This window comes from Streptomyces sp. Ncost-T10-10d, assembly GCF_900091955.1.
Taxonomy (GTDB): Bacteria; Actinomycetota; Actinomycetes; order Streptomycetales; family Streptomycetaceae; genus Streptomyces.
The window spans coordinates 1-57671 of record NZ_FMDF01000120.1 but is presented as its reverse complement, the minus strand read 5'-3'; the positions used below and the strand labels follow the sequence as shown (position 1 = coordinate 57671).

The 57671-nt window shown below is 68.6% G+C and carries 42 protein-coding genes and 2 pseudogenes; 15 read left to right on the top strand and 29 right to left on the bottom strand.

The genetic code is table 11. The annotated features are described in order from the left end of the window. Window positions 1–169: 169 nt before the first annotated feature. From GA0115254_RS19575 to GA0115254_RS47670, 6 genes and pseudogenes are all read right to left on the bottom strand, one after another. Window positions 170–505: a hypothetical protein gene (locus GA0115254_RS19575; protein WP_176740197.1), complete on the bottom strand. Its 336-nt coding sequence runs from the start codon at window positions 503–505 to the stop codon at window positions 170–172. A gap of 207 nt (window positions 506–712) precedes the next feature. Beyond that, window positions 713–2527, bottom strand: a complete 1815-nt coding sequence (locus GA0115254_RS19570) for a UvrD-helicase domain-containing protein (protein ID WP_176740196.1) — start codon at window positions 2525–2527, stop codon at window positions 713–715. Beyond that, a complete protein-coding gene (locus GA0115254_RS19565) occupies window positions 2524–4686 on the bottom strand; it encodes an ATP-dependent nuclease (RefSeq protein WP_093896583.1) in 2163 nt (720 codons plus the stop codon). The genes GA0115254_RS19570 and GA0115254_RS19565 overlap by 4 nt, the downstream gene beginning before the upstream one ends. A 330-nt stretch (window positions 4687–5016) precedes the next feature. Then, window positions 5017–6468 carry a hypothetical protein gene (locus GA0115254_RS19560; RefSeq protein ID WP_141720868.1) on the bottom strand — a complete coding sequence of 484 codons (1452 nt, stop codon included), beginning with the start codon at window positions 6466–6468 and terminating at the stop codon, window positions 5017–5019. Then, window positions 6465–6782: a hypothetical protein gene (locus GA0115254_RS19555; RefSeq protein ID WP_030944093.1), complete on the bottom strand. Its 318-nt coding sequence runs from the start codon at window positions 6780–6782 to the stop codon at window positions 6465–6467. The genes GA0115254_RS19560 and GA0115254_RS19555 overlap by 4 nt, the downstream gene beginning before the upstream one ends. Before the next feature lie 87 nt (window positions 6783–6869). After that, window positions 6870–6990, bottom strand: a pseudogene (locus GA0115254_RS47670) (IS5/IS1182 family transposase); the annotation flags it as partial. Between the two features lie 278 nt (window positions 6991–7268). Between GA0115254_RS47670 and GA0115254_RS19550 the strand changes: the two are divergent. Beyond that, window positions 7269–7889, top strand: a complete 621-nt coding sequence (locus GA0115254_RS19550) for a hypothetical protein (RefSeq protein ID WP_093896581.1) — start codon at window positions 7269–7271, stop codon at window positions 7887–7889. Then, window positions 7880–8422 carry a hypothetical protein gene (locus tag GA0115254_RS19545; protein ID WP_093896580.1) on the top strand — a complete coding sequence of 181 codons (543 nt, stop codon included), beginning with the start codon at window positions 7880–7882 and terminating at the stop codon, window positions 8420–8422. Before GA0115254_RS19550 ends, GA0115254_RS19545 begins: the two co-directional genes overlap by 10 nt. Before the next feature lie 518 nt (window positions 8423–8940). Here the strand turns inward: GA0115254_RS19545 and GA0115254_RS19540 are convergent. Together GA0115254_RS19540 and GA0115254_RS44580 are read right to left on the bottom strand one after the other, a co-directional pair. Then, window positions 8941–9282, bottom strand: coding sequence for a hypothetical protein (locus GA0115254_RS19540; protein WP_052845190.1), 342 nt, complete (start codon window positions 9280–9282; stop codon window positions 8941–8943). Continuing rightward, window positions 9279–9446 carry a hypothetical protein gene (locus GA0115254_RS44580; protein ID WP_176740195.1) on the bottom strand — a complete coding sequence of 56 codons (168 nt, stop codon included), beginning with the start codon at window positions 9444–9446 and terminating at the stop codon, window positions 9279–9281. Before GA0115254_RS44580 ends, GA0115254_RS19540 begins: the two co-directional genes overlap by 4 nt. 2122 nt (window positions 9447–11568) lie before the next feature. Here GA0115254_RS44580 and GA0115254_RS44575 point away from each other — a divergent pair. Both GA0115254_RS44575 and GA0115254_RS19525 read left to right on the top strand, forming a co-directional pair. Continuing rightward, a complete protein-coding gene (locus GA0115254_RS44575; RefSeq protein ID WP_176740194.1) occupies window positions 11569–12909 on the top strand; it encodes a hypothetical protein in 1341 nt (446 codons plus the stop codon). 235 nt (window positions 12910–13144) lie between these two features. After that, on the top strand, window positions 13145–13855 hold the full coding sequence (locus tag GA0115254_RS19525) for a hypothetical protein (RefSeq protein ID WP_256102686.1): 711 nt from the start codon (window positions 13145–13147) through the stop codon (window positions 13853–13855). Window positions 13856–14279: 424 nt separating this feature from the next. Here the strand turns inward: GA0115254_RS19525 and GA0115254_RS19520 are convergent, their stop codons facing one another. The 4 genes from GA0115254_RS19520 to GA0115254_RS19505 form a co-directional block, all read right to left on the bottom strand. After that, entirely contained in the window at window positions 14280–14993 is a 714-nt protein-coding gene (locus tag GA0115254_RS19520; RefSeq protein ID WP_093896578.1) for a hypothetical protein, read from the bottom strand. Then, a complete protein-coding gene (locus GA0115254_RS19515) occupies window positions 14965–21249 on the bottom strand; it encodes a hypothetical protein (RefSeq protein WP_093896577.1) in 6285 nt (2094 codons plus the stop codon). The genes GA0115254_RS19520 and GA0115254_RS19515 overlap by 29 nt, the downstream gene beginning before the upstream one ends. A gap of 647 nt (window positions 21250–21896) precedes the next feature. Further along, window positions 21897–22922 (bottom strand): hypothetical protein, encoded by a 1026-nt coding sequence (locus tag GA0115254_RS46240; RefSeq protein WP_256102685.1) that lies wholly within the window; start codon window positions 22920–22922, stop codon window positions 21897–21899. Between the two features lie 20 nt (window positions 22923–22942). Next, entirely contained in the window at window positions 22943–23326 is a 384-nt protein-coding gene (locus GA0115254_RS19505) for a hypothetical protein (RefSeq protein ID WP_093896576.1), read from the bottom strand. 207 nt (window positions 23327–23533) lie between these two features. Here GA0115254_RS19505 and GA0115254_RS19500 point away from each other — a divergent pair, with 207 nt between their 5' ends. The 5 genes from GA0115254_RS19500 to GA0115254_RS19485 all read left to right on the top strand — a co-directional run bounded on the left by GA0115254_RS19500 (window position 23534) and on the right by GA0115254_RS19485 (window position 29672). Then, on the top strand, window positions 23534–24178 hold the full coding sequence (locus GA0115254_RS19500; RefSeq protein ID WP_093896575.1) for a DUF3558 family protein: 645 nt from the start codon (window positions 23534–23536) through the stop codon (window positions 24176–24178). A 529-nt stretch (window positions 24179–24707) separates the two neighbouring features. Next, on the top strand, window positions 24708–26234 hold the full coding sequence (locus GA0115254_RS19495; protein ID WP_141720867.1) for a hypothetical protein: 1527 nt from the start codon (window positions 24708–24710) through the stop codon (window positions 26232–26234). A 32-nt stretch (window positions 26235–26266) separates the two neighbouring features. After that, entirely contained in the window at window positions 26267–26806 is a 540-nt protein-coding gene (locus GA0115254_RS19490) for a DUF3558 family protein (RefSeq protein WP_093896573.1), read from the top strand. 737 nt (window positions 26807–27543) lie between these two features. After that, window positions 27544–29124, top strand: coding sequence for a tetratricopeptide repeat protein (locus tag GA0115254_RS43900; protein ID WP_141720866.1), 1581 nt, complete (start codon window positions 27544–27546; stop codon window positions 29122–29124). Then, entirely contained in the window at window positions 29019–29672 is a 654-nt protein-coding gene (locus GA0115254_RS19485; RefSeq protein WP_141720865.1) for an AfsR/SARP family transcriptional regulator, read from the top strand. The genes GA0115254_RS43900 and GA0115254_RS19485 overlap by 106 nt, the downstream gene beginning before the upstream one ends. A 140-nt stretch (window positions 29673–29812) precedes the next feature. Here the strand turns inward: GA0115254_RS19485 and GA0115254_RS43895 are convergent, their stop codons facing one another. From GA0115254_RS43895 to GA0115254_RS19425, 12 genes are all read right to left on the bottom strand, one after another. Next, a complete protein-coding gene (locus tag GA0115254_RS43895; protein ID WP_093896571.1) occupies window positions 29813–30292 on the bottom strand; it encodes a hypothetical protein in 480 nt (159 codons plus the stop codon). A 10-nt stretch (window positions 30293–30302) separates the two neighbouring features. Beyond that, on the bottom strand, window positions 30303–31241 hold the full coding sequence (locus GA0115254_RS19475) for a helix-turn-helix domain-containing protein (protein WP_093896570.1): 939 nt from the start codon (window positions 31239–31241) through the stop codon (window positions 30303–30305). 150 nt (window positions 31242–31391) lie between these two features. After that, a complete protein-coding gene (locus GA0115254_RS19470) occupies window positions 31392–34025 on the bottom strand; it encodes a S8 family serine peptidase (RefSeq protein WP_141720864.1) in 2634 nt (877 codons plus the stop codon). Between the two features lie 220 nt (window positions 34026–34245). Continuing rightward, entirely contained in the window at window positions 34246–34704 is a 459-nt protein-coding gene (locus GA0115254_RS19465; protein WP_093896568.1) for an SRPBCC family protein, read from the bottom strand. Window positions 34705–34881: 177 nt separating this feature from the next. Next, on the bottom strand, window positions 34882–35073 hold the full coding sequence (locus GA0115254_RS19460; protein ID WP_093896567.1) for a hypothetical protein: 192 nt from the start codon (window positions 35071–35073) through the stop codon (window positions 34882–34884). Window positions 35074–35138: 65 nt separating this feature from the next. Next, window positions 35139–35564: a DUF2254 family protein gene (locus tag GA0115254_RS19455; protein ID WP_093896566.1), complete on the bottom strand. Its 426-nt coding sequence runs from the start codon at window positions 35562–35564 to the stop codon at window positions 35139–35141. A 277-nt stretch (window positions 35565–35841) separates the two neighbouring features. Further along, window positions 35842–36042, bottom strand: a complete 201-nt coding sequence (locus GA0115254_RS19450) for a DUF5132 domain-containing protein (RefSeq protein WP_256102684.1) — start codon at window positions 36040–36042, stop codon at window positions 35842–35844. A 261-nt stretch (window positions 36043–36303) separates the two neighbouring features. Next, window positions 36304–37446, bottom strand: a complete 1143-nt coding sequence (locus GA0115254_RS19445; RefSeq protein ID WP_176740193.1) for an alpha/beta fold hydrolase — start codon at window positions 37444–37446, stop codon at window positions 36304–36306. Window positions 37447–37695: 249 nt separating this feature from the next. Beyond that, window positions 37696–38394, bottom strand: a complete 699-nt coding sequence (locus GA0115254_RS19440) for a thioesterase II family protein (RefSeq protein WP_256102683.1) — start codon at window positions 38392–38394, stop codon at window positions 37696–37698. A gap of 68 nt (window positions 38395–38462) precedes the next feature. Beyond that, window positions 38463–38723, bottom strand: coding sequence for a hypothetical protein (locus GA0115254_RS19435; protein ID WP_256102682.1), 261 nt, complete (start codon window positions 38721–38723; stop codon window positions 38463–38465). Window positions 38724–38787: 64 nt separating this feature from the next. Then, window positions 38788–39351 (bottom strand): DUF5132 domain-containing protein, encoded by a 564-nt coding sequence (locus GA0115254_RS19430; protein WP_256102681.1) that lies wholly within the window; start codon window positions 39349–39351, stop codon window positions 38788–38790. Between the two features lie 74 nt (window positions 39352–39425). Next, the gene (locus tag GA0115254_RS19425; RefSeq protein WP_176740192.1) at window positions 39426–41183 is read right to left on the bottom strand and encodes a DUF885 domain-containing protein; all 1758 of its coding nucleotides are present in this window, start codon (window positions 41181–41183) and stop codon (window positions 39426–39428) included. 282 nt (window positions 41184–41465) lie between these two features. Here GA0115254_RS19425 and GA0115254_RS19420 point away from each other — a divergent pair, with 282 nt between their 5' ends. The 6 genes and pseudogenes from GA0115254_RS19420 (at window position 41466) to GA0115254_RS19400 (ending at window position 48338) form a co-directional block, all read left to right on the top strand. Beyond that, window positions 41466–42938, top strand: coding sequence for an ABC transporter substrate-binding protein (locus GA0115254_RS19420; RefSeq protein ID WP_256102680.1), 1473 nt, complete (start codon window positions 41466–41468; stop codon window positions 42936–42938). 51 nt (window positions 42939–42989) lie between these two features. Next, window positions 42990–43202: pseudogene (locus GA0115254_RS46235) on the top strand (ABC transporter permease); the annotation flags it as partial. Window positions 43203–43281: 79 nt separating this feature from the next. Continuing rightward, window positions 43282–43977, top strand: coding sequence for an ABC transporter permease (locus GA0115254_RS19415; RefSeq protein WP_256102679.1), 696 nt, complete (start codon window positions 43282–43284; stop codon window positions 43975–43977). An 88-nt stretch (window positions 43978–44065) separates the two neighbouring features. Then, the gene (locus GA0115254_RS19410) at window positions 44066–45925 is read left to right on the top strand and encodes a dipeptide/oligopeptide/nickel ABC transporter permease/ATP-binding protein (protein WP_093896560.1); all 1860 of its coding nucleotides are present in this window, start codon (window positions 44066–44068) and stop codon (window positions 45923–45925) included. Continuing rightward, entirely contained in the window at window positions 45925–46983 is a 1059-nt protein-coding gene (locus GA0115254_RS19405; protein ID WP_093896559.1) for an oligopeptide/dipeptide ABC transporter ATP-binding protein, read from the top strand. Before GA0115254_RS19410 ends, GA0115254_RS19405 begins: the two co-directional genes overlap by 1 nt. Continuing rightward, window positions 46980–48338: an NAD(P)/FAD-dependent oxidoreductase gene (locus GA0115254_RS19400; protein WP_093896558.1), complete on the top strand. Its 1359-nt coding sequence runs from the start codon at window positions 46980–46982 to the stop codon at window positions 48336–48338. Before GA0115254_RS19405 ends, GA0115254_RS19400 begins: the two co-directional genes overlap by 4 nt. 507 nt (window positions 48339–48845) lie before the next feature. Here the strand turns inward: GA0115254_RS19400 and GA0115254_RS19395 are convergent. The 5 genes from GA0115254_RS19395 to GA0115254_RS19375 all read right to left on the bottom strand — a co-directional run. Next, entirely contained in the window at window positions 48846–49034 is a 189-nt protein-coding gene (locus GA0115254_RS19395; protein ID WP_256102678.1) for a hypothetical protein, read from the bottom strand. A 31-nt stretch (window positions 49035–49065) separates the two neighbouring features. Then, on the bottom strand, window positions 49066–49803 hold the full coding sequence (locus GA0115254_RS19390; RefSeq protein WP_093896556.1) for an SRPBCC family protein: 738 nt from the start codon (window positions 49801–49803) through the stop codon (window positions 49066–49068). Window positions 49804–49833: 30 nt separating this feature from the next. Further along, the gene (locus GA0115254_RS19385) at window positions 49834–51081 is read right to left on the bottom strand and encodes a cytochrome P450 (RefSeq protein ID WP_093896555.1); all 1248 of its coding nucleotides are present in this window, start codon (window positions 51079–51081) and stop codon (window positions 49834–49836) included. Between the two features lie 10 nt (window positions 51082–51091). Further along, a complete protein-coding gene (locus tag GA0115254_RS19380) occupies window positions 51092–51307 on the bottom strand; it encodes an MbtH family protein (RefSeq protein WP_093896554.1) in 216 nt (71 codons plus the stop codon). A 5-nt stretch (window positions 51308–51312) separates the two neighbouring features. Continuing rightward, window positions 51313–57671: non-ribosomal peptide synthetase (locus GA0115254_RS19375; RefSeq protein ID WP_141720863.1), on the bottom strand; the 6359-nt coding region annotated here is incomplete at its 5' end.

The following is a 57671-nucleotide window of genomic DNA, read 5'->3' as shown; positions in this document are numbered from 1 at the left end:
TACGGCTGCTTGGCCTGTGCTTCCGCAGGCCCATCGGTGACTTGCTCAATGAGCCGTCGCCGATCCTTCGGCCCGGAGGCGTAGGCATCCATGCCTACGGCGGCCAAGGGAAAAGGGGATCGGTCTCGAGATCGCCGTGCAGGCGCAGCAGTACATGGTCGTCACCGACCTAACAGTCGGTGTACGGAAGGGTGTGCAGCAGGCGGGCGAAATCGTCGCAAGCCGCCCGGACGTCCACCCTGTCGAGGCCGAGCCAGAGGTGCAGCGTGCCGTCCTGAACCGTCAGCTCGACGTCGATGCGGGCATCGGCCGCCTCGACGGCTTCGCCGCCCCACTTCAGGGTCTCGTCCAGCGCGCCGAGGTGGATGGGGAGCGGGCGGAAGACCTCCTGACGCATATCGTCGCGGACCGTGACGCCGGTGGCCGGGACCCGAGTGCTGTCCGTCGCGGTGGTGACGATCAGCCCGGAAGGCGAACGGTCCGGAGAGTTCTCGACCCTGCTCAACCCTGGATGCGGCCCGGGGCCGGTCGAGATACACGGGCTCACGGCGGGCGACTGCGGGGCGCTCCGACCTTCGCCCACCTCCTCCGTGATCTTTGGCGGCCGGGAGCTGCCCGAGGTCGTCATGAGGCGATCGCATCCGGGCGACCAGCAACCCAGGGCATCCCTTGTTGGGGTTGGCCCGGGGATCCGTCCGGCCTGCCTCGTTCCTCATTCGCCACCCACCACCGTATCCCCGTCGAACCGCAGCGACGTGATCCGCGACTCGCCGACCCACTCCCGGAGGGTGTCCAGTGCAGCGGGCTCAAGTTTCGTGGTGAAGAGGATGGCCAGATGCTCTCTGGCCCGTGAGCATGCCACGTAGAAGAGGTTGCGTGCCCTGATAAACGCCTCCAGTTCCTTGTCCATCAGTTCGTCGCGCCGGGAGAAGTTAGCCAGCATCTCGGGGATCTGGAAGCGGGAGTGTCCCTTGCTGACCACGGCGAGGACCCGGTTGAACTCCAGTCCCTTGACTCCGTGTTGTGTGGCGAAGGGCGTGCCGCCGCCGAGGTGCTCGCTCAACGCCAGCAACTCCGCGTACGGCACCTGGCGCAGTTGTTGGTACTCCTTCGACCGCGCCGCCGCCCGGGCTTCGGCCTTGTCGTCACTCACAGCCTGCGGGTCGGTGCCGGATGGTGGCACGGCCTTCCGGTGACGCTCGCGCACCTTCCCCAGGCCGTCGAAGAGCTGCTGTTCAAGACAGAGGTCGAGGACGTCGCCGACCGTGCCCGTCTTGCGGGCCTCCCCCAGTTTCGTCAGGAACGCCATCCATTCCTGCTTGTCGGCCGACGAGTTGATGGGTGGGCGGCCACGGGGGTCGAGTGCGTCGAACATCGCGCCGTAGCGCTTGTTCCGGTGGTGGAGCAGGGCCGGTTCCAGCGTGTCCATGAAGAAGGCCATGGCGTGGTCCTCCTTCCTCACGTAGGAATCGTTGCGCCGAAAGGCCCCGTGGAGCTTCTGATATCCCAGTTCGCCGGCGATCGTCTCGTGCGTGAGCATGAGGATCTTCGTGCTGGGCTCCTCCGCCCGCGCCTGGGCATCGTGACCGGATGCCCCGGTGCTCCATAACCGGTCGCGGGCGTCGTCCAGTACCCATTTCCGAGCCGCGTGGGCCGCGTCCCAGCCGAGCTGACCCTTCCGGTGGTGGGTGAGCCTCGTCCCGGCCCATTCGTTGGTGTGATAGACGGCGACGGTGCCCTCGCCAACTCCTGACGCCATGGTCTGCGTCAATTCGGGACGCATCGTGTTCAGGAGGTTCACGACGGCGCGCTGCGAGCGCCGATTGCGCCGTCTGAAGACCGGTGTCGGGCGGGCGTCCTCGAGTGCCCCGCACGCGTTGTCGTAAATCTGCTGCCAATGGTCCCCGAAGAAGCCGCAGAGGGGGCCGCGCGCGGTGGCCTCATCGCCCGGCGTGCCCAGCATGGCCTCCGCCAGACCGGCGGGGGTGTCCTGGTACTCGTCCACGAAGACGATCGGGAACCGATCGGCAGCCAGGGCCCGGAACTTGGGAAGGGCGAAAAACGCCCTCGCGAGGACGGGCAGATCGTTGTGACCCAGCTGCACGCGACGGCTGTCGTGGTCCACTTTCTGGAAGCCGGTGCTGTACTCGACGGTGTAGCCGTCCAGTGAGGTGTGGCCCTCCATCTTCGACAGCATGATGTCCAGCTCGACGATGTGGCGCAACAGGTGCTTGCCGAAAGGGGAGAGCAACTGCCACAGGAAACCATGGATGGTTTCGGCGAACACGTACGGGCTGCGGTCGGTACGGCTGATGATCTCGTCGCGGGCCACATTGGTGTAGGTGACGCAGGCGATGCGCTGGTGGGGCCGCGGGAGGTAGCGGGGGCGATCAGCCAGGATGCTCTGGAGCGCCTCGATCAGTGAGCTGGTCTTGCCCGCACCGGCACCGGCCTCCACCTTGAAGTGACGGCCCGCCTGGAGAGCCGTCAGGATCGCGTGCGTGACATCTTCCGCCTCCGTCGTCACTGGACGTCCGCCTTCGTCGCCGCCCCGTCCTGTGCCATGAGCCACTCGAGGCCGCGCCTGATGTACTTCGGGACCTGCCAGTCGTGGTCTCCGAGGACATGGTCGAGGGCGAAGTCGACCTTGCTGCGCCTGGTCTCCACGCTGCTACGGGCCTGTTGTTCCAGTTCCTCGGCAGGGGCGGCACCCGTGGAAATACCGAACCGGGCCCGGTTGGCCAGCGCGAAGGCGTCCTCGAAAGTGCGGCCGCACGGACCGCCGGGCTCCTCCGGCACCTGGTAGGCGAGGCACATGCTGCCGCCGGCGATCGGCGGGTCCGTCTCGGCCCGCTGCAGCAGCTCGGCCACCGTGATGTCGGCCATCTCGGGGGACCACGCCCTGATGGACTGGTTGGACGTGCGTCCGGATTCGGACACCAGACATTTGCGGATCTTGGGCTCCCTGTCGTCGACGGGATCAAGATCCGTGATGATCAGGGCTGGAATCCCGAGGACCTTCAGCAGCGGATAGAACCTGTGGGCATGCGCCCCTCCGACCTCCATCAAGGTCACGTACTGGTGCTGGGGCGTCTCTCCGGGCCTCCTCGCCGCCAGCTCCTCCTCCGCAGCCGGGACGAAGATACGCTCGCTGGCGCCCTCGACGAGGATGGCCTTGTCCGCGAAGTAGAGGTCGGCCCGGGTGAGGGTCAGGTACTTGCGGAGAAACCTCTCGTCGCCGGTCACCTGGGACAGGTCCTTGATGACGGTGCGGGCCGGCCCCGGCTCGCTTCCGCTCTCCACGGTGTCCTCCTCCTTCCGGAAGTACCGGATGTCGGAGAAGTGTCCCCGGTTGGCCACGTGTGCCGAGTGGGTGGTCACCACGAACTGAGCGTTCCACCGGGGGCTGCTGTCGATTGCGGTGCTGCTCTCCTCGACCGCTCCCTTTTGCCCGGGCATCGTCGCTCTCATCTGCGCGTCGATCCGGGGGAACAGATTGACGGAGTACGTGAGTCGCTGGATGAACGCCTCCTGCATCTGCGGATGCAGATGGGCCTCCGGTTCCTCCAGGAAGACGAGATGGATCCCCGACTCCGGAGAGGTCGCCGTGTGGTCGCGGTAGCAGGTGAAGAGCCTGAGCAGAATCATCACCAAGTTCCGCGTACCAAGGCCGTTGTACGACTCCGGGAACCGCACACCGGCCACTCCCGGATAGTGAATGCGCGCGAAGTTCCTGAGCAGCCTCTTGGAGTCCAGCCGGGCGGCCGTGACGAACTCCTGGTTGGCCAGACCCGGATAGCCGAATGCCTTCAACGTCGGCGCCACCCGTTCTCGGACCTTCTGGAGGCTGCTGTCGAGACTGCCGGAGGTGTCCACGAGTGTCCTGTCGATGTTCGCGGCGAGCTCCTCCAGCCACGTCGCGTTCTGACTCTTCTCCGCCGCGGTCAGGAGTTGCTCGAAGACCGCTCCGATTGGTGCGGCATGCCCGTCGCTCTCGTCGTCCAGCCCTCGCTGCGCCTCGACGAAGTCCACCCTCACCAGGGTGCGCACGTCCGCGAGGTCGACCGGTCGGACGTTCGCCTCATCGGTCGGGTCGACCGCCATCACCGACATCTCGAAGTGCTTCGGGATACCTCTGCCCAGCTGCTCAAGCGTGGCCGTGGCATCCGGCCCCACCGGCACGCCGCCGAAGAACTCCTTGAGGGCACCGTCCCCCAACCCGAAGGCGAACCTGATCACCACCTCGGAGCAGTCGGGGTCAAGGTCCACCACGAAGGGGGCCAGGGGTCCGTACTGGCCGCAGTCCTTGTCGTAGGAGATGTGGAGGGTGAGGGTGACTGCCGGAACCGTGTCGCGCGCCTGCTCCGCCTCACCCGAGGCGAAGAGGCGATGGGCGGCGAGGAATTCCTCGTAGCAGTCGGCGGAGAAGTCCTCGATGCGCAGCGCGGCCTTCTTCCTCGCCACGAAGAATTCGAACAGTTTTGCCAGCGAGGTCTTTCCCGTGTTGTTGCGGCCGACGCACAGTGTCACCTTGTCCGTGAAGGAAAGCTCGGTTCTGCGGAGCAGCCGGAAGTTGCGGATGACCGCCTTGGTGAGCCGGGGCGGCACCGGGACCACGGTCCCGTGTGGTTCGGCGGAGCCGTCTCGCGGGCCTGGGATGGCACGCGGATCACTGGGCTGGGTCATCGCGGCTCCTTGCTGCGCTCGTACACACCCTGGGACGCCCGGCGGGAACACACAGCAAAGGCAGCCACAAGCCCCATGAGATGCCGTCACCCCCTCAGGATCTGGAGCCGCATCTTGTCACCATAATTCTCTAAATGCACAGCGGTCGTATTTGATTCAGTTTCGGTCGCCTATCGATCTGAATTCACTCCCGAATGTTCGACATACGGCACCCGTGCGGCCACCACCTCATAGGCCGACGGACCGGGTGAGGGATGGCCATGTACGAGGCGCACAGCCTGACCGGTGCTCAGCGAAGGCGTTGCGCCAGGAGCGGTGAATGGGTCCGCATCAGGTCCGATGCCAGCCCATGGCCAGTCCTGTCGAGTCCTTGAGGACCTGGTTCAGCGCTTCGACCTGTCCGACGTCGTCGAAGAGGCTGCGGGGAAGGTGGTCGTGAGCGAGAGGGCCGACGCCGTGCAGGATGTCGTCGTACGCCGACGCCACGGCGGCACCTATCAGTAGGTCCGTCGCCTCATCGAGGCCCACGTGCTCGGCCGGCCACCGGTACTCACCCTGACTCACCTGGAACACCGGGAACAGCCACTGCATGTCCCGGTCGGGCTTGATGAACCTGGTCGCTCTCTCGCCCAGGAAATTGACGCCGTAGTGCGAGATTGAACAGACGTCTCTTTCCCGCAGGGCAAGCAGACGTGAAGCGCACATGAGGGACACGGCAGGCGTACGCGCGGACAGGTGCATGGGGGTCGTGGCGACTTCCCGGAGGGTCGAGAGGTCGGACAGACGGGAAGCCACGCTTCCCATCCGTAACCCACTGCGCTTGGCCAGCATGTGCTGGAAGTGGACCGTCGCCTCGTGGCTCGGATACTGGAACTCCAGGTCCGTCTCCCAGCTCGTCATCGCCTTGGCTGCCGTCACGAACCGGTAGGGAGGGTAGAGCTCTTTCCAGTCGACGGACGGGTCGTCGGAGTTCAAGCCCGGGACCACAGGGTTCAGTGCGAAGTCGATGAGTGCCAGGACGGTACTTCCGCCGAGGGTGCGCCCTGCGAGAGCACGTGCCAGGCGACACGGCATCCCATACTCGCCATTCAGCACCTCGAGCAAGAACTCGCGCAGCGCCGGGTCAGCTTTCCGTATGAAGGCGCCCTCGAACTGGAAGAGTTCGTCGAGCACCGCCGCGCACTCGAAGAGGACGCGAGTGGTGAGCGGGCCCTCGGAGGTGTGCACGAGCTTCAGAGGCCCGTCGATGCCGACGCGTACGTCATCGGGACACTCGACCATCTCCATGCCCGCACCCTGGCGCCACATGTCTTCGAGGGAGTGCTCCATTGCCGCCCGCATGTCCCAGGTGGCGGTGTCCAACTCCGTCAGACCCTCCGGGTCCAAGAGGAGGTAGTAGGCGAAGTAGAGGTTGAGCCAATCCAGTTCGCTGTATTTCAGTTCCCCTTGGGCGTGCTTGGGGTAGCGCTCGAAGGAGAAAAAGGGGAGTCCGCTGCTCCGGTCCTCGTGGAGATGCTCCACGTCTTGCCGGGGCAGGTGAGAGATCGTGTACGCGGCCAACTGGTCCCTCGTGCGCCGCAGCAGGCTCAGAAGAATGCCGACAGTGGATCCGTGATATCGCGCCCAGTGGCTGCTCTCGTGGACGTAGGTCTTGTGCCAGGAGCCGACCGCCGTCACAAGATCGCTGGTGCGCGTGCGAGTCTGATCCTGGAAGAGGATCTGGCTGCGCAGATTCAACTCGGCGCCGCTCGAGTTCCGTAGACGTGGAGAGTGGACGGTCACCGGTTCACCCCTTCCGAGCCGTCCGCACCCTGGTCGTCGTCTTCCGGTCGAGGAGGCGCCTCCTCCACGGGCCCCCGGTCACGCGCCCGCTCGACCAGTGCCTTCAAGGCGTCATACAGGGTGTTCGTGGCCAGTCCGGCGGCGACGGAGATGGAGATCTCCGCCCAGTGGGCGTGGCGTAAGGAGTCGCGCCTGTTCTGCTGCAGGGGCGTGAGGGCGAGGGAGCACTTTCCGGCGAGGTGCTGATCCGCCTCTATTTCCCGCGCCAGCACCTTCAAGTTGGCGGCTTCGCCCCGGTATTCAAAGATCGGCATGGCGGGAGCCTACAACTGGCCTCCGGTTCCCGGATCGGGACTCGGACACCGCCGTCTTCGCTGGAGGACCGCGGTAGCGCAACGTCGGGTGAGTTCGCCCCCGGGTGGTCGTTTGAGGCCGGCGGCGACGTGGGGGGCCGGCGCCGGTATAGGCGCGGTCGGCGAGGACAGGGACGCCTTGTCGCTCACAGATCCGGATGATGTGGTGGCCCACGCCGACGCTCACTTTCCAGCAACATGCGGCTGTCGTGGGTCGCTTCGGTGACTGATGGCCGGCGCGGTCCGACGCGCCCGTCTCCGTCAGGGCGGCACGCGGACACAGGCGCCTGGCGTGGCCGGAGCAATGCGGCGAGCCAGAGTTCCCGGGGAATCGCTTCCGTCTCCGCTGATGCCGGGGCGGACTGCGGACCGGGGTGATAGAGAGATGCCGGTACGACGATCCTCACGGTCTGTGTATGACGGCCCTGAACCCGGAAAGCGGCGACGATGTTCTTCAATGGCCCCGCACACGTGCGCACCGATGCCACGCTCTTCCCGGCCAGTACCGGAGTCCCCGCCGAGCAGGATCTACCAGTCCTGCCGCAAGACTTGGCGCGCGCGTTGTTCATCACGGGCAGGGCCCCGTACGACCAAACCAAGCACGGGAGGTCATCGGCGTACGAGTGGTGCCACAGGGTGGCGGTACTGCCCGCCTATCTCAGCTGGAGCGATGATCCGATCCGTCGCATCACACGTACCGACCTCGCCCGCGAACTCGACCCCTCCGAGAAGGGCATGCTGTCCTACACCCTGGGGCAGGCCATGTGCCAGATCTTCGCCGAGAGGCAGCTATCCGTCCGGTTCTTCATGCACGTCGCCCGCTACGCCTCCGCCTGCAACCTCACCTTCGCCCCCGGCCAGAGCCGGGCGGACTTCTTCGGAGAGCGGACCGTCGGCGGTTATGTCGTCGCGGAAGCCAAGGGCCGCTCAGGCCCGCTGACGAAGAAGCTGCGCGAAGCCATGGAGGAACAGAAGAGGACAGTCAAGACCATCAAGGGCGAAGTGCCGAAGATCGCATACGCGAGCGCGGTGCACTTCTCCTCCCCCCCACTAGCCCCATGCGTCTGACGGCGATCGACCCGGACACAGCCGACCCCCGCGCCGTAGACCTTCCCGTCGACCCGGACCTACATGTGCTGGCCTACTACACGCCGTTCCTGGACGCCTTCGCCCATCAGGAACCACTCATTCTGGGCGACTACGTCGTGGCTGGCTTCGCGGCGCTCGGCGTGACGCTCGGGGTCTTGGCGCCGGTGCTGCAGCGTGTGGAACGGGCGGCTCGACGCAACGAAATCTCGGGCCTTCGCGACGACATCCTGGGCCTGCTCGCCCGCCACCGGCCTCGCGAGGAGCGCACGCTCTACATCGACGGCACTCTTTTCGCGGCAGACTGGACGGTTCCTGAGGACCGACGCCGCCCGGGCCGTCGGGACAGCGAGGTGCTCCCCGACTTCCTGCACGAGGCATTCCGCAGCATGAACGAGGAGGACGACTGGCGAGTGGCGTCTGTGGAGGAGGGGGACCTCGACTGGCGGGATCTGTCCCCTGCCAGGGGCTACATGCCGGGAATCCTCCCCCAGGGTGATCTCCTCGAGGGCTGAGGCATGGACGGCCGCCGGGCACCCTACGGCCGCTGCAGACTCATCGCCGCGGTGTGGACGCCGCCGAGGGCCTGTCAGGCGCTGTCCCGGTCCACGCGCTGTGTAGATCGGCTTGTCCCCGTCGGTCCGGCGACACGAGTTTCGCCGGACAGCCCAACGTGGTGACTCCACCAGGTCGATGCGAATGTCGACGATGGTGGTGTGGCCTGTCCGGGGCGACGATAGAGCCTCCCCGGTTGCACCGAGGGCGCCGAGAGTGGTCCGGATTTCCCAGAGGATCCCCGACCGACGTCACCGCTCACCAGCGAGGTCGAGATCGCCCACAAGGTGCGGGGCTTGCGCCGGGGCGTCGTTCATGCTTCGGCAGCAACGGCTCGATCACCGCCCACAGCTCGTCACTGACTCCCACGGCTTCCGCCGTGCCACGGTCACCCCCAAGCAGCACGGAATCACATACCTCTAAAAGAGCCCGCCGCAGCAGGCCGCTCTCCAGCGCACGCAATCGACCTGCGGCTCACTCACTTCGGCGCCTCCGGCAGCGCCGGCACCGTCGAGATGGACTGGATGGTGGACTCCCACTCCCCGGTCCGCGTGTTCTTGAACCGAAGATGCAGCACCTCGAACTCGTCCGGCACCCAGTCGAACTCGCCGACCTCATCCTGGTCGAAGACCTGGTGTTCCGCGAACAGCTTGGCCAGCTCGATGTCCGTGGACGCCTGCATGATGAACTTGCCGACCTTAACGACGTGCATCACCGGACGCCCCTGCGCCTCCGCCTCCCGGACGCTCTCCCAGAACGGCTCGTACCTCCTGGCCGACTTGGTCATCCCAACCCACTCGTCGCGCCTGATCTCGCTCACTTCGGCCCCTCCAGCCTGCTCGTCGTCACCGGCGTCCGGCTCTGCACATACTTCACCTTTGGCGCCTTCGCGACCGCCAGGCGGTTGGCCTCCTGCACGGACTCCGCTTCCGCCTCGACGCGCAGCGCCGCGTGACCGTGCAGAGCCACCGTATATCTCGCCATTACCTCAACCCCTCCGCCTCAGGACCATGACCACGCTGTAGAGAACGCACAGCCCCAGACTCATCCTGAACGCCGTTTCGGGGGCCATCCCCGCGGGCGCGAGGAGCAGCCGAGCCTGGCAGTCCGGCGGGCCTTCTGCGCGGGAGCATCCCCGCACCCGCGGGAATGCTCCCATCTCGGCCTGCATGCCAGGCAGGCGCAGCCATCTGCTCCCCACACCCGATGTACAGCAGCCTCGTCCTCGAAGGCGAAGAGCATCGTTCCCTGTACGTCGCCCTTACCCAGGCACGACGCCACACTGCCGTTCGACTCACCCACACTCGCGCGGAACCCGCACGGATCACTGCCCGCGCCCAAGGACGGCGATTGCGATCCCCTCGCCCCCAGGCGACCGCCACGCCGCCAATCCGGGCTCGCCACAACCGCGAGCTGGCCTTCGCTCTCCCATGAGCGCCTGAAGTGCAGCACTTCTCCGCGAGTTACGCCCGCCCAACCCATCAAGACCAAGATCCGGACCATACACGGGCCAAGTCCCCCGTCAGAGTGAGTACGATCTTCATTCCCCCTGGTCACAACGCCATGAATGCTGTACCACCAGCAGACCAAGAACGTTCTTTGTTCTTACAGCCCTCAGAAGCTTGGGTTCTTCTAGAGCCTGCATTCGGGTTGCCTGGAGGTATGTTGCGCTCCAGGCGCCCCGACATTATAGGTGCCCACTGTAATCAATTGGGTTCTTAGAGCTACTGTCTGGCATCCAAAGGAGATCCCGCCGGACCAGTCGCGGACCAAGTAGCGCCTCGGGACATCACCCCACGAGCCGCCCGGTCACCGAGCGCAGCGACCCGCCGATACCCGCAAGCAGCGCCCAAACCGCCAGCAGGACTGGGAGAGCTCATCGGACCTCATGACCGCCCTGAACGAGTCCCCACCCGAGCGAAGTCTCCTCGCGACGAAAACGGGCCTGCCAACGTCCACAAGCTGCAGAAGGCCACGAACAGGACAGCCCGGAAGGGCCAAGCAAGAAGGCCGCCGCGAGGAAGCCCGCCCCAAGCTCGCGACGGCAACAAGGCTGTTGTCAGTGCCGCGTGCGATCCTCACCCCGAAAGTGGGCACTTCAGAAGGAGGCCGGGTGGCGACGGGACGTCCGCGGAAGGATCCACGCGATCCGGTGCTGATTATGCGGGATGCCGGGCTCGAACCACTGGAGCCCTATCCAGGAAGTGATAAGCCCTGGCGCTGCCGCCATGAAGCGTGCGGGAGAGAAGTGTCACCGCGGCTGGGCAACATTGCCGCGGGTCGGCAGGGCGGCTGCCGGTACTGCTCAGGCACGGCATCGATTCCGCCGGAGGCGGCGGTGGCGTTGATGCGCTCGGTCGGCCTGGAACCGCTGGAGCCGTATCCCGGGGCGACACCCCCTTGGCGCTGCCGGCACGTGCCGTGCGGTCGGGAGGTCAAGCCGCGCTACTCGTACATCAAACGCGGAGGGGGACCGTGCCGATGGTGCGCGCCGAACGCGCCGGTCGATCCGGACCAGGCCGCCGCGCTCATGAGGTCGGCGGGTCTGGAACCGTTGGAGCTGTATCCCGGGACCGACATGCCCTGGCGGTGCCGCTGCACAACATGCGGCACGATCGGGACACCCACTCATGGGTCGGTCAAGGGCGGACAAGGGGGCTGCGGCCCGTGCGGGCGCAAGAACGCCGGGCAGGGCATCAGCCGGGCATGGTCGCGTCGCCGCGAACTGCCCCGCACGGACGGGGACCGGGCCGCAATTGAGGCGAAGGACTTCGACCTCGAGCCGCTGGAGTCCTACCCAGGACCGAGCGGGCTGTGGCACTGCCGCCACCTCCCGTGCGGCCGAGACGTCGAGATCAGGTTGAGTAACCTCAGGCGCGGCCTTCGGGCATGCCCGTACTGCCCTCCCTCCCTGGGTGGCCGACGCCGCTGGCCCGCGGACGAAGCCGAGGCCCTCATGCGTGCCGCTGACCTGGAACCGCTCGAACCGTACGCCGGGCGTCGTGACAAGGCGTGGCGGTGTCGCTGCAACGGCTGTGGGCGTGAGACGTCACCGAGTCTGGGCGGCATTCTGGCGGGCCAGGGCGGCTGTCGGCACTGTGCCGACGTGAGGGCGGCAGCGGGTAGAAAGACCGACCCGGACATCGCGGTGGCTGCCATGCGCGCGGCTGGGCTCGAGCCGCTGGAGCCCTATGCCACCTCGGTGACTGCGTGGCGGTGCCGTTGCGTAACCTGCGGCAACGAGGTCTCCCCGACGCTCATGAAGATTCGTGCTGGTGGAGGATGCAAGTTCTGTGCCACCCACGGCATCGACCTGGCAGGACCGTCGAAGGTTTACGTGATCACCCACCAGGAGTGGAAAGCCGTCAAGATCGGGATCGGTGCCTGCACCGGCTACACCTCTCGCCTCATCCAACACGAACGCCAGGGTTGGCAACTGCATCAGGCCCGTGACTACACCACCGGCGCAGCCGCCTACGACGTCGAGCAGGCCGTGCTGGGCCGCCTGCATCAGGCCGGACTCATTCCTTTCCTCACGAGCGACATCATGCCGAACGGCTGGACCGAGACCTGCTCCGCAGCCCGCATCACGGCGGCCGAGGTCTGGGCCATGGTCGATGAGGAAACACGGAACGCAGAAAAACCCTATCCGCCCCGAACTGGCGGCCGACCCCGTGCCGCGGTCCTCATCGACGCGGAGGCCGCAGCCGCTGAGATGCGGGCTGTGGGATACGAGCCACTCGTGCCGTATCCCGGCCGCACCAACGCGACTTGGCCCTCGCGCTGCATGACCTGCGGGCACGAGGGGCGTCCGACGTTCAGTGCCGTCCGTAACGCGGGCCAGCGCTGTCGCGTCTGCCGGGCAAAGGAAACCCAGGCGAAACGCGCCGCCACGAACGCGCCGAAGGCCCAAGAAACCATGCGCGCGGCCGGACTCCAACCGCTTGAACCCTACCCGGGCAGCCAAACACCGTGGCGGTGCCGATGCACCACATGCGGTCTCGAAACCAGCCCCACCTACTCCAACGTCAACAGCGGTTCGAAGGGCTGCCGGTTCTGTGCCCTCAACTCGGCAACCGACGAGCGTGCGTCCGCCGAAGTACGAGCGGCCGGGTTCGAACCGCTGGAGCCGTACCCTGGCCGTACCACGGACCGTTGGCGCTGCCGCTGTTCCTGCGGAAACGAGGTCATGACGCGCCTGTCATCCGTCCGGTCGGGAACCACCGGCTGCAAGAAGTGCCCCCGATCCGGTGGCCGAACCGATCCCGCGACAGCCGCCGCGGAGGCACGCGCCGCCGGGTTCGAGCCGTTGGAGCCCTATCCGGGGAAGACCACCGACCGGTGGCGCTGCCGCTGCAGGTGCAGCACGGCCATCACCCTCACCCTGACCAGCCTCAGAGGAGGCCGTACGGCGTGCGGAACGTGCTCCCGAGGCGCGACTCGATAACCGTCGGTCACGATGCACCCCGCCGCTGCACCCAGTAGTCGAGCAAGCCCGGGTTCCGTCGTATCAACCTTCTTTAGGAGATCGCTGCCGCCCGACGGCATCCTCGGTATCGGCCCCTTTGAAGATACATTCGGCGGATCATGAGCGCCTCGGCGTCCAGCAATGTGGCCGACGTCCTGTCGACGGTAGTCGACGTCAGCTGACATGGGCAGGCCGCACAGTCTTCAATGGCGTCATGGCCACGCCGATGCCAACACCCCCGCCCCCGCCCGCCACTCTGGAGACGATCGCGGGTAGCGCCACTCTGGACGAAGTCCTGGAGTGTCTACGCGCGCGGCGGCCGGTGTTCCACTCCGAGGCCGATCTCCAGCACAGTTTCGCCCTCGCTGTAGGCGAGGTCGCACCGGATGTCAGGTGCCGTCTCGAGATCCCGGTGCGCGGAAGCAACGCCTCGGAGTACCTGGACCTACTGTGCCTGGGGCCGGCGAGCCGTACGGCAATCGAGTTCAAGTACGTGACCCGACAATGGTCGGGTACAGCAGGGACGCCTCCCGAGGAGTACGCCTTGCGCGGACACAACGCCCCAGACGTCGCACGTAGGGACTTCCTGCGGGACGTAGCAAGGTTGGAACGCTTCTGCGACCGCGAGGACCAGAACGGGCTGGCCCTGCTCATCACAAACGAGGCGGCCCTGTGGCGCCCCAGGCAACGCAGGATGCCCACCAGGGACGAGGAGTTCCGCATCCACCACGGGCGCCAACTGAGCGGCACCTTGCTGTGGGCCGGCGGTTCCTTCCCGGACAACACCCGAGTGCTGCGCGGCGCCTACACGCTCGCCTGGCGTCCGTACACCCAGTTTGAGGGCCCAAGTAGCGAATTCCGCTGCCTCGCGGTGTTCATCACTCCAAACCCAGCACGGCCCCAGTCGTCACACGAGGCGCCATGAACAAACTCCCTAGCATGTCATTGACGCAGCGGCAGGAGCTTGCAGTAATGGCGTCCTTTACGCGCGACCATGAGCATGCCTGGACAGGTCACCTCACCTGACTAACCAAGTCCGTCGAGGATCAATTCGACCTCAGTCCGGGGACGGGGCAGGGCGATCAAGGCGAGGTTGTTGTGGAAGTGCTCTCCAACCGGCCTGCACACCAACAAGCTTGACCCATGTCTGGGCATCCAGCTGAATGCTCCCGAAACCTGGACATGATCGTTGGCGCCGAGACGTTCAGGAAGGCGACGACGGCACCCCACCGATCGACGAGGCATGCCCGCGCTGCCCCCTCAGCACAACACGCCGAAACAGTCCGCCAATTGCATGAGGCCGTCGTGAACTGCCGAGGTCAATCAGCAGCAACAGATGTCCCCCGCCCTCACACAGGACCACCGGACTCGCTCTCTGACCGATTCCCGGGTAGACGGTCCTCAAGTGCTCCCCGGGCTTCTGCGAGCTGAGCCTCGGCTCGCAGGAGGTCAGTGATCAACTTCGAGAGCCTGGTATCCCCCGCTGCTGGTTGACCGTCAGTATCACCGGCGTACGTTTCGAGGGTTCGTGCCAACTCGAGGATCGCATCCCGCGCGGCTCGTTGCTCGTCGTCTTCGACATGGTCAGAGAGCCTCAGCCACTTCGCCTCCCTGTCGGCGGCTTCCAGTGCAGCGACTGTGACGATCGTACGTACGACGCGGCGGACGATCTCCTCAAGGTTCAATGCGATCCGAAGCAGCGGCGCTGCTGCCATGTCGTCCTCGCTGGGTTCACTCCCCCGCTGGAACATCCGGTAGAAGTCCCACGGGTCTTGAGGCTCGTTCAGCCGTTCCAGAGCGGTGAAGACGGGCCCGAACGTGTCGAGCGGCGGTCTGGAGATGGGGAGTGCCGCCCGGTGGTTCCAAAGCGCGAGCACAGCGGTCGCCGTTTCACGGCGTACGTCGTCAGCTTCCGCCTCAGAGGCTGTCTCGGCGCGGATGATCAAGTCGCCGATGTGGTGGGCCATCCATCGGCCCAGTACATCGTGGTCCGGGAGGCTAGCTGCGATCTCTTTGCCCAGTTCGAGGGTGCGCTCAAAGCTCTCCGCATCTTCCGGAGTCATCGAAGAGGTAAATCTTGTAGGACCTTTCGCGTGGGGGGAGGGATTCGTCATCGTCTTGGTCGTACCTCACCGAGTAGGGCTCATTGTGGTCTTTATGAGTGCGGTCGATCATCACTTCAACGATCATGCTGCGTCCGGTCAGGGAAAGGATTTGCTGGAGGGCATCGCGCCGGATTTCCAGCCGCTGTCCCTCAGTTCCTGTTACTCGGTCCGAGCTGGTCGCGGCTGTGTCGTCCCAGACAGTGCTGCGGAGGGCGAGGCCGTCGGCACGGGTCCATTCGCGCATGTCTGCGTCCGGTTCCAGCCCAAGCAGACCGACGAATTCCTCAACGGGCCGGTACGGCGGGTACCGGACCCCGCCGGCTAGCGGGTCTCTGTTGTCCTGGCCTTCGCGGCCGTCCGGGACGGCAATCCATCCCGTCAGTTGGAAGCCTTGGGTATCGAACTGGTACTCACTGTCGTCGGCGTCCGGGATGCGGTATGCCATGTACGAAGGGGCGGTCTGCAGGGCGAGCGCGAGCGCCCTGGCCTTTTCGGGAGTGACCAGAGCGCTGCGGATCAGGACTTGTTGCGCGGCCTCATAGCTCGTGTCGTCGGAGCTCTCCCAGACCGTGACCCACCCGTCGCTCGCCAGGAGACGCTCACTGAAGTGCTGGCTGTTCAACCGCCAGATCCAGTCGGGTCTTGGTGAGTCGTATGGTCCCTGGAAGACGCTTTGGGGCGAGGGGTCTCGCCGGTCGGCAAGCCATCTGCCGTCGTCGCGCGTGAGTAGGAAGTCACCGAGCCAGTCGGTGAACAGGTCTGTGTCCGCCTCGCTGTCCCGGTACACGGGATGCGTCTTCAGCAGTTCCCCGGCGACAGACCACACGGCGTGGGTGGAGAGATAAAAGTCTAGATCGTCGGCGTCCGGCCAGGTCGTATGATGGGCGAAGGTGCTTCCTTCCCTGTACAACTTGAGCGCGTAGCGCGGGTCGTCCTCATGTACGCCACGACAGGCGAGCTGCCAGGTGGCCGTGATGGTGTGCCCGGCGAGTCGCAGGACCGTCTCCTCTGAGATCCCGAAAGCCTCCCCTAGCGGTTTGCACCAGCGGTCTTTGAAGTCCCAGTCGAACCGGAATTCGCTCGGCTCAAGTGCGAGGGATCCCTCATCCGCGTCACTCGATTCCCTTGCCCTGCGTTCAGCCCATGACTGGCTGACAACATTCTTCGGTCTGTTGATGCTGCGCACGATGTCGAGTTCGTCTGCTGTCAGACTTCCGTAGCCGGAAGAGGCCAGGGCGACGCAGATCACTTTCGCACTTTCCTGCATCACGACATGCGGTTCGTCATCGAAGACGACCTTACGCAGCAACGGCTCGAATTCGATCAGTCCTTGATGCGTTGCCGTGTTCTGAGCGGCGCGTGCAAGGGCGAAGAGTAGCCATTGGAGGGCGTGTCGGTCGTAGAAAGGCAGACGGGCATCGTGGAACGGGGTGACGTCAAGACTGCCCAGCGCGAAGCGCTGCAGCGCGTCGAGTTCTTCTTTGCAACCGAGTTCGGCGAGGAGTCGGACGCAGTGCGCCGCCCGCCACCTAGCGCCGTGCTCGGGGTCACCGAGAACCGCCCATAGATAGCCTGCGAAGCATTCTGCAGCCGCTGCTGGTTTGGCGGGAAGATCGGCGAACATCCCGTCGGCCGAATCCTCGGGGGCGAGGCCGGCCAGCATGGTCCCGTAGTCGTCCAGGACGACCTGCGCCTGTACGCCGGTGAGCCGTGGAGCGAGCCGGGCCGCCAGGTAGTAGCACTCCTCGGGGAGGAACACAGCAGGCTGCGAACCGAGTTCCCGGAGTGCCGTTCCGAGCAGATCCGCATCAGGTGTGCCGGCCAGACCGGCGAGCCCTTGTAGTTTGATCGGCTCGTAGCCCTTTGTGGTCAGTTCCCGGCTGAACCGCGTGGTGACCGTGTCAGCGAGGTGACGTAGTTGCTGGCGGGCGGCCAGGGGCAGCAAGGGCAGCTCTTCCAGCCTCTGGACCAGATGTGTGTAGTCGAAGGTGCTGAGGTGGGGGTTGGACTGAAATGCGATGAGCATGTCGTCGAGTTTGCGCAGGGGGACCCTGACCGCGTGGTCGATGACCTGCTCCATACGCAGCAAGTGGTCCGATCCGCGAACCAGTTGGCGAGCCTTCTCCCAGCCCTCCTGGGTGGAGAGATCACACGCTGCTAGGGCAGCCTCCAACTGTCGCGTACGCGCCATCCGCCCTTCGTCCTCCTCACCCCGCGTCCACCGGGGAGAGCTGTAGCCGGACGACGCTGCGAACGCGATGTTGCGGGACCGGACGGCGAACAACGTGCCAGAGAGGTCGATGCCCAATTCGCTGGTGGCGTGGTCAAGGCGTTCGAAGGACTCGCTGCTGAAACGACGTGCCCGCAGGAACTCTCCCAGAATCCCGGCGATGCGTTCGCCGTCGTCGGGAGCCTCGCGAAGGGCTCGTTCAACGAGCTGGAGGGCGCCGACACGGTACTCGTCGAACGGCACCGTCGCCAGAGCAGTGACCGCGGAGGGAGTAAGCGGGCCCGCTTTCTCGTCGAGAAGTGCCTGAATGAACGGACCCTCAGAACACAACCGACGGTCACGCCAACGGGAGGCGACGACTGTCGCGGTCGTCGGGTTCAAGCGGCCCATGACGCTCAGGACCGCGGCATGATCCATTCCGTCCCCGAGATAGGGCTGAATGCTCTCGGCAAGCTGTGCAACGCGATATGCGCGGCGATCGTCGTCGTGATTGCCCTCGGAGGCTCGGCGAGCGACGGCGAGGACGCTCCCCCACAGCACATGTACGTCGTCGCCCACACGGTCGGTCAGATCGATCGCCCTGGTGAAGTAGGCGTGAGCCTCGCGTGTGTCAAATCGTTGGACTGCGCGAGCGAGTTTCACCATCCGCTCCGCCTTGTACTCAGCACTGTCCTGAGTGGTGTCGAGCGACGCAGCGACGGACTCCGCGAGTTCGACAGCGATGTGCTGCAATTCATCGACGGGGGCCGCTGCGCGGACGGCGTCAATCAGGACTTCGTCTGCAATGTTCCTCTGCATGGCCCGGTACCAGTCGAGCAGGAGCTGACGCGTCACCTCGGACGAGCCGAAGGCGAGAATCCGGACACCGAGTCGCGCGACCCCTCGATACAGGAAGTACGGCACCTCATGTCCACCATGCTGTCCCGGCATAGAGGCCACGAGATCCCGGAACGGGACTTGTGTGTCGCCGGAGGCTCCGACTAGGCAGTCGATCCAGAGGCTCGCCCAGGCACCGAGGGGCACGACGCTCTGCTCGTGGTCGTTCAGTGTGCGCGAGTACGTATGAGGATGTTGCCGCGCTTCCAGGACGTCGTCGCCCGCAACCATGTCTGCATCGAAGGGCTGCCTCCGGATCTTAGAAAGCAGCGCGAAGCCGCACAGGAGGGCAAGTGTGTCGGTGTTCAGGCCGTAGCGGCTTCCGGCACCCCGGCCCAGGTCGTCAGGGAGATTGAGACGCAGGATCCGTTCGGCCTCCGTGTCCGACAGCACGCCGTGGCGCAGCCCCATGGCGATGATCCAACCGACCGCCGGAAGTGCCTTGTTCTCCTCCGGGACACCCGGATGTCGGCGAAAGGAGACGGGTCTGCGTTGGCGCTTCAGCATTCTCACCAGGCGCCGCGCAAGCGGTGCCTGGCACACGAGGTTGGCCTGCCAGGCGGCATAGGCGACGGCGAACTGGAGGTACTTCAAGCGCGTGGCCGCGTGGCCGAGGGCCTCCAGTTCCTCGGTACGGCCCGAGTCGGCTAGCCGGGTAGTGATGATCACTCCAGCTTCGAAGCCAACTCGATTGGGGCGCCATCGGGCCAAGTACTCGGCGCATGCCTCCACACCGTCGGTGTTGAGTAGTCCGAAGGCGACTTCAGCAATGTCCGCCGCGGTGACGTGGTGTCGGTGCGGATCGTCGTCAGGCCGCCGCACCCATGCCTTGAGCCATTCCGCCGCGCTGCGCAGTCGACTGCGGGCGAAGTCGGTCTGGCCTGCGGCGAACGAGAGCAAGGCGCCTTCGAAGTGAAGGTTGGAACCTGGCCAGTCCGTGGCAAGGCTGCGGTTCGCCACTATGTCTTCGACCGTGCTGGCGTCCAGGAACGCGCCCGCTAGATCGGTGTTGCTCCTCAGCAGATGAAGCCGACGAGAGTGGCCGGCGGCCAGGCTGCCAGCCTTGACTGCAAGCCGGGCCGCCTCCCATTCCTTGCCCACGCGTAGCGTGGCCTTGAGGGCGAACTGAGCCCGCTGCTGAGCGATCTCCCGTTGTTCCAAATCGTCCCCCTCGGGGAGCGCGCCGTCGGTGATCGCCAGCTCAACCAAAGTGTCGACCTGACCGGCCTCCCACAGCAGTTGCGGCAAAGAAGCTGCCACATACGGTTCGCCTGCGGCGAGCGGCGTCAGGCGGTCGATGAGGTCAATCAGGGACTGGCCGGTCGGACGATACCTGGTTCGAAACCAAGTCTCGGTCGGTTCGTCACGGAACTGCAGGGCGTCACCATCGACGAGCAGAGGGCGGCGGAGATCCGCTGCGAAACTGTGGATGACCGAGGCCGGCACGCTGCACAGCTCGGCCAGAACGCCTACGGGGATCCTCGGCCGGAGTGCGGCCATGGCCTCGCACAGTCGGTCGATCTCCGCACTCAGATGATGGTTGGCGTCCTTACACTGGTCCACCAAGCTCTGCAGGAGTTCGTCGAGCAAGGAGACGTCGGGATGTCTCGCCTCCCCGAGAGAGCCGAGACAGGACTCGAGGTCCGAGGCCGTGCTGAGAACGAACGCTTGGACACGGGGGTTGCCGCCGGTACGACGGTGGAACTCGGCCGCCTGTGCCTCCGTGACCACTCCGAACACAGACGCCAAATGCTGCCTGGATTCGGCGACGCCGAATCCCGTGAGCTCGATTCTGTGGACACCAGGCGGCGGTTCCAGCAGATCGACGCGTTCGGTGCGGCACAACATGACGAGTCGCACGTTGTCCGGTAGTGCCTCCCGCAACAGGTCTGCGACGAAGGCACGCTCACCACCATCTCTCGCGATGAGAGCCGCATTGTCGGCCGCGTCCACTACGAGAACCAAGAGCGCCCCCGGGGTGGAGGCCGCGATGGCTTCTGCCGCCCCCCGGACTCTCACCACGAACGCCTTCGCGTAATCGGTCGGCTGGGCCGTACCAGCCGGAATCAACGGATCGCAAAGGGCATGCGCAGCAAGCTCATTAGCCAGCTGGACCAAGCCTTGTTGATGCTGGTGACGGGGCGAGCTGGAGCGACGGTAACTCCCGTTCCCGAAGCAGTCGTAGACGAGAGTGATGGAGCCCGTCGGCAAGTTCCGTTCAATCTGCGTGGCAAGCACAGATTTCCCGACACCGCCGGCCGCGTGGACAATGACAGGCCGCGGGGCGAGCCGCACGATGTCGTCGACGATCGCACGAGACTGCGGAGTCACAATGACGCGTCCGGGCGGGTCGATGAGGTTGGGGGCAGGCAGAAGGCGCTCTGGTGGGACCCCGAGAGCAGTAAGCACAGTGGAGCGGTCGACGACGTGATTCGTCTCCAGCGAGGTCGCGCGTCGCGCGATCATCTCTTTCAGCAGAAGGGGCTGCACATCGGGAGCGCCGGGCAGAAATCCGGCTAGATCCAGCCGGAACAGCCCTTCGAGTCGCAGCAAGCCTGGCGCTGTGGGATCCACTTGTAGCTGTTTGAAGAAACCGGCTTCGCCGTCTGCGTCGTCCGTGAACCCCGCATACTGTTTGAGAAATTTGACCTCGTGAGCGTAGTCGCCGAGCTCACCGCCCACTGCCAGAACCCTGATCGCACGCAGAACGGAGTCGCGGACCGGCCGGTTGGATAGGAACTCGAAGATGACCTTCCGCTCAAGTCCCGGCGACTCCAGCTTGATTCGTCGGTACTTCTCTGCAAACCCGCTGACGGTGCCGCCAAGTCCCGACACGGTCCACTCCTCGGTGGCCCGCGCAGTCGAATGCTTCAGCTGGCGATACACCACGCGGTTCGCTTCGCGAAGTCCGGTCGCGCCGTAGTACTCGGCGATGTCAATGACGTCTTCACCGTCGCGCCCCGTCGTGTCATCCTGCGACACGCCCTCGACGGCGATCGCAGTCAAATCTGCACCAGGGAGCAACAGCTTCAGCGCCTGCCGAGCCGCCCAGTGATAGTGGAACTGATCGCCGTCACGGCTGGCACGCAGAAGATCGGTGTCAGGCATGCCCACTCCCGGCAGACCTCAAAGCGACGGAATCGGGCAAGGGTCCCCTCACATCACCACAGACCAAGACGGCACAAGCCTGCACACGCTACTCATGTCTCTCTGATTCCGGCAACGCATCCACCGACGCATCATGTCCGAAACGATCGACGCGGATTCAAGACAGCGCTCGCACCTCCCCTCGCCGGGTGTCAACGGCCACGGTATGGGCGTTGCGGGCGCAGACAGATAGGAGCCGGCCCATCAGAATCCGCCTCGCCAAACCCTCCAGACTCTGCGACTGCGAACAGTGCCGTTGCCCTACCCAACCCAGTCGAGGTCTCGGTCAACCCACAACCAAGATCCGGACCATATGCGGGCCAGAGACCGCCAGATCCACATCGGCCGTCACATTCGCGCTGGTCAGCGCCATGCAAGCCGTGTACCACCAGCAGACGAAGAACCTCCTCGTCTCGTACTCGCCGAAGAAGCTGGGCTTCTTCTAGACGCACGGGAAAAGGCGCCTGACCTGGGCTTTCACCCGTCAGGCGCCTTTCACTCAGCCCGCTCTCAACCAAGCCCGGCTTGCGCGCTAACTCCCATTTTCTCCCACTGGTGTACCCCTCCCGACCAGTGCTTCCGGACCAGTCACGGACCAAACCCCCGGTTCAACCCTCGGGTGGGTCACCTTGGCTGACGCGCTGCCACTCGTTCATGGACTGCTCGATGAGGCGGTTCGCCTGCTCTCGAAGGCCGTCGAGGAACTTGGCGTAGTGGCGAAAGAGCACCTCGATGCTCTGACCGGCGCGGCGGGCGCATTCAGCCGGGTCCACTCCGGAGTAGAGCCAGAAGGAGATCCCGGCGTGTCGGAGATCGTAAGGTCGCTTGGCCAGGCGAGAAGTCCGCTCGGTACGAGTCAGGGCGTGCTCCCGGGCCCGCGCCCACGTGATGCCGTAGGCGGCAGCGTCGACGTAGTTGCCAGCCTGGTTCCGGAAGAGTCGACCGTCGGGTGCCACATCGAACCGTTTCACATGGGCACGCAGCATGCGTACGAATTGCGGCGGGATCGGAATAGGTCGCGTCGCGTTTGCCGCGCGACGCTTGAGCGAGTGCACTTCGTGCACCTCACCGTCGTCGGTCACGATGCCGTTGCGGGCGATGGTCTTGCGGATCAGCTCCTCGGCCCGCACCGCCGATTCGGCTCGCTCGACGGTGTGGCCGACGATGTACCGGCGGAAGATGTCGATGATCACGTAGGCGTGATACCAGACGCCCTTGACCGGTCCGGCCGCCTTGGTGATGTCCCAGGTGAACACCTGCGAGGGCCCCGTGGCGACCAGCTCGGGCACCGCCTTGGCGGGATGGACGGCCTGCCGTCGGCGCTCACCGGACTGATCCTGCTCGCGCAGGATCCGGTACATCGTCGAGACGGAGCAGTGACAGCGCCCGGCATCCAGCTCGCGGGCCCAGATCTGCGCGGGCGCCAGCTCGGCATACTCGTCGCCGTTCATCAACTCCGTCACCGCAGCCCGCTCTTCGGCCGTCAGGGCCGACGGCTGCACCTGCGGGGCACGTGCTCTGCGTGGTGGCGGGGGCCGGAGCCGGCGGTAGTGCGTGGCGCGGGAGCGGCCGGTCAGCCGACAGGCGGCCGTGATGCCCAGCTGAGCCTCGACGCCGGTGAACGCCTCGTCCACGACAGGGTCGACGGCAGGCTTCAGTCCGCGCTCTCGGAGACCATTTCCAAGAGCGCGGAAGCTTTTCCCATCACCTCGAGTGCGGCCTTGTTCCGGGCCAGGTCCCTCTGCAGCCGCTCCACCTGCTGCCGCAGCTTCTCGTTCTCCACCTCCGCGGCGGACTTCTTCGCACGGGCCGGGCTGGTCCGGCGGTCGATCAGGTTTTCCAGGGCCCCGGCGTCCCGCGCGGCCCGCCACTCCTTGATATGGGAATGATAGAGCCGTTCCCGGCGCAGGACCGCACCCTTCTCGCTCCTGGCTGCGGCGTCGTACTCGGCGACGATCCGCAGTTTGTACTCCGAGGTGAAAGTGCGGCGCTTCGGCCTCGGTGCCGGGTCGGATCCGACGGACTCTGTGCTGGGCATAAGGGACGGCTCTCCTGTCGTGCCCTCTCAGGCTAACCCCGCAGAACGGGATGTCTCACCCAAGGCTGACAGAGAGGGGCCCGACCGATTCCAGTGCGCCCGTCACCAGTTCTCCGCGGGTGCGCGGGCTGCGCCCGCAGAGTCGGCGGCGAGCGGCGCCTCCGTTCACCTGAAGAATTCCCTAACCCGGCACGAACACATGCGTCCATGCTGATCAGGGCGGCGGACCGGCCCGGACAGTACGGGGCCGGAGCTGCCGCCCTCGCACGGCGCAGGGTCGGCGGCGGTGACAAGGAGGTCTGGCTGATGATGTCCCGAAGACGCTTGCGGCATGCTCCGGTGCTGACCGTGACGCTGCTCGTGACGCTCGCCGCAGCCGGGTGCGGCGGCTCCGGCGATGGGGCTCCCTCGGTTGCCGACCGGCCGCGGTCGAACGCCACGGACCGTACAGGCGACAGCGGCGGAGCCCTGGCGAAAAGGCCGCCGGCGGACCCCTGCGGGCTCATCTCCGTCCAGGAGGTCCAGCAGTTGGGAGGCGTGTCCGTCACGGCGAAGACGAGCGAGTTCAACACCACGGGCTGCGAGTACTCGCACGACGGGGTGCTGATCTCCTCGACTGTACAGGGTGACGAAGCCAAGGCCTTCGCCGACGACATGCTCGCGGGAGCCCACAAGAAGCCGCTCTCCGGCGTGGGCGAGGAGGCCTACTCCTACGACGCCTCCGATCACGGGACCTTCACCGTGCTCTTCCGGAAGTCGGGGATCTGGGTGGCGATGACCGTGGTGGCGGACAGGGTGGACAACGCCGGGCGGCTGAACGAACTCGCCCGGACGGTGGGCGCGCGCGTCTGACACCGGCAGCCGGGCCCGCGCCGGGCCGCACCCCACGAGCACGGCGCGCGGTCGGCGGGGGGGGCACGGTGCCGGGGTGGGGGCCGGGCGCGGGCGAAAGTGGTGTCGTGCCGCGCGGCCCGTTCCCGGGACCCACCTCGTCCGGCCGCACCGGAGCCCTGCACGTCCGCGTGCGAGGCGAGGCGGTGGTGGAGCACTCCACGAGGCCGTCTGCCGCCGTTGCCCGGCAGCCGCAGCGACCACGAGAGGACGTAGCGACCGGTCGCCCGAAGGATTCCTGAACAGGGCGCGAACACGCCAGTTGATGATGGTCTAGGGGCAATACCAGTGACTTAGCGCGTCATTGATGGCTCTGACGTGCGAAAACGTCGCGCACAGAGGCTCTGTCGGGCGCCAAAGTCACCGGTATTGGGTCTAGGGGGTACGGCGCCGCGAGCGTCGGCCATGGCGAACGGATCACGGTATGAGAGGCATCCGGCTGCTGTCGGCTGTGTCACGGGGGGTTGCGGCCCTCCGCCCGGGGTGGGCCGTGAGCGCACCGCGCCCGGGGAGGCGGGCCGCGCCGCTGGCGATTGCGTTCCTCCTGACCATCACGGCGGCATGCGGTGGCGCATCCAGGCGTGCGCACGAGGGCTCCAATCCGGCCGAGACGTCCGAGGCCGCGCTCACCTACGGGACCCGGCCGGTCCGCGATCCGTCGATCACCTACCAGCCCGACGTCGTGATCGTCGAGGGTGGACCGCGAGCAATCCGGTCGGCATCCAGTGACGGTCTGACCTGGACCATCGACGGAAAAGCCCGCGGTGCCCAGGACGTTCGGCTCGGAAAGGTCCTGTACGCCACCAGCCGTGCGGTGGGGCGGGTGCAGAAGGTGCGCCGGGTACACGGAGACGTCGTGGCCACTCTGGGCCCGGTGGAGTTCACCGAGGTATTCCGCGACGCCCACCTCACACTCGATCAGGACATCGACAATGGCGCGCTCCACTACCTGGAGATCCCGGACCTGCCCGGGGCGGTGACCATGTCTGCGGATGCCCCGACGGACGCTGCGACAGAGGCCGAGAAGGGCGCCGCCAAGGACGCCGCGCGGGATGCTCCGACGACGGCGCGGACGATCGGACAGACGTCGGTGCGCGCCGCGCATTCGGGGCGCGTCGGCACCGTGGTCGAACGGGGACCGGTCCGGGTCGCCGCCGTCGGGGGCACGCTGCCGCCGGCCAGGTCGAGCAGCGTCACGGCGGATCTCGGGGAATGGAAGGCCCAGCCGTATCGCAGCCCGGGGGCGTTCGGTCTGAAGTTCAATCACAAGGCCGCGGCGGGGCTCAAGGTCTTTGTCGACTTCTCGCTGAAGACGGAGAAACTGCACATCCGTTCCGATGTAACGATCTCCGGCGGTCGGGTCGCCGACGGGGCCACGTTCGCCGTCGAGGGGATCAAAAGCGTCGCGATCAGGATCGCCGCCGGTGCGGCCAACGGTGTCATCGACAACTCGAAGATCCGGGCCGAGGTACCGGTCCAGATGACCCTGCCGATCGCGGGGACCCCGTTCGCCTTCGACATCAGCTGGAAGTTCAGCGTCGCAACCGCACTCGGCGGCAACAACACCACGGTGACCGCCGACGGTGAGTGGGGGCTCGACGGTGCCATCGGCATGGTCAACGGCTCGATCGTCACCCCGAAGCTCTCGGTGATCAAAAGCATCATGGACTCGGTCACCGGAATCTCCGTCGGAGTCAGCGGCATCGCCACCACCGTCGAGTTCAAGGTCCAGGTCGGAGTCGGTGTGCCCGCCGCCTTCGCCGGTCCCTACGCCAAGCTCGTCATGGACTTCGGGGTGACCAACGGCTCGGTCCTCGGCGCCCCGCTGACCCGCTGTGTCGGAGCGACGCTGGACGGCAAAATCGGTGGGGGCGTGGGGGTTTCCGTCTCCGCCGTGGCCATGGCCGCCCTCAAGAAGCTCCTGCCCACGATGAAGTTCCAGCTGCTGCAGGAGAGCCTGACACCTTTCGTCCACAGACAGCAGACGCTGCCGGACGTACCGCTGTGCAAGTCCTGACACCGAGACGAAGGCAGACAGTGAGGATCCCGATGAACCGCAACCGCCCGCCGTCGCCACTGGTGCCCCTGGCTGTGCTCGCCTTGCTCGCGCTGTCCGGGTGCGGCGGCCACGGGCAGTCCTCGGCAGCCGGCCCCTCGTCGGTCGAGCCGGCCACGGCAACCCGGACTCCGGAGGAGAGCACCGAGGCGCCGTCGCCGAATGGGGCAGCCGTCGACCCCTGCGCCCTGGTGACCAAGCAGGAGGCGGAGAAGCTGGCCGGAACAGCGCTCGACCCCGCGACACCGGTGCGGGAGACATGCACCTACACGGGCCCCGTCACCGGGCCGACGGCCCAGGTGGAGATCTTCGTGGGGGACGGTGCGAAGAAGTACCTCGACATCGAACGCGACCTCGGACACACACTCAGGCCGCTGGCCGGTATCGGCGACGAGGCGTACGCCGAGGACGAGGCGGTCTTCCTCCGCAGGTCCGACCGGTGGGTGTCGATCCGTCTGGTGCGGCTCAACGACCCGGCGGAGAACCGCACACCACTGCAAGAGCTGGCCCGAAAGGTGGCCACCCGGATCTGACCCGTGTCCGCCGTGCGCACACGTCCCATCCATAGGAGCCCCCGCGATCCTACCCGTCGCTGTCGTTCTCGTCGTGCTGCTGTTCATCCTCGCCTTCGTCGTGCCCTACAACGGTCTTGTCCGTAAACGCGGTGCGGTGGACAACGCCTGGGCCCCAGATCGAGGTACAGCTCAAGCGACGCCACGATCTGGTCCCCCAACCGCGTGCAAACCGTCAGCGGGTAGGCCGCGCACGAGCGGCAGAGACAGGAGGAGCTGTCGGTCACCGAGAACCGCATCGCTTACTCCCGGCAGTAGTACAACGATGCGGCCTTCACCTACAACAACGCGATCCAGACGGTCCCGGCCAACGTCATCGCGGGCCTGACCGGCTTCGCGGCACGTGTGCGACGGCGGACGACGGGAAGCACAACGCCGACTCGCGCGGGCCTGGTCTCCTGGGCGCTGCTGTTGACGCTGATGGGCAGACTGAACGGCGAGCGCGGCACCCGGCGGGGCGCCGAGGTCGCGGGCCGCCGACTGGGTGTGCCTGAACACCTCGCCACGAGTGGGCTGTTCGGCCGGCAGCCCGCCGTCTCGGTCACCCTGTGGGGCCGGCATCTGGCTTGCGCAGTGGTGCTCGGCCTCGCCCCACGCGCGGTGGCCCTCCCGGTCGCCAGTATCCACGAAACCCCCAGGTCACAACCACAATCTGAGATCTCTGCCGAACCCGGCGCGGTTCAGAGTATCCTGACGCGGTGACCACCAGCGCGGGAGGGGCTGCGGGTGCTGACCGGGTGCGCGACCCCGATACTGTCGCGCGACTGGCGGAGTCGGCCCTGCGACAGGGGCAGTACAACGAGGCGCTGCGGCATGTCGCGACGCTCCCGGCGGACGCGCTGCTGCCTGCCGAACTGGCCTGGAGGCTCGGCCGCGTACTCCATCAGCGGGGCGAGTTCGAGGGCGCCGAGTCGCTGTACGAACGCGCGGCCGCCGACGCCGGGGACGCCGGCGCGGACCAGGCCCAGTTGCTGGCCGGCCGGTCGGCAGCACGCTGGGCCCGTGGTGACCGGACGCTGGCACGGAGCCTCGCCGACGAGGCGGTACGGGCTGCCGAGCAGAGCCGCGACGACGCTGCGCTGGCGGCGGCCTACCTCGCCCAGGCGCTGGCCGCCTTCAGTGAGGGCGACCGCGCAGCCAACGAACACGCCTACGCCAGGGCCTTCGCAGCGGCCGAACGGGCCGGGGACATGGGCCTGCAGCTGCGGATCCGCTCCAACGTCGGCTCCCGCCTGGTCGAGGAGGGGCGTCTGCGCGAGGCGGTCGACGCCCTCACCGAGGCGATCCGCCTCGGTGAGGGCGCTCCCCAGCAGACGCTGCTCGCACTGGCCCTGCACAACCGCGCCGAGGCCTGGCTGGGGCTCAGCGATCTCAACGCCGCCCGCGACGACGCCGATCGCGCGCTCACCCTGTGGCAGCGGGAGGGCTCACCGCTGGCCGCGTTCGGACTGCTGTTGATCGCCCGGGTGCACCTGACCCGGGGCTCCGCCTGGCAGGCGACGGCGACCTATCGCGAAGCCGTGGCGATGGCCGAGCCGGACGGCAACGCCCAGGTCGTGGCGCAGGCATGGGCGGGGTTGGCGCGCACCTGCTACGCCGACGATCCGGGCGAGGCGGCACGGTACGCGGAGTTGTCCCTCACACTGCCGAGCGCCGCCGGGCCGGTCACCGGCGAGTTGGCCGCAGGCTGGGTCGCACTGTGCAGCGGAGACACCGTCTCGGCCGCCCAGTACGCCGCAGACGTCCGCTCGGAGGCCGGCCGCCGCCGCGACCCGGCCGGGCTGGCCGAGGCGATGGAACTCGCCGCGCTCGCCGCATACCGGGGTGATTCGGCCACGACGCCGGGGCGCCCTGCCGCACGCCGTGCCGCCGGGCTGGTGGAGGCGGCCGCGGTCTGGGCCGACACGGGCAACGAGGTGGCACTGGCCACCAACGCACTGCTGCGGGCGCGCCACGCAGGCGACCGGCTGTCCGAGGACGTCGCCTGGCAGCGGCTGCACCGGCTGGGGGTGTGCGACGACGTCTGGCACATCGCCGGGCCGCTGGCGGCGATCGGTCCACCGCCGGTCCCCGAGGTTGCCGTGCAGGCCCTGGGCCACTTGGCGGTACTGCTCTCCGGAACGCCCGTCCCCCGGCCGGATGGCAGTCGCGTAAGGCCCGTGAGCTCGTCAAGGTGCTGGCGGGTCAGCTGGGAAGACCCGTCTCCCGGACCGCGCTCGCCGCCCTGTTGTGGCCGCAGACACCTTCGGAGGTGGCCAACCGCCGCCTGTCGGTGCTGATTTCGACGGTGCGCGCGGTCCTCGACCCGGCGCGGCGGCATCCGGCCAACCGCTTTCTGGTCACCGACCCCTCCAGCGTGTGGCTCAACACGAGGCACGTCGTCCTCGACACGGTCCGGTTCCACGAAGCGGCCCGTGCGGCCATCGCGGCGAACGCCGCGGTCGAAGGCAACCGGGACACGGCGGCCGGCGTCGACATGGTGGCGCGCCTGGAAGTGGTCGTCGGCATGTACACCGGCGACTTCGGCGAAGACGGCGAGCTCACCGGGGAGTGGAGCGAACGCCCGCGCGCGGCCTTCGCCGAGCTGCACCGCGACGTCGTCCGTACCCTCGCCCGCCGCTGCCTGCGGCTGGACCGCTGCGACGCTGCAGCCGGCTGGTACCTGCGCCTGATCGGCGAGGACGGCTACGACGAGTCGGCCCACCTCGGACTGATCGCCGCACTCTCCGCGGCGGGCCGGCACGGCGAAGCCCGCCGCCGCTACCGGGACTACGCCAAGCGCATGCACGAGATCGATGTCCACCCAGTCCCCTTCCCCACGGCGTGACGGCCCGGCCGATGACGTTGGCGAGTGCCCCGTGCCGCAAATAGCGCAGCGCCGAGTGGGCATCGGCAATTCCGTTGGCGGCACGTTCATCGCGTACAGCTGGCGCGACCGACGCCAGGCCCTGGGACAGGGCGACGATGTCACCAGGAGCGTAGGGGTTCAGCCAGTTGATTCCATCCGGAACTTGGAGAGGGCCTTCGTCGTACCCAAGAGAGCGGCGGAGTAGGCCAGGCCGGCGGGGGGCCACATGTGACCAGGGTCGTGAGCCCCTCAGGGCCGTGGCCGATGCCGTCGCGGGTCAGCACGTCGAAGGCGATCACACTGCCGAGGGAGTGTGCATCAACCACCCGCGAGCCCGGCTTGTGCAGTTCGGCGCGAACTTCGTCGCGGATGCGTTCGCCGATGTCGTGGTGAAGGTAGCGGTAGACCTGGCGCACGAAGCGCACCAGCCCGCGGCCCACGTCACAACCGAGCCGCCGGTCTGCGGCGACGAGGGCGCGGGCGACGGCGCGCGGTACATAGGGGACGCCGAGGCCGAGCGTCTCGGTCTCCAGCAGGTGGAAGGTGGTACCGGGCGGGGCGTGGGCGGCGAGCGCGTCGAGGATGGCCCGGCTGGTCACCGCGCACCCGTCACGCCCAGCCGTGGTGGCGGGCGTACCACCCCAGCTGGATGCGGGTGGTGACCCCGGCCTGGGCCATCAGCGACTGGATGCGCCGCTGCACGGTGCGCGCCGACATGTCCAGTTGCCCGGCCACGGCGTTGTCGGTGAGGCCCGCGAGCAGCAGCCGCAGGATGCGGGTGTCCACGGCGTCAATACCGTGGTGCGGCTCGCCGTAGGGGCGTGCCCGCTCCCACACCGCATCGAAGAGTGCCTGGGCCACGTTCGCCAGGCCGCCGCGCAGGACGAGGCTGGGGTCGACTTCGCTGCCGCGGCCGTGCAACGGCAGCATCGCCACCTCGCCGTCGCAGACGATGAGTTTGAGCGGTATCTCTTCGATCGTCCGTACCCGCATGCCCCGGCCGAGCGACTCGTCGACGTTGTCGGCCGCGCCCGGTTTACTCAGGAAGCCCTGGTCGATGACGGCGCGCACCCGGAGGCCTCGCGCCAGCACGGTCGGCTCCTCGGTGTTGTCCGGGCCGACCACCTGGACATCTCCGGTGACGAAGGTGTCGATCCTGCGCCGGGCGGCGAGTTGGAGCTGGACATACCGCTGCCGCACGGCGACCCGGCCCTCGACCAGCTCCATCAGATCGCGCTGTGCCCGGCCCATGCTGCCGGTGCGGTAGGTCTCGACCAGCTCGGCCACGGCGAGCTCGGCGCGCTGAAGGCGTTCGCGGTGCGCGGCCAGCTCCGCGCCGAGCGCGACTGCCGGCGACGCGGCGGCGTAGTTGCCGTCACCCTGTCGGCCGACCAGGCCGCGGGCGGCCAGCGAGTCCAGTACGGCGACGATCTGCGTACCCGGTACGGCTGCGGCCTCCGCCACTTCGTCGGGGGTGGCGGCCAGCCGTGTGATCAGCACCCGGTAGACGTTCTCCTGGACGGGGGTGAGCTCGAGATCCTCCAGCATCAAAGCCGCCTTCCGTTCGCTGCGCGCTGTCCGTCAGGGCGGATTCTCGCAGCTCGTCCGAGTGCGCGATGCCTGGGTACGGGCGGCCGACGGGCCCGCCGGATACAGCGGGCCCGTCGGCCGTCGTCGATGTGGACCCCCGAGCCGCGGTCAGCGGACCAGGGTGACCTCCGGGGAGGTCCAGGTCTCGGTACCGGGTGCCTTCTGGGGATCGGCGAGCGCCTTGTCGAAGACGAACCGCAGCCGGTAGGTGCCGGCGGGGGCGGGGGTGCCGTCGGCCAGGCTGGCATCCCAGCTGTAGAAGCCCATCCCGGTGCCGGCACCGGAGTTGCGGCTCACCCAGGAGGCGTCGTACGGCGTGGCGACCACCCTGCCGCGCGCGTCGAGGACTTGGAGGCGCATCCGCTCAAGCAGGGGGTAGCCGTGCGACAGCATCACCCATGCCTCGTCGTTGGCCGTGCTCGCGTCGGTGAGGTCGACGGTGATCGGCACGCTGCGGCCGAAGCTGAAGTAGCCGGGGCGCAGCGCCGGATTGTCCAGCGTGGTGTTGACCGCGGAGAAGGTGGGGTTGATTGCGGAGACCGCGTCGAAGTCGCCCGCCATGCCCAGGTAGGGCACCCGAATCTCCGGAGAGGCCGCGTCGACTGGGGTGAACTCCACCCAGCCTCCGAACAGGGTGCCCTGGGGGACTCTGTCGGGCTGCTCGATGTGCACAGTGACCGTGCCGCTGCCGTGCGCGGCGACGGTGAGTCGGTCGACGCCGTGGACCCGGGCGTCACCAGCGGTGTCGACCGGCTGCCAGGAGCTGGTGTACGGCGGGGCGGCGGAGACCGCGGCGCTCTGCCCGACCCGGTACGTCACGGCCTGGTCGGTCGGGTTGTGCACCGTGACGCGTCGGATCCGCTGCCGTCCCTCGAGGTCGCCCAGGGCCAGCTTGGAGGGGGTGGCGGTCGGCCGGCCGCCGGAGACCGACGCCAGGGCCGCCATCGCGTCTACCCGCCCGGCGCCCTGCTGGGCGACGGGCTGCAGACCGCGCTTGTGGTCGCCGGTCATGGCGAGCGGAGTGGCGGTGTTCTGCAGGGTGGTGCGCACCTGGTCCGGGGTGAGGCCCGGGTGGGCCTGAAGCAGCAGGGCGATGACACCGGCGATGTGCGGGGCGGCCATCGAGGTGCCGGAGTTCACGCCGTACCAGTTGAGTGCCTTCGGCATCGCCGAGAGGATGTAGCCGCCGGGAGCGGCGATGTCCGGCTTGAACTCCAGTTCGTTGCCGGGGCCCCAGGAGGAGCTCTGGTCCATCAGCCCGGCGGCGTCGGCATTCAGCGGGCTGCCGGCGTAGGCGCCCCAGGTGAGCTTGATCCCGGCCGGTGCGGCGAGGATGCGTTTGGCGTCGCTCTCGCGGATCGCCACCAGCGGAATGCCGGTGGTGCCGCAGCAGGGCGACACGGGGATGGTGTCCGGGTCGGTCCTCGGCTCGTGGTAGATCGCGCCGACCGCCCCGGCGGCCTCCGCGGTGCGGGCCAGGTCCAGCGGGCGGCAGTTGAAGGACTCCGCAGGGTCGGTTACCGGGGCGATGAGGGCGATCCGACCGGCGAGGCTGCCGGCGGGCAGCGGATCGCAGCTGGAGGCCATGGGGGTGATCGGGCTGCTGCCCGTCGCGGGCGCGGCCGGGGCGCGCCCGGAGTCCTGGTACGGAACGGGGGTGGTGGAGCCGTCGTCGAGGGCGAAGGCCAGGTACGGGTAGCGGTTGCTGTAGGTGCTGCCCACGGCTATCGCGCCGTTGGCGACGGCCGGTGCCGCAGCGTTGAACGGACCCGCGTAGCCGTTGCCGACGGAAACGACGGTGGGAGTGCCGGAGGCCACGAGGTTGTCGACGGCGAGTGAGAGCACGTTGCTGCTGCGCTCGCCCTTCGCGCCCAGGCTCATGTTGACGACGTTCACACCGTCGGAGGCGGCCCGGTCGAGCGCGGCGATGATGATGTCGTCGGTGGCGGCGTTCTTGGTGCCGAAGACACGGTAGGAGCGCAGGGTCGCATCCGGGGCGGCCCCCACGATGTGCTCGTCGTCACCGGCGACGATGCCGGCGACATGGGTGCCGTGTCCGGCGGCGGGCCCGTACTGGTCGTCGTAGGGGTCGGCGTCCTCGTCCGCGAAGTCGTAGCCGCCCAGGACCTTGGAGTTGGGAAAGCCCCCGCCGCCGAGCGCCGGGTGGTCGTAGGCGATGCCACTGTCGACGATGCCTACGGTGACGCCCTTGCCGGTGTAACCCTGGCGATGGGCCTGGGGGACGCCGGTCAGGTCCGTGGTGGTGACGACTTCCCGACCGGACGGTGCGTCGGCGCGCGACCGGGCGGTGCCGCCTGCCTGGGCGACGGCCTTCTTGAGGACGTCCGCGGAGACCGGGGTGGGCTTCTCCGGCGCTTCGTACACCACCGGCTTTGAGACGGAGGCCACGCCGTGCAGCGCGGTGAGCCGGCCGGCCTGCGCCGCGGGGACCTTCACCACCAGGCCGTTGACGACGTTGCGATAATGGCGGTGGACGGTCAGTGGAATCCCTGCGTGTCCCGCGGCATCGACCAGCTCCCGCTGGGAGTCGTCGACGGCGTGGCGCGCCGCGGCACGTTCTTTGGGAGAGGATCGCTGCGCGGCCGGTGCACTGTCGAGCGTGATGATGCGGGTTACGGACGGCCCGGACCGATCGTCCGTGGCTGCGTGTGCCAGGCTGCCGGGCACGGCGAGTGGCAGCAGCAGGAGGGCGGCCGCTGCGGTGATGGATTGTCTGTTCACGACCAGAGATCCAAGCCCGCGCCTCCGTAGCGGATCAATCGTTTGCAATGTCGCGTTCTTGCCATGTCGAAAACTCGACGTGGTCCTGTGCGCGCGGCCGGCCTGCCCGAGGCCGGTGGGAACCCGGATTGCTCCGGCGAGTGCCCGGTCAGGTCCGCCACCCGACCGGTGCCGTTGAGCGCACAGGTTGCATCAGGCACCCACGTCAATGGGCACGACGTCAAGCCGGCCGCGCCAGGCGGGCCGTCAGAACACGGGCCCGGGCCTGCTGGACCGCCCCCGCCTGGGAGGCGGCGAAGCGGAGCAGGCCCGGGGGCGTCCGCAGGTGCAGCGTGTCGGTGACGACGCAGCCGGCCTCATGGCGGTCGATGGTGAAGCGGTAGCTCATGCGGACCCGGCCGGGGCTGCGGACCTCGCCGGATATCTCGGCGGACTGCGGAAGACCGTCCGAGACGGCGACGAGCGTGACGTCGATGATGTTGTCGTGCCGTAGGACGCCGAGGAACCGGAAGCGCTCCACGGCCGTGTAGTGCACGGTTCCGCCGCTGCTGCGCACGTCGCGGACGGCGACAAGGAGCGGCGACAGGCCGACGTAATGTGACGGTTCGGCCAAGTGCGCGAAGACCTCTTCAGGCGGCGCTGCGATCCGGAACATGTGTTTCAGCTCGGCGGACGGCACCTCGGACCCTCCTCGATACGGTGTGGTGGCACGGTGATCCTCCCATCGCGGGCGCTCGTAAAGGTCGTTGAGCCCTCGCCCCAAGAGAGTCTCCCTGTACCGGAGTTGAGGGCACCCGCGTAGGGTCCCACATGCTCTTCACACGCGATCAGTGCGCAACAACGGCCTTGCACACCCTCAATACGACCTGGTACGGAAGGCGAAGGTGAACTCGGTGCGAGAGCTGCTGCCGGCGCTCACAGACCGGATCAGCTCGCGCTTCACGCCCCACCCCTGGGTCCGCTCGCCGCGCAGCACCAGCCAGATCACGTTGACCGTCCGGTGCAAGAACGGGGCGACGCCCGTCGCGCAGGCCAGACCAGCGGCCACGGCCCCAATCCAAGACGCCCTCGGTGGGTGTCCTTCTTCGAGTTCATCGTGATCAGGTACGGGCGCTACTCGGAGAGTTCCGGTGAGAGCGGCTCGATCACCAGCGCCCCGCCCTCGTGCGGCGCGGTCGCGGGGGTCGTTCTTCGTTGCGAAGGGGTTGTCCGGCGAGCGCCTGCCGTCGAGCCCGACCGTATCCGTGGTCCGAACCGGGTGGAGGCCAGGGCCAGCGTCACGATCACGATGGAGAACACCACGCCGACGACCGTGATGACGGCGGCGGCCAGCGTGGTGAGAATCTGCCGTGCGGCGTCCGCCGTACCGCTGATCGCCCAGGACGGGGGCGTGATCCGACCATTGTTGGCCGCGCGGTCCAGCGCATAGGTGACCGCGAAGAGTCCCACCGCGACCGCGACCTCGATAGTGGGGACCAGCCACAGGTTGGTACGCGCCGCTTTGCGACGCCACTGCGCTTCCAGGTGGAAGCTACGCATTAGCCAGGTCACCGCAACTCGCTTGGACCGCACGCATGTGCGCGAGAACAACGCCATATCGGCTCGACACCGAGCGGAAGACTCGCTGCAGGCGGCGGCCGCGTCCGCCGCGGGCCAAGCGCCGCGCACCGTTGTGCGCCGGGATCGCAGAGATCGTCGATGCTGCGGGCGACGTCGAGATCGCTCCCGACGCACAGTCTGTGTAGCTGTAAGAAACGGCGGGGTATGGAGCAGGCTGCTCCATACCCGTACCCGGCTTCTCGCTGACGGCCAGTCTTCAACCGGCTGTGGCACCCTGCGCCGTTACCTCACCGTCGGCTTTCACACGACGCGTGCGAGCCGAACTCGCCAGCTTCTCGACAGCCACTTCGGCGGTGAGGTCCTGAATCTCCTCGCCCGCCTCGATGGCTGCACGCCTGACTTCGAGGGTCAGGCCGACCGACGTCTTGATGATGCCCCGCACCAGCGGTTTCACCACTCTCTTGATCAGAGGGGCCGTGATCAGGCCAATGAGGAAGGGAGGAACTACAGGGGGCATGTGTGAACCCTCTCTTGTGTACACGGCACGGCTGCCGCCACCGCACGTGCCAATACCGCCTGGCCGGCCGTGCTGGGCAGGCATTTCACCCCCACCGAAAAACACCGTAGTCGACCTTCGGCCGACGCGCCCGGGGACGCCGATGCCTTTCATTCGTTTGAGCGGAGGCGCGCCGGAGCAGACCGTCGCTGCGGAACGGAATCACAACGGGTCCGGTGCGCCCGCCCCGCGTTCGTCCAGCAGTGAGCCCACCACCTGCACAACGAACTCGGGCACGCAGTCCGGAAAATCATGGCCGGTTCCCTCCGGGGTGTAGACCCTCCGGGCCGCAGTGGAGGCTGCGAGAAAGCGTTCCCTCACGGTAAGGAAGAAGTGCCGTACCCGGGCGCTCTCCTCCGGATCGTCAACCGTGTCGAAGATCTCGTCACCACCCGTCAGATCGCGTGGCGCCACGAGGAGGAGGGGGAGCGAGCCGAGCTCGCCATCGTGTACGACCGTCTGCCAACCGTCTCGGGTGATGCCGTCCGGCGACAGCTCTCGCAGGATCGATGCCGCGGCGCAGTTCGCCTTGGTCCTGGTCTCGATTACGGCAAGAACCTGCGTCGGGTCTTCGAGAGAGCGTGCCTCGTTCCTGGACACGAGGGCGTGGAGGCCGAAGAGGTGGCGCAGCGCGAGGGCAGTCTGGTCTCTCACGGCATGCCGCAGGGCCGGAAGCGACGGGCCGAAGGCGACGACATCGGGCGGGGTGGGATCCAGCAGCACCAGACCGGCCACCAGGTCGGGGCGGCGCCTGGCAGCGTTGGCCATGAGCAGGCCCCCGAAGGAGTGCCCCACAAAGACGTAGGGCCCCTTTTCGCCGGCCTGCTCCAGCGCCGTGAGCAGTTCGACGGCTTCGGCTGCCGTCGTGCGTGGGAACGGGCCCGGGTCGCTCCAGCCGGAGCCCGGACGGTCCACCAGGACCGAACGCGTCCGGTCCCGCGCCAGCGCGTGCAGCCGGTACATGGCGTACCCGCCGGCATGGCCGCCCGGCATCCAGACCACGGTGGGCCTCGGCCCGGCGTCTCCCTCGGCGAGGATGTGCATGCGGTAGCCGCCCACATCGACCATTCGCCCGGGTGGCGGATACTTCACCTGTACCCGGGCCACATGCATCAGATGGCGGAGAGACCCGAGAGCGAGCACGAGGGCCACGGCACAGAGCACACCGCCGAGAATCCGCCAGCCGATTCCCAGGGTGACGCACCGCGCGCCCGCGGCCGCCGGCAGCAGGGCGATGGCCAGCCCGGCCCAGTCCCGGCTGAGCAGCCGGAGTATCGCGTCGGCGACACGTGTGCCCGGTCGCATGGTTTCCTCTCCGTCCCAGCCTTCGTGGCCGCTGCCAGGGACACCGCGCGTCTCAGCGCCCGGCACAAGCATCGTCCCCTGGAAACCCCACAGACGCCATGCGCGGTGTCGGACCCGCCTTCCGTCACAGCCGTACGGGCAGCCGCCGGGGCCGAGGTGAAACCTGGCCGGGGACCGACCACACACGAGGCCTGCCCCTCGCGGGTGTGTGCCGGGGACATCCAGGTTCCCGATACGGGCACACCACCGTCATGCCTGGTCCGCGTTGCACGCGCGCGCAAGGCGTGCTGCCACATCCGCGACCACTTCGGCCTCCCGAGCCACGAGGTAGAAGTGGTCCCCGGGGAACGAGCACAGCTCGAAGGAGCCCGGGGCAGCGAGGTCGCACCAGGCGAGGACCTGGTCGAGTACGCAACTCGGATCGTCCTGGCCGACGTACGCGGTGATCGGTGCCTTGACCGGAGCCGGATGCGGCGGTTGGTAGCCCTCGATGAGCCGGTAGTCCGCGCGGAGGGCGGGCAGCAGCAGGTCACGCAGCTCTGGGATGTCGTAGGCCCCCGAGTGCAGGTCTCCGAGGTGCCGGACGCGGGTGATCAGGGTTTCGTCATCGGCACTGTGCAGTGCAGTGTGTTCGGCCCACTGGGGGGCTGCGTGTGCGGAGACCAGCAGGTGTTCGGGGACGATGCCGCGGGCCTCCAGCCGCAGGGCCAGCTCGTAGGCGACGCAGGCACCCATGCTGTGTCCGAAAAGGGCCAGCGGCCGGTCGAGCCAGGGCCGCAGTGCGTCGTCGATCGTGTCGGCCAGGGTGGCCATGTCCTCGATACAGGCTTCCGCGAGCCGGTCCTGGCGGCCGGGGTACCGCACGGCAAGCACCTCGACGTCCTCCGGCAGCAGCGGGGGCCAGCCGTGGAACAACTGTGCCGTGCCACCGGCGTGCGGGAAACACACGAGTCGGAGCCTGGGGTCCGCCGCGCGCCGGTGGACACGGAACCACTTCTTCGCGTCGTGCGCCGTCATCACTGCCGGAGACCGCCCAACTGTGCGGAGTTGAACTTGGAGAGGAAAGTGGGAAGCTGCTCCACCACCCTCCTGGACACGTATACGGTCTGCACAGTGTGGCGCAGGCGATCGGTCACGACGAGTTTGTAGGCGCTGCCTTCCTGGATGAGTTCGGCGGAATACAGCGGTGTTCCGGTCGCAGACATCTGACCTGTCTTCATCAGGGTGCCGCCGTCTCCAGCCATGCCTTCCGCAGCCGACGGCACGCGGGAAAACACTCGTGTCTCGTCGGGCCGTGACATCGGGCGCGTCGGGGATCACGTGGAGATCCGGTCAGCGGACTCAGCGCACCTTGGCAGCGGCCGAACCGGCGCCGCGGGCCTTGTCGGCGGCCTTGCTCTCACTGCCGGCCTGCGCCGCGTGGGCCGTTGCGGCTGCGGGCGCCGACCCGGTGCCCGCTCCGGTCCGGCCCGCGGTGCCGCCCTCCGGGGCGCCGGTGTCGGTGCCGTGCTGGGCTCCGTGCGTCATCTGGGCGGCAAGCATTTCGGCGGTCGCCTCGGCCGCGAGATCCTGGATTCCCTCGCTGGCATCGTGGACGGCCTTCTTGATTTCGATTCCCAGGCCCACCGACGATTTGACGACCCCTCGCATGAGGGGTTTACCCAGCCTTTTGACCAGGGATGCGGCGATCAGGCCGATCAGGAATGGAGGTACTACAGGCGGCATGGCGCGACATCCTTCTCTTCTGGCGAGGAAGTGATGATTGAGAGGCAGTGAATGATTGAAAGAACAACGGGAGGCGAACAGGAAGATTCGACGACATGCATGGGTTCCCGCACCGCCGAACCCGCACTCCTCATCGCGGAGAGTATCCGAGGTCGAGAAGGCATTTACGATTTCCGCCATGGCCTTCACTCATTCGAGTAGAACGGCCTTACCGTTACGGCCTGTCCAGGCCATTCGACGGCCGGAACTCGACGTCACTCGCCTTCCCCGGGTGACCACTGGTACCTCTGCTGACGGCCGGACGCCCCGTGCAGTTCTCTCGCCACCCGTCGACGCAGGGCCGGAAACGGCAGTGTGCCGCCGGCCAGCACAGCCTCGTGAAAGGCACGCACGTCGAACGCGGCACCGGCGCCGCGTTCGCACGCTGCTCGCAATGCCGTGAATTCCGCATGACCCGCCCGGTATGTCAGCGCCTGTCCCGGCAGATCGGTCGCGTAGCGCAGCAACTCGGTCGTGATCTGTCCCTCGGACTCGGCTGCCGCGTGGGCGCGCATGAAGGTGCGCGCCTGCTCCAGCGTCATCTTCCCGAGGTTGAGGCCGGTGTCGACGACGAGGCGCTGCGCGGTGAACCGTTCATGGGCCAGGCGTCCGTACGCGTCCCACGGGTCGTCATACAGCCCCATCTCCCAGGCGAGCCCTGCCGCGTACTCCGCCCAGCCCTCCTCAAACCCACTGAAGGGCACCAGTTCGCGTCGCAGGTCGGGCAGCGTGGTGTTCTCAGCCTGACGGGCGAGGTGGAAATGATGTCCGGGCGCCAGCTCATGGTAGATCAGCGCGGCTGCGCCGAGAAGTGACCGATGCGCCAGGTCCGAGGCGTTGTAACGGTAGCGTCCCATCGGTTGCGTGGCGGTGGGCGGTTCGTAGTAGCCGAACGTCATCGACGCCTCCAGCGCCTGGTCGAGGCGGGCCACGCCATAGGGGGCACGAGGCAGGACCGTGAACCAGCGCGGCAGCAGCGGCGTGAGGCGGTCGAGGTGTCCGCGGTAGCGAGCCTCGACCTCCTCCGGGGTGACGGCGTACAGGCGGCGCTCGGTCGCGAGCCGTTCATGGAACTCCGCTTCCGTCCCCGCGAAGCCGAGCCTGTCTCGCATCTCCCGCATCCGCTCGCTGAGTTCGCGGCAGTGCTCCCGGCCGAGTTCGTGGAGGCGTTCGGGTGCTGTGCCGCTGGATGTGTACGTCCTGACGAAGGCCCGGTACGCCGCTTCGCCTTCCGGGTAGTGGGCCCATCCGACGGCCTGCGGTGCCCGCCTGAGGTGGTCCGGGTCGCCCACGAGGGCGAGAAGGCGGTCGAACGCCGGCTCCAGCTCGGCAGCCACGAGCCCCGCCACCGCGTCGCACAGGTGGCCCCGGCTCGCCGCGTCGAGTCGAGTGAGCCGCTCGGCGCCCGCTCGGACGTACCGTGTCGCCGACGCCCGCAGACGGGTGAGGGTGGTGTGGACCCCGGCCAGCGCCGGGACGGGGATACGGAAGCCCCGTGCCGCCTGCCCGGCGACCTTGTCACCGATCGTCGCGACGCAGCGGGCCAGATCCCGTACGAGGGACACGTACCGGTCCGCGTCGGCCCGGTTGTCGAAGCGGAACGGGCGGAAGACCGTGTCACCGTACTGCTGGAGGCGGAAGAGCTGGTACGGCGTGGCGGTGGGGGTGAGCCAGTGGAAACGTCCCGCCTCCACTTCCTGTTCGGCCAGCGCTTGAAGGAAGCCCGCGGTGTCGGCGGCGGGACCGGACAGCTCCGCGGGCTGCGGTGTGCCCAGCCGGTTCAGCACCCCTGCCGCGAACCCGGCGCGCTCGTCGGCCTCCACGGCAGACACTCCCGGCAGTGACTCGACCGGCAGCCCACGGCGTGTCCGCAACGACGGCTCACGTACGAGCAGGAAGTCCCAGTACGAGGTCGCGAGTCGGTCGACCTGCGCCGCCGAGCCGTCCGGGCAGTGGGATGGATGGTTCGCCATGCTGCCAGTGTGCGCGCCGAATGACGCCACGTCAGGAATGGAGATGAACCGCGAGTCGGGCGACCTCACTCGAACGGGGGAAATCATCCGGCCCGTTCGTGTCCGGCCCGGGGGAGGCGGCCCGACGCCGTCGATCTCGGTGGCACGATGAGCACCATGTACCGCCGAACCGTGTCGTTTCCCAGGGCTCGGTCGGCCGCGGTGGCGTCCGCCGCTGTCGCGTCAGCCGTGATGGCCGGTTGCGGCGGCGGCGACGTGTCATCGACACACACCCCTGTCGTCGTGGGGGGCACCGTCACGATCGCCACCGCCTCCGAGACCCCGAGTTTCCATCCGTACTCGCAGTTCGGCTCTGCCCTGGCTCCTTATGCCTACGACTCGTTGGTCAATATGGCGCCGGACGGGCGTGTGGCGTCGGGCCTGGCCGAGAAGTGGCGGGCCGGAGCCACTTCGGCGAGTTTCACCCTGCGCAGGGGAGTGACCTGCTCCGACGGCGCGATCCTCACGGCCTCCGGGGTGGCCCGGTCACTGAGATATGCGAGCGATCCCCGCAACCGGCTCGTCGGCGCCCGGGCGGCACTGCCCGGTGTGCCGTTCACGGTGTCGGCCGATGACGCGGCACGGACGGTGTCGGTGCGGATGGCGTCACCGTACAGCTTCATCGTGCGGACGATCGGTCTGGTGCCCGTCGTCTGCCCCGCCGGGCTGGCGGATCCCGGCGCGCTGGACAGGCACACGGAGGGCACCGGGCCGTACGTGCTGAGCGGTTACACCTCGGGCGGTCCGTACCTCTTCACACGGCGCAAGGGGTATGCGTGGGGGCCGCGGGGAGCGACCAACGCAGCTGCGGGCCAGCCTGAGCGGATCGTGGTGTCGGTGGTGCCGCAGGAGTCCACGGTGGCGAATCTGCTGCTCACGGGGGGCGTGAACATCGCGATGGTGACCGGCCCGGACCGCGCGCGGCTGACCGGCCACGGCCTGGCCACCGCCCAGGTGCCGACCGTGGTGGGGCTGACCTTCTTCAACGAACGGACCGGCCGCCCCTTGAGCGATCCTGTGCTGCGTCAGGCACTGGTGGGTGCCCTGGACCGCAAGGGCCTCGCCAATGTGGCGATCGGCGGCGACGGAACGCCCGCCAGCCATCTGACCGCCGCGGACTCCGTCTGCCACGCCGACGTGGCCGCCGGGAACCTGCCCTCACACGGTGCCGTGGGGGCTTTGGGCGCCGCGGGCTGGACGAAGAACGCACAGGGCAGGCTGGTGAAGCACAGCAGGCCGCTGCGGCTGCGGCTGCTCAGCAGCGCCGACTTCGGCTCCACCCTTCCGTCGGTCGCCGAACTGATGGCCGCCACCTGGCAGGCGCTGGGCGCGGACGTCGACCTCGTCAGCGAGAGCAGCAACGCGGTGGTACAGGCCATGTACCAAAGCGGCGACTTCGACGTCGTGGTCGGCAGCTCGCCGGGTCCGCCGCTGCCCGCGCAGCTCGTCCCGTACTTCTCCGGCTCGCCGCCGTCCGGGGGGCTCAACTTCGCGTACGTCGCCAACCGCGCCTACGACCGCTTCGTCGCCCTCGCCCTGCGCGCACCGGGCACGGCCAGCTGTGCGGACTGGAACAGGGCCGCCGCGGCGCTGTTCCGCTCAGCGGATGCGCTCCCCATCGCCGACGGCACGAGCACGGTATACGGCTACCGGACGACCTTCGCCGTCGCGCCCGGCGGCCAGATCGTACCGACCAGCATCCGCCTGCACAGATAGCGGCGGCGGACGCCGCACACAACCGCGCACCACCAGTCGAGGAGGTCTCCCATGACGACCGTGTCCACGCGGCTCGGCACCCTGGCCCGGTGCCACCCGTGGGTGGTGTTCTGCTGCCGGCGTGCAGTGCGGCTGACGGTCTCCCTCTTCGTGGTCGTCACCGCTTCCTTCGCGATGATCCGGCTGGTACCCGGTGACCCCGTCCGGGCCGCGCTGGGGGTGGATGCCCCGCCGGACCTCGTAGCGGCAAGACGACACGAACTCGGCCTGGATCATGGCGTGTTGGCACAATACCGACAGTATCTGCGTCATCTGGCCCACGGGGGACCTCGGGGTCTCTCTGGTGACCGGCGAGCCGGTGGCCGACCTGGTCAGGGCACGTCTGCCGGCCACCTTGCTGCTGGCTGTCCTGGCGTTCGCCTGCGTACTCGTCGTCGCCCTCCCCGGGGGGCTGCTCGCCGCGGTGTGGACACGCGGAGGGCGGCGGCCCCGGGCGGAGCTGGCGTTCACCGCCACCACCTCCGCCATGGCGGGCATGCCGGACTTCGTGCTCGCGGCGGGTCTCACCGCGGGACTGGCGGTCGCCCTGCGCATCTTCCCGGTAGCCGGTGACCTCGGTCCTCAGTCCTATGTGCTGCCCGTGCTCGCGCTGGCGCTCGCTCCGACCGCGGTTCTACTGCGGATCGTACGGGTGGAGACGCTCAAGGTTCTCGCGACTGACTATCTGCGTGCCGCCCGCGCGAAACGGCTGCCCGCCGTCCCGCTCTATCTGCGCCACGTGGCGCCGAACACGCTGACCGCGTCGCTGACGCTCGCCGGGAATCTCCTGCCGGCCCTGATCGCGGGGACCGTATTGGTCGAGAAGGTGTTCGCCTGGCCGGGCATCGGTTCGGCGATGGCACAGTCCGTGGCCGCGCAGGACTACGCGGTCGTCGAGGCGTCGGTTCTCGTGCTGGGCTCGGCCGTTCTCGTGGTGAACTTCCTGGTCGATCTGGCCCTCGCGCTGCTCGACCCCCGATCGGTCATCCGGAAGACGTGATCCGATGGTGCTGTTTCCCTCTTCCCCTTCCACGCCGGGTGCCGCCGCCGACAGGTCTCGCGCGTCCCGGTCGCTCTGGGCCTCGCCCATGGGCGTGATCACCCTGGCGATGCTCGGATCGCTCGCCGTACTGGCCATCGCGGGGGCGGTGCTGTGGGGGCAGGCCGCCGACCGTCCGGACCCGTCGGCGGTGCTGCGGGGGCCCACCGCAAGTCATCTGCTCGGCACGGACCATCTCGGGCGCGACCTTCTCGCCCGGCTGCTTTCGGCGACTTGGCTCTCCCTGCTGCTGGCAGTCGCGGCCACGCTCCTCGGGGCGGTGGCCGGGATCACGCTGGGCGCACTCACCGCCGTCGTGGGCGGGCGCGCCCGCCGCCTGCTGGGAGCCCTGATCAACCTCCTACTGGCATTTCCCGCGCTTCTCGTCGCGATGTTCTTCGCGGCCCTCTTCGGCGCGGGGGCGGGTGGGGCAGTGTTCGCACTCGCCGTCGCCAGTGCACCAGGCTTCGCGCGGATCACACAGACCCTTGCTGCCGGAGTGGCAGGAACCGACTTCATGGCGGCGGCACGTGTGCTGGGCCTGCGTCGCCACCGGCTCCTCCTGCGCCATGTCCTGCCCCACATCGCCGAACCGCTGATGCTCAACACCACAATCGCCGCGGGCTCGGCACTCGTGGCCCTGTCGGGACTGAGCTTCCTCGGACTGGGGGTGCAGTCCCCTTCGTACGACTGGGGGCTCCTGCTGAGCCAGGGGCTGGACCGCATCTACACCGAACCTCTGCCCGCCGTGGCACCCGGCGTCGCCATCGTCTACGCCAGTGTGGCCTTCCAACTGCTCGGCGAGGTGCTGGCCGGAGCCGCCGCGCGACGCGCCCGCACACGGCAGCTGGAAGAACCCGCGGTACACCCGGCACGCGCCGACCGACCGGCATCCGTGGACCACGTGCTGGAGGTGGAGGATCTGCGGATCGCCCTTCCCTCGGCGGACCGGGTGGTCCGGCCCGTCCGCGGTGTCACCCTCGCTCTGCGGCGCGGTGAGATGGTCGGCCTGGTCGGCGAGTCCGGCTCCGGCAAGTCACTGACGGCGCTTGCCATCGCCGACCTGCTGCCGGACGGCGCCTGCGCGACCTGGGGTACCCACCGTTTCCTCGGCGCGGACGCCAAATCTTCGACACGCAAAGAGCGACGCAGGCAGCTGGCGACGGGAATGGCGATGATCTTCCAGAACCCGGCCTCGGCCTTCAACCCGTCGCTGCGCATCGGAACACAGATGACGGAGGCCGTGCGTGCGCACCATGGCACCCCTCGTGCCCAGGCCGTCGAGCAGGCCCTGGCGCAGCTTCAGCGGGTCGCGCTGCCCGGCGGGCATGGGTTGCTGCGGTCCCGCCCCTTTCAGCTCTCCGGCGGTCAGCGCCAGCGAGTGGCGATCGCTGCCGCTTCGATGATGCGGCCCGACCTCATCATCGCGGACGAGCCGACCACAGCCCTGGACGTCACCGTGCAGCGGCAGATCATGGACCTGCTCCGCCGTATCCGTCACGACGACGCCACCGCGATCCTCTTCATCAGCCACGACGTCGCCCTGGTGGCCGACGCCTGCGACCGGGTTCTGGTCATGTACGGGGGGACGATCGTGGAGAACCTTCCTGCCCATGAGCTGGCGGCCGGCGCGCGGCATCCGTACACGCGGATGCTCGTCGCCTCGGTCCCGGACATGGCCGCGGACCGCGACCGCCCCCTGCGCACCATCGAGGGAGGGCCGCCCGATCCGTGCGGTGCGGTCCCGGGCTGCCCATTTTATGACCGCTGCCCGCATCGACTGGACCGGTGCGCCGTGGAGAGCCCCGTGTTGTCCCTGCTCGCCCCGGAGCACGAGGTCGCCTGCTGGCAACCGATGCCCCCGGCGCTGCTCTGCGGACAACGTGAGACCGAAGAGGTGGAGAAGTGATGGAAGTGGCAGGGTTGGCGCTGTACGACGTCACTGTTCGCCACCACGGGCCGTTCGGACCGATCACGGCAGTGGACGGAGTGTCACTGGAGGTTCCCCAAGGCACGACGGTCGGCCTGGTCGGCGAGTCCGGTTCGGGAAAGTCCACCCTGGCACGTGCGGTCGTCGGGCTGGACAGCCCGTGCGCCGGGCGGATCACGGTCGGTGGGCGGGAGTACCGTGGGCACCGGGCGGCCGATCGGCGTCGGTTGGGGCAACAGGTCCAACTGGTGTTCCAGGACCCGGACACGGCATTGGACCCGCGCATGACGGTCCGTCAGTCAATTGCCGAATCAGCCGGGGCCTTCGTCCGGCTGGACCGCCGCAGCCGCGAACAGCGCATCAGCGGGCTGCTGGAACTGGTCGGTCTCGACGCCGGCTGCGCCGACCGTGTGCCGCGGCAGCTCTCGGGCGGCCAGCGCCAACGCGTGGCCGTCGCCCGCGCGCTCGCCGTCGATCCGGCAGTTCTCATCGCCGACGAGGTCACCTCGGCTCTCGATGTGTCGGTCCGGGCGGCGCTCCTCACCATGCTTCGGGATCTGCAACGACGCATGGGCTTCGCCATGCTGTTCATCAGCCATGATCTCGCCGCCGTCCGCCATGTGTCGGACGCCGTCGCCGTGATGTATCTCGGTCGGATCGTCGAGACCGCCTCCACCGAGAACCTGCTGCGCAGCCCACGGCACCCCTACACCCGAACGCTGCTGTCCGCCGTGCCGAGCTTGCACGTCGGACGACGCCCGGTCGGGGAACCGCTTCTTCCCGGAGAGGTGCCCGACCCTGCATCGCCACCGACCGGATGCCGCTTTCATCCGCGCTGCCCCGTCGGGCCGAACCGGCGTCCCGGACGGGACGTCTGCGCCGCACGGGACCCCCAGCAGGATGCGGCCGGACAGCCGCACCGCGCCGCGTGCCACTTCCCGTATCGCGTCGGCGACTGCCCGTCCCACTCCGGCAGCGTCCCCCCGGACGCGAACGGCGACCGGGCTCCGCGAACCCCGGGGGACCTGCCGTCATGACGGACAGGGAACCGGACACGCTTCCGTCCGGCGCGGACGCGGTCGTCGTGGGCGCCGGTGTGATCGGTGCCGCAGTGGCACTGGAACTGGCGCGCACCGGTCGGCGCGTAGTGGTCGTCGACAAGTCCGGCGGCGTCGGCCACGGATCCACCAGCGCCTCGAGCGCGATCATCCGTTTCAACTACTCGACCTGGGACGGTGTCGCCACCGCCTGGGAATCCCAGCACTGCTGGGCACGATGGGCGGAGCACCTGGGCACCATGCACGGCCCTGGCCTGGCGGCGTTCCGGCGGACCGGAGCGGTGCTCTTCGACGCGCCGGGCTCCAGGACGTCGGAGGTCATCGCACTGTTCGAGCGTGCCGGCGTGCCGTACGAGCGCTGGGATGCCGCAACGCTGCGCAGCCGGGTCCCCGGCATCGACGCGGGACGCTACGGACCCCCCAAGCCCCTGCTCGACGAGGCGTTCTTCTCCGGCCCGGAAGGGGAACTCGGCGCGCTGTTCACACCCGATGCGGGCTTCGTCGACGATCCCCAGCTCGCGGCACAGAATCTCGCGGACGCGGCGGCCCGCATCGGGGCGCGCTTCCTCTTCCATCGCACAGTCGTCGGTGTCCTGCGCCGCGAGGACCGAGTGGCGGGCATCCGGCTCGCCGACGGCACCGCGATCACGGCACCGGTGGTGATCAACGCCGCCGGGCCCTGGTCGGACGCGTTCAACCGGATGGCCGAGGTCGGAGCCGAGTTCACCGTCGGAGTGCGCCCGCTGCGCCAAGAAGTCCACCAGGTGGTCGCACCGGTCTGCCAGGGCGACACAACCTCGTCGAGCCCGGGCGGCGCCACGACTATGCTCGGCCTGATCGTGGCCGATGTCGACCTTGGGACCTACCTGCGCCCCCTCGGCGGACACCTCCTCATCGGCAGCACGTTGCCCGCCTGCGACCCCATGGAGTGGCTCGACGATCCCGACATGTGCAACCCGCACCCGACGGCCGCCCGGTTCGACGCCCAAGTGACCAGGGCCGCACGCCGATTCCCGCTCCTCCGCGTCCCGAACCGGCCGACCGGCATCGCCGGTGTCTACGACGCCGCCGACGACTGGTCCCCCATCTACGACCGCACCGATCTGGCCGGCTTCTATGTCGCCATGGGAACGAGCGGCAACCAGTTCAAGAACGCTCCCCTGGCGGGCCGGTTCCTCGCCGCCCTGGTCGACCGCGTCGAGGCCGGCCACGACCACGACCACGATCCGCTGCGGTACACAGGTGAACACACCGGCATCGTCATCAACCTAGGCGCATTCTCCCGCAAACGGCCCATGGCTGAGCGTGCCGCCTCTCGAACCGTCATGGGCTGACGTTTTGCACGGGCAGGGGTCTGCAGAACGGCGTCGGGTGACCGCGTATGCCTCGTTGAACCCCATGGCACCGCTGCTGGTCGGGCCCGCCGTCTCGGGCGCGTGCTGACGGACGGTGCTTGCACCCCTGTTCCGGACAGGGCGAGTCCGTCGCGTGCGACTCGTCCTGACCGCGGGCCACCGTTCAGCCACCGCCCCCTTGGCGCGGCGGCGGGATCAAGTCGCCAAGGGACACTGATGTGACCCGACCAGCCTGGAGGACTTCCGCGAGACGATCGCCGACGACAAGGTCGTGGTGGTCTGCTGCTGGGCGAACTCCTCGAAGGAGACCCGGGCGTTCCTGGACACGGGAGCCAATACCGGAATCGCCGAGTAAGCGGGGGTGACCATCCTGCCGCGGTTCGGGCAGGCGGGGACCGCCAGGCCTTGGGCCGCGACGTCACAAGGCCGGTGCCGTCCGGGAGCTGCTGCGCCGGACGGCACCGGCCTCGTGACGTCGGAAAAGGTCTACCGGCGGCCGCGTGCCGGTGCGGAACCGAGCTTGGAACTCAGCACCGACAGGAAGGTCGGGAGCTTGTCCACCGCGGATTTGGGGACAGGAGTGACGTGGACCGTGTCCCGCACCACGTCCTGCACGACGAGCTTGTAGGTACCGCCTTCCTGGACGAGTTCGGCGGCGTAGAGCAGTGTTTCCACCAGAGCTCCTTCGGTTGTGTCGTGCGACGAGTCAGGCGCAGGTGAGCCAGGCGCTCCACGCCTTGGTGGCCTGCTGTTCGTCCGTGTCCTCGGCGAACAGGTGGTGGCCCAGCCAGATCGGCCAGTTCCAGGTGCTGCCGTTGAAGAACCGGTACAGCGCGTCCGGGCCGCGCAGGCCGACGAAGTCGGGGCTCAGCCAGTCCACAACGACCTCCTCCGAGCCGCCGTCCACGCCCGGGAGGTCGAGCGACAGCCGGTCGCCGACGGTCGTGTCGTCGGCGAGGCCGAGGCGTCGGCGCAGGGCGGCGAAGTCGGCAGGGTCGTCGGTGCGCTCGCCGCGGCCGGCCTTGACGTAGACGACGGGGCGGCCGGCGAAGTGCCTCAGGTACTCGGCGAGGGCGTGCTGGTAGAAGTCGACGTGCTTCTCTGCCGCGTCCGCCTTGGTGTCCCACGTGTCGTCGACGACGCCCGTGTGCACCCAGTGGATTCCCATGCGCAGGTGGCTCGTTCCGCCGTCGAGCGGCTCGATCCGGTAGGTGAGCGTGTTGGAGAACCCGTCGTCCAGGGCCACGCGCACCGCAAAGTGGTGCGGCGGCTCCCACGCCACGACGGTGCCGTCGGCCCGGGTGACCTTTCCGCCGACGTGCGGCTCGACCTCCATGGGGTACAGCCAGCCGAGGTTGCCGGTGCCGGTGGCGACCGCGTGCCAGACCTGCTCGGGCGTGGCGGGCAGGTCCTGCTCCCGGCGGACCTCGAACTCTCGGGCCATGGTCACTTCTCCTTCGTCATCGTTCATGTGTCAGTAGCTGAGTGGGAGGGCGCTCAGCCGCCGTTGCAGTGGGTTGGGCCGCCATTCGAGGGCCGCCCCGTCGGCCAGCCGCAGGTGCGGGAGCCGACGGACCAGCGTGCCGACGGCCACCTCTGCCTGGAGCTTGGCCAGCGGACCGCCGAGGCAGAAGTGCGGGCCGTTGCCGAAGCTCAGATGCCGGTTGCCGGGGCGCGACAGGTCGAGTCGGTCGGGGTCCTCGAAGCGCTCGGGATCACGGTTGGTGGCGGCGAGGAACAGGTACACCAACTCGCCCTCGCGCAGCGTCCGCCCGCCGATCCCGACGTCCTCGGCGACGACCCGGACGATTGCCTGGGTCGGCGTGTCGTAGCGGGCCAGTTCGTCGACGGCGGTGCGGATCAGCGCCGGGTCCTCGCGCAGCCGGGCCAGCTGGTCGGGGTGGCGGAGCAGGGCGAGCACACCGTTGCCGACCAGGTGGGTGGTGGTCTCGTCGCCCGCGGTGATCAGGACGAAGCAGGTGGACAGCAGTTCGGAGTCGGTGAGCCGGTCGTCCTGCGCCTGCGTCGCGACCAAGGCGCTGATCAGGTCGTCGCCCGGGTCTGCCCGGCGTCGGCGGACGAGTCGGGCGAGGTACTCCTCGTACTGCTCGATCGCCGCCTCAGACTTGTCAATGTCCTCGCTCAGCCGGCCGAGGCGGCGGAACCATGTGTTGACCTGCGGACGGTCCTCGGGTGGGATGCCGAACAGCTCGCAGATGACGGACAGCGGCAGTGGGGAGGCGACCGCCTCGATCAGGTCCATGGTCGGCCCCGCCGCGACCGCCTCGTCGATGAGCCGGTCGACGATCCGCTGGACGCCGTCGCGCAGGGCTTCGACGCGCCGGGCGGTGAAGGCACGGTTGGCCAGCTTGCGCAGCCGGGCGTGGTCCGGCGGGTCGGTGTTGCTCATCACCCGGCCGAGCCGGTCGGTGAGCCTGCTGAAGGCCTTCAGGTCGCCGCCGAGCGCGCCGTAGGCGCGGGTCATCCGGTCCCGGTCGTTGGACAGCCGAAGGTTTCCCAGGGCCGCCTCGACGTCGGCGTACCGGGTGAGGTACCAGATGCCCTGGGTGCTGCGGTGGACCGGGCTCTCGCGCCGCATTCGGGCGTAGAACGGGTACGGGTCCCGGCGGGCCTCGGGCGTTTGCAGCGCTGCGGCGAGGTCGCCGGGCCGGACGAGGCCCGCGGTGCCGCGGGCCTCGTCCAGGGTATCGGTGGAGGTCATGTCGGCCGCGCTACCGCTGGGCATCCATGGCGTCGACGAGGCTCTTGGGCCGCATGTCGGTCCAGGTCTGCTCGACGTACTCCAGGCAGGCGGCGTGGGTGTCGGGGCCGTGGGCGACGGTCCAGCCGGCGGGGACGTCCGCGAACTGAGGCCACAGCGAGTGCTGGTTCTCCTGGTTGACGAGCACAAGGAAGGTGCCGTCCTGGTTCTCGAAGGGGTTGGTCATGGGAATCAGTCCTCCTGGTTTCGGGTTGGGGTGTCACCGGTGGCCTCGGCGAGCCTGGCGGCCAGGATCGGGCCGATCTGGGCCAGCGAGCCGGCTTGGGTCATCCGGTCGTGCCGGGTGGTGATCTCGTGCGATTCGATCCGGCCGGCGATGTACGGGCGCCAGGTCCCGGGCCCGGCGTTGTCGGCGCCCCGGTCGATCGTGGAGTTGAAGAGCAGCAGGTCTCCGTCGAACCTTCCGGGGACGAAGTCGACCGCCAGCTTGGCGTTGTTGATCATGATGTGGACGATGACCTCGATCTGCTGCTCCGTCAGGCCGGCCAGTGCGCTGCCCCGCCGGCTCAGGATCTCGGCGACCTCGCCGTAGGTCAGAGGCCGGTCGCCCAGCTCGTCCAGGTCGCAGTCGAGCACCCCGACGAGCACGTCCCGCTCGGTGGGCACGGGCAGCTCCTCGAACTGCACGTCCTTCACCGGGTAGGCGTCGAGGATCGCCAGCAGCGCGGTCCGCTCGCCACGGGCCTGAAGCTCGCAGGCGATCGCCTGGGCGATCAGCCCACCGGCAGACCAGCCGAGCAACAGGTACGGGCCCTCGGGCTGGATCTTCTGGATCTGGTCGGCGTAGTCGGCCGCCATCTCCTCGAAGGACGTCGGCCGGGGTTCGGGGTGGCCGAGGCCGCGCGCCTGGATCGCGTAGACCGGGTACTCGGGACCGATGTGGTTCAGCAGCCCGCTGTACGACCAGCTGATGCCGCCGCCGGGGTGGATGCAGAACAGCGGTGTCCGGCTCCCGGTCGTGCGCAGCGGCAGCACCACGTCCAACGCTTCGCCGGGATCGTTCATCACCAGGCGTTCCGTGAGCCCGGCCACGGTCGGCGCTTCGAAGAGGGTGCGCAGGCCCACCTCGACGCCGAGGGTCTCGCGGACGCGGGAGACCAGGCGGGCGGCCAGCAGCGAGTGCCCGCCCAGGTCGAAGAAGCTGTCGTCGATGCGCACCTGCTCCCGGCCGAGGACCTCGGCGAACAGGTCGCACAGCAGCTCCTCCTGCGGCGTCCGCGGGCCGCGCCCGGTGCCCGGCGACCCGTAGTCGGGGGCCGGCAGTGCGGCCCGGTCCAGTTTGCCGTTGGCGGTCAACGGCAGCATGTCCAGGCTGACGAACGCCGACGGCACCATGTACTCGGGCAGTTCGCGGCGCAGCCGGTCGGACAGCTCACCCGCCTCGGGCGCACCCTCGGAAGCGGGCACCACGTAGGCGACGAGCCGCTTGTCGCCCGGCTGGTCCTCCCGGGCGACGACGGCTGCCTGGGCGACGCCCGGGCAATTTGCGAGCACCGCCTCGACCTCGCCGGGCTCGATCCTGAAGCCGCGCAGCTTGACCTGGTGGTCGGCCCGTCCGGCGAACTCCATTGTGCCGTCGGCCAGCCACGCCGCCAGGTCGCCCGTGCGGTACATCCGGCCCCCGGCCGGCCCGTACGGGTCGGCGGTGAACCGCTGTGCCGTCAGGCCGGGCCGGCCGACGTAGCCCCGGGCCACGCCCACCCCCGCGAGGTACAGCTCACCGACCACGCCCGGCGGCACCGGTCGCAGCCCCGCGTCGAGCACGTAGGCACGCATGTTCGCCATCGGCCGGCCGATCGGCACGGTCGCGGCGTGCTCGGGGAGGGCACGGACCGGATGGCAGGTGGCCAAGGTCGTGGCCTCGGTCGGCCCGTAGCCGTTGACCACCTCAAGACCGGGGCAGGCTGCCAGCACCCGGGCGACGGCGGTCGGGGAGACCACGTCACCGCCGGTCCACACCTCGCGGACCCCCGCGAGCAGGCCCGGCCGCTCCTCTGCGACCAGGCGGAACAGGCCGGCCGTCAGCCACAGTCCGGTTACCTGGTGCTCGCTGACCGCCTGGTGCAGCAGGTCGATGTCGAGCCGGCCGGGCGGTGCGACGACGACCCGGCCGCCGCCGAGCAGTGGCACCCACTGCTCGTACGTCGAGAGGTCGAACGCGGTCGGGGAGTGCAGCAGCACCCGTTCGTGCCCGCCGCCGCGCCAGTCGGGGGCCAGCGCGAGGGCCACCACGTCGCGGTGGGTGACGGCGACGCCCTTCGGTCGCCCGGTCGAGCCGGAGGTGTACATCACGTACGCCAACTGCCAAGGGTCACATGGGACGTCAGGGTCGGACGAATCGGACTCGGACCGGATCAGTGTGGCCACCACGTCCTCGGTGAGCACCAGCGCGGCCCCGGCCTCCCGGAGGATCAGGTCGATGCGGGACTGCGGGAATCGCGAGTCGAGGGGCACGTAGGCGCCGCCCGCCTTGATGATCGCCAGGATCGCCACGACCAGGTCCGCCGAGCGCTCCAGCATCAGCGCCACCGGTGTCTCCGGCGCCACGCCCTGGCGGATCAGTGCCCGCGCCAGGCGGTTGGCCCGCAGGTCGAGCTCCCGATAGGTCAGCTCGGTGCCGCTCGCCACGACGGCCACCGCGTCCGGGGTGGCTCGTACCTGACGGGCAAACAGCTCCGGCAGCGCGGCCTCGGGCAGCTCGGCGGCGGTGTCGTTGAACTCGGACAGCAGCCGGTGGCGTTCCTCGCCGGACATGATGTCGATCCGGCTGATCGGCCGGTCGGGGTCGGCAACCACCGCGCGCAGCAACCGCGCCCAGCGGGCGAACAGCAGCTCCACGGTGGCCGGATCGAACAGATCGGTGGCGTACTCCACCGCACCGACCATGCCGTCGAGGCTGCCGTCCGGTCGGTACTGCTCGGCCAGACTGAACGTCAGGTCGACCCGCGCGGTGCCGGTCGGTGCCTCCAGGTAGCCGGTCGACAGCCCCGGCAGCGTGAACTCGCTCCATGGCGCGTTCTGCAGAGCCAGCATGATCTGGAACAGCGGGTGGTGCGACAGGGATCGGGCCGGGTTGACCACCTCGACCAGGTACTCGAACGGCACGTCCTGGTAGGCGTACGCGGACAGCGCCTTCTGCCGTACCTGGCCGAGCAGTTCGGCGAAGCCGGGGTCGCCGCTCGTGTCGGTGCGCAACACCAGGGTGTTGACCATGAACCCGACGAGGTCGTCCAGGGCTTGGTCGGTGCGCCCGGCGATGGGACTGCCGATCGGAATGTCGGTGCCGGCGCCGAGCCGGGTGAGCAGCGCGGCCAGGCCGGCCTGGAGCACCATGAACATGCTGGCGCCGCGCGAGGTGGCCAGGTCCCGCAATGCCTGGTGCAGTTCGGCGTCCAGCCGGACGGCGAGCCGACCGCCCAGCTGGGAGGCCACAGCCGGCCGGGGCCGGTCCGCGGGCAGTTGCAGCCGCTGCGGCAGCCCGGTCAGCTCCTCGCTCCAATAGGCGAGTTGTCGGGCGAACAGGCTGTCCGGATCGGCGGCGTCGCCAAGCAGATCGCGTTGCCACCGGGTGTAGTCGGCGTACTGCACCGGCAGCGGGGACCACTGCGGTTCCTCGCCCCGGCAGCGGGACGCGTATGCCGTCGCCAGGTCGCGGGAGAGCGGGCCCATCGACCAGCCGTCGGCCGCGATGTGGTGCACCACGAGCAGCAGCACATGCCGGTCGGAGGCAAGCGCGTAGAGCTCCGCGCGGATCGGCGGTTCGGCGGCCAGGTCGAAGCCACGCCCGGCCCCCTCCGCCAGCCGGCCGGCCAGCCGTACCTCATCGAGCTCGATGACCGGCAGCTCGGGGCGGGCCTCGTCAGCGCTCCGCACGAGCTGGTGCGGCACGCCGTCCGCCTCGCGCAGGACCGTCCGCAGGCTCTCGTGCCGGGCGATCACATCGGCGAGCGCGGCATGCAGCGCCGCCCGGTCCAGTTCGCCGTCCAGGCGCAGCGCGAGCGGCATGTTGTAGGTGGCACTCGGCCCGTCCATACGGTGCAGGAACCACAGGCGTTGCTGGGCGAAGGACAGTGGGATCCGCTCGGGGCGCGGACGGGCGGTCAGCGCGGGCCGCTCCGTGACCGAGCCGTCGAGGCGGGCCGCCAGGGCGGCCACGTTCGGGTGCTCGAAAAGCGTGCGAACTTCCAGCTCCGCGCCGAAGGTCGCCCGGACCCGGGAGGCCAGGCGGGTCGCCAGCAGGGAATGCCCGCCGAGGTCGAAGAAGCTGTCCTCGACGCCGACCCTGGGCAGCCCGAGCACGTCGGCGAAGAGATCGGCGAGCAGTTGCTCCTGCGGGGTGCGTGGCGCCCGCCCGGTCGCGGCCGTCCCCAGGTCGGGGGCGGGCAGTGCGCGGCGGTCGACCTTGCCGCTGGCGGTCAGTGGCAGTGCGTCCAGGACGACGAAGGCCGACGGCACGAGGTAGTCGGGCAAGCGGTCGCGCAGCCGGTCGCGGAGTTCGCCGACGAGGGCGCCGGTGGCGCGGCTTCCGGTCGGGCGGTTGGTGAGCGAGGACAACGCGGTGCCGGACGGCCGCAGCGGCCGGTAGGCCTCGACGGGGGCATCTCTCGGCACGTCGGAGATGACGACGTCCAGGGCGTCGGGCGCGCCGACCGACCAGGTGACGTCCACCCGACGGCCGAGTTCGTCGCCGAGCTCACGGAAATCCTCCGGGTCGGGCAAGTCGCCGCTGTCCGGGCCGTGCAGCCGGTCCAGCAGTTCGGCAAGCGTGCCGTCCCCGTTCTGCACCGCCCGGGCCAGCGCTGCCTCGCGGGCAACGCGCCGGTTCGGCACCCCGGTGATGCGCACCGGGTCCGCGCTGCGCAGGGCAAGCAGCTCGCGCACCTCCATGAGGTCGGCGATCTCTCGGCCCCACGCCAGCTCCTGCGGCGCGGCCGGTGCCGTCGGGACGGCCGGCTGCTTGTGCAGCGTGACGTCGTAGCGGTAGCGAGTGAGCTCGTTGTGGTGCCGACCACGCTTGACCTCCACCGCCACGGCACCGACGGTGCCCCGGTCGCGCAGGACGGTGAAGAAGTCCGGGTCGACCAGGAGTTCCTTCTCCACCAGCAGGGCTTGCTCCACGGCACGGCGCACTGAAGGCAGCTCGGCGCCATCGGCGGCCCGGTGGAGCTGGACGGTCGTGGCCAACGGGCGCAGCAGCCGGAGGTTGCGGATGTCGCCGACGAAGAGCACGCCGCCGGGGGTGAGCAGCCGCATCAGCCGGTCGATCACGTCGGCGAGGTAGTCGGCGGACGGGAAGTACTGCACCACCGAGTTCAGCACGATGGTGTCGAACCGCCCGACCGGCAGCCCGTCGATGTCGTGCGCCGGGCGGGTCTGCAGGACCACACGCTCGGCCAGCCGCTCCTCCCGCGCCACTTGGGCGGCCAGCGCGTCGATCGCGGTGGCGGAGAAGTCGGTCGCCCAGTAGGCCTCGCAGTGCGGTGCGATCTGCGAGAGGAGAAGGCCGGTGCCGACGCCGACCTCCAGCACCCGGCGGGGGCGCAGGGCCAGGACGCGCGCCACGGTGGCGTCCCGCCACTCCCGCATCTGCTCGATCGGAATCGGGCTCGAGTCGTAACTGCTGTTCCAACCGACGAAGTTCTGACCGAAGGCGGATTCCTCGGGAACGATGGGCAGGGCATCGTAGATGTCCCGCCACTCGCCCACGTGTTCCGCTTCGAGGCCACCGTCCCGCACGGCCGCCTGGCGCGGGACGACGTAGCCGACGAGCCGGTCGTCCTGTGCGAGGACGGCGGCATGGGCGACTGCGGGGTGCTCGGCCAGGGCTGCCTCGATCTCGCCGAGCTCGATGCGGAAGCCGCGCACCTTCACCTGGTCGTCGGCGCGGCCGACGTACTCCAGCTCACCGGCGGCGCACCGGCGCACCAGGTCGCCCGTGCGGTACATGCGTTCACCTGCCGTGCCGAATGGGCAGGCGACGAACCGTCCGGCCGTCAGCCCTGCCCGGTTCAGGTACCCACGCGCCAACCCTGCGCCCGCCACATACAACTCCCCCACCACGCCCGGCGGCACCGGCCGCATACGTTCGTCCAGGACGTACACCCGAGCGTTGGCGATCGGACGGCCGATCGGCGGCACGCCCGACCCCGGGGACAGCGGGTCGCTCATCGTCGCGCACACCGTCGTCTCCGTCGGACCGTACGCGTTGATCATCCGGCGCCCCGGCGCCCACCGGGCCACCAGCTCCGGCGGGCAGGCCTCACCCGCGACCACCAGCGTCGACACGGTCACCGTGTCCTCCGACAGGGCGGCCAGGACGGACGGGGGCACGGTCACATGGGTGACCGCGATGCACGGGTCCATCAGCGCGGCGACCGGATCGGCCGCAGGAGGAAGCACCAGGGCCGCGCCGCACAGCAGGGCGGTGAAGACTTCCGACACCGAAGCGTCGAAGCTGGGCGAGGCGAACTGGAGCACCCGGCTGTCGGGGTCGATCGCGAACCGCTCGATCTGGGCGGTGACCAGACTCG

Coding starts and splice junctions, on each gene's coding strand:
- GA0115254_RS44580 (WP_176740195.1), bottom strand. CDS start 9,446: ATGGCGAGATATACGGTGGCTCTGCACGGTCACGCGGCGCTGCGCGTC.
- GA0115254_RS19410 (WP_093896560.1), top strand. CDS start 44,066: ATGGGCGTGATCACCCTGGCGATGCTCGGATCGCTCGCCGTACTGGCC.
- GA0115254_RS19430 (WP_256102681.1), bottom strand. CDS start 39,351: ATGGCGGAAATCGTAAATGCCTTCTCGACCTCGGATACTCTCCGCGAT.
- GA0115254_RS19565 (WP_093896583.1), bottom strand. CDS start 4,686: ATGACCCAGCCCAGTGATCCGCGTGCCATCCCAGGCCCGCGAGACGGC.
- GA0115254_RS19400 (WP_093896558.1), top strand. CDS start 46,980: ATGACGGACAGGGAACCGGACACGCTTCCGTCCGGCGCGGACGCGGTC.
- GA0115254_RS19445 (WP_176740193.1), bottom strand. CDS start 37,446: ATGCGACCGGGCACACGTGTCGCCGACGCGATACTCCGGCTGCTCAGC.
- GA0115254_RS19505 (WP_093896576.1), bottom strand. CDS start 23,326: ATGCCCAGCACAGAGTCCGTCGGATCCGACCCGGCACCGAGGCCGAAG.
- GA0115254_RS19550 (WP_093896581.1), top strand. CDS start 7,269: ATGTTCTTCAATGGCCCCGCACACGTGCGCACCGATGCCACGCTCTTC.
- GA0115254_RS19405 (WP_093896559.1), top strand. CDS start 45,925: ATGGAAGTGGCAGGGTTGGCGCTGTACGACGTCACTGTTCGCCACCAC.
- GA0115254_RS19380 (WP_093896554.1), bottom strand. CDS start 51,307: ATGACCAACCCCTTCGAGAACCAGGACGGCACCTTCCTTGTGCTCGTC.
- GA0115254_RS19385 (WP_093896555.1), bottom strand. CDS start 51,081: ATGACCTCCACCGATACCCTGGACGAGGCCCGCGGCACCGCGGGCCTC.
- GA0115254_RS19525 (WP_256102686.1), top strand. CDS start 13,145: ATGGCCACGCCGATGCCAACACCCCCGCCCCCGCCCGCCACTCTGGAG.
- GA0115254_RS19455 (WP_093896566.1), bottom strand. CDS start 35,564: ATGCGTAGCTTCCACCTGGAAGCGCAGTGGCGTCGCAAAGCGGCGCGT.
- GA0115254_RS19475 (WP_093896570.1), bottom strand. CDS start 31,241: ATGCTGGAGGATCTCGAGCTCACCCCCGTCCAGGAGAACGTCTACCGG.
- GA0115254_RS19390 (WP_093896556.1), bottom strand. CDS start 49,803: ATGGCCCGAGAGTTCGAGGTCCGCCGGGAGCAGGACCTGCCCGCCACG.
- GA0115254_RS19490 (WP_093896573.1), top strand. CDS start 26,267: ATGAACCGCAACCGCCCGCCGTCGCCACTGGTGCCCCTGGCTGTGCTC.
- GA0115254_RS19425 (WP_176740192.1), bottom strand. CDS start 41,183: ATGGCGAACCATCCATCCCACTGCCCGGACGGCTCGGCGGCGCAGGTC.
- GA0115254_RS19520 (WP_093896578.1), bottom strand. CDS start 14,993: ATGACTCCGGAAGATGCGGAGAGCTTTGAGCGCACCCTCGAACTGGGC.
- GA0115254_RS19500 (WP_093896575.1), top strand. CDS start 23,534: ATGCTGATCAGGGCGGCGGACCGGCCCGGACAGTACGGGGCCGGAGCT.
- GA0115254_RS19545 (WP_093896580.1), top strand. CDS start 7,880: ATGCGTCTGACGGCGATCGACCCGGACACAGCCGACCCCCGCGCCGTA.
- GA0115254_RS19555 (WP_030944093.1), bottom strand. CDS start 6,782: ATGCCGATCTTTGAATACCGGGGCGAAGCCGCCAACTTGAAGGTGCTG.
- GA0115254_RS19515 (WP_093896577.1), bottom strand. CDS start 21,249: ATGCCTGACACCGATCTTCTGCGTGCCAGCCGTGACGGCGATCAGTTC.